Below are 55,401 nucleotides of genomic sequence, written 5' to 3'. Positions count from 1 at the left end.
GCGCTGGCCTCGGCCGGCTTCGGCTTTGCCTACGGACTGTGGCCGATCGCGTGGATCATCGTGACCGCGGTGTTCCTCTACAAGATCGTGGTGAAGACCGGGCAGTTCGACATCATCCGCGCCTCCGTGCTGGCCATCACCGATGACCAGCGCCTGCAGATGCTGCTGATCGGCTTTGCCTTCGGCGCCTTCCTGGAAGGCGCGGCGGGCTTCGGCGCGCCGGTGGCGATCACCGCCGCGCTGCTGGTCGGGCTTGGCTTCAACCCGCTCTACGCGGCGGGCCTGTGCCTGATCGCCAATACCGCGCCGGTGGCCTTCGGCGCCATGGGCATCCCCATCATCGTAGCGGGCCAGGTGACCGGCATCGACGCCATGCACATCGGCGCCATGGCGGGCCGGCAGCTGCCGCTGCTGTCGCTGGCCGTGCCGTTCTGGCTGGTCTTCATCATGGACGGCAAGCGCGGCGTGAAGGAAACCTGGCCGGCGGCCCTGGTGACCGGCGCCAGCTTCTCGGTGACGCAGTACTTCACCTCCAACCACATCGGGCCCGAACTGCCGGACATCACCTCGGCACTGGTGAGCCTGGTCTCGCTGACGCTGTTCCTGAAGGTATGGCAGCCGCGCAGCGCCAGCCAGCGCGCCGCCGGCGCCGTGGCGGCAGGCGGCGGCACTGCCGCGCTGGCCCGCATGGGTGGCGGACTGGCCGCGGGCGGGGGCTTGCGCAAGAGCGCCGGCGACGAACGCCGCGCATCGCCCTACAGCACGGCGCAGACCATCCGCGCGTGGGCGCCGTTCGGCATCCTGACGGCCATCGTCACGGTGTGGAGCCTGCCGTCGTTCAAGGCGCTGTTCGCCGGCAACGGCGTACTGGCCGCAACGGTGCTGAAGTTCAAGGTACCCGCGCTGGACCAGCTGGTCATCAAGGCCGCGCCCATCGTGGCGCAGCCCAAGGCCTACGAGGCCGTGCTGAAGCTCGACCTGCTCTCCGCCGTGGGCACCGCCATCCTGCTGACCGCGCTGATCTCGGCAGTGCTGCTGCGCATGAAGCCGCGCGATGCGCTGGTCACCTTCGGCGAGACCGTGGCGGAATTGCGCCGCCCGATCCTGTCGATCGGGCTGGTGCTGGCCTTTGCCTTCGTCGCCAACTATTCGGGCATGTCGTCGACGCTGGCGTTGCTGCTGGCCGGCACCGGCGGCGCCTTCCCGTTCTTCTCGCCCTTCCTGGGCTGGCTGGGGGTGTTCCTGACCGGTTCGGATACCTCGTCCAACGCGCTGTTCTGCTCCTTGCAGAGCACCACCGCGCACCAGATCGGCGTGTCCGACACGCTGCTGGTGGCGGCCAACACCACGGGCGGCGTGACCGGCAAGATGATCTCGCCGCAATCGATCGCGGTGGCCTGCGCGGCGACCGGGCTGGTGGGCAAGGAGTCGGAGTTGTTCCGCTTCACGGTCAAGCACAGCCTGCTGTTCGCGGTGATCGTGGGGGTCATCACAATGCTGCAGGCTTATGTTTTGACGGGGATGGTGCCGTAGTTAATATATTTTAATTATTGATTTCAAAGTCAAATTCAAATTCTTTAAATCAAAGTCAAAGTCAAAGGCTTTGACTTTAATATTTCGACTTTGAAGTCAAGGCTTTAACCCTTCAAGGCCTTTGACCTTGAAGGTAATAAATCCCCAACTCCAAAAAAACCTTATTCCCCATCATTCGCCGCCACCAGCGGCAAAAACCGATCCCCTTCGGCCAGCGGCGCAAACCGATACGTCGCCGGCGTACGGCTAAGCTTCACGGGGGCGCCCAGCCCCTTGTAGCCACCCGGCATCTCCACCACCATCTCGCGGTGCGCGGTGTGCGGATGCTGCAGCGCATCCGCCACCGACAGCACCGGCGCGCACGGCACGCCGGCGGCCACCAGCGTATCGGCCAGGATCTTGCCGTCCAGCTTGCCCATGCGCGCTTCCAGCTCCACCTTCAGCACGGCGCGGTTGACCGAGCGTGCGCCCGCGGTGGCGAAGCGCTCATCGTCGGCATATCCGGCGATGCCGAGGTGCTCGCACAGGATGCGGAACTGGCGGTCGTTGCCCACGGCCAGGAAGATCGGGTCGGTGGCCGTGGCGACGGTGTCGTACGGATAGATGTTCGGGTGCGCGTTGCCGGTGCGTGCCGGTTCCTTGCCGTTCATGAACCAGTTGGCCGCATGCGGGTGCAGCAGCGACAAACCCGAGTCATACAGTGCCGCCTCGACAAACTGGCCGCGGCCGCTGCGCTCGCGCTCCTGCAGCGCCAGCAACACGCCGAGCGTGGCGTTGAGGCCGGTGACCATGTCCACCACCGGCAACCCCACCCGCAGCGGATCGCCGCCGGCTTCGCCGTTGATGCTCATGATGCCGGCCATGGCCTGGATGGCGGCGTCGTAGCCGGGCAGCCCGCCCAGCGGGCCGTCGGCGCCGAAGCCGGACACGCGGCAATGCACCAGGCGCGGGAAGCGCGCGGAGAGCGCATCGAAGCCCAGGCCCCATTTCTCCAGCGTGCCGGTCTTGAAGTTCTCCACCAGCACGTCGGCATCGGCCAGCAGGGCCAGCAGCACTTCGCGGTCGGCCTCGGTGGTGAGATCGAGCCGCATCACGCGCTTGTTGCGGTTCAGGCCGAAGTAGTACGAGGCCACGCCGTCCTTGAACGGGGGGCCCCAGGTGCGGGTGTCGTCGCCCTGGGGCGGCTCGATCTTGAGGACATCGGCACCGTGGTCGCCGAGGATCTGTCCGCAGAACGGACCGCCCAGGATGCGCGAGAGGTCGACCACGCGGATGCCGGCGAGTGCGCCGGGCGATGCAGGGAGTTGGCTCATGAGGGGGCTCCGTTCGTTGCGGGAGTGATCTTGGGGATTGGCCTCGCCGGCGCGGCGAGGCTGCGCTCGGCTATCCGGTTACCTGGCGGGCACGCGCTCCACCAGCTTGAAGGTGCCGGTGGCCAGCGCCAGCAGCTCGCCCTTCTCGTCGCGGATCTCGCCGCGCGCGAAGCACATGGCGCGTCCGCGCCGTTCGCACCAGGCGATGCCGGTCAGCTCGCCGCGGCCAGGCGCGGTGAAGTGCACGGTCAGGTCGATGGTGACCACGCCGAAGCTGCGCGGGTCGTGGCCGCGCGCGGCGCAGGACAGCGCGCAGTCGAGCAGCGTGGCGATGGCGCCGCCGTGGACTTCGCCGCGGCTGTTGGTGTGGTCGGGATGGTAGGCCATGCTCACGCGCGCCTCGCGCGCGTCGATCTGTACGCCGCGCAGGCCGAACACGCGCGCCATCGGCATGGTCAGGCCAAACAGCGTGCCGGGCGGCTCGCCGGCGAATTCGTTGACGTACGTGGCGGTGTCGAGATCGTTCATGGCGTTGCGAATACGAGAGGAAGGGAAGCGGGCCGCGCTGCAGAAGGCAGCGCGCGGTGGAGGTCGATACTACCGCCGATTAGCCCTTCCTTGACCGGGTGGCACGCGGTGCCGCCGTAATGCTGCGCGATGATCGGCCATCGGCAGCATCGCGGGGCGGATGCGCGGCCTGGCCGGGCGCTTGCCTGGCACAAGAAGCCGCGCCGCGCGCCGCATGCGTCAGTCGAGCTGCGCGCCCGATTTCTGCACCACGGCGCGCCACTTGGTGACCTCCGCCTTGACGAAGCCGCCCAGCTGCTCGGGCGTGGTCGACGGCGCGAACTCCAGGCCTTGCGCCTGCAAGGTCTTGCGCACCTCGGGCTGCTTGAGCGCATCGGCGAAGGCCTGATTGAGCCTGGCGATGACTGCGGGCGGCGTGCCGGCCGGCGCCACCACGCCGAAGAACACCGAGACGTCGAAGCCGGGCACGCCCTGCTCGGCCACGGTGGGCACGTCGGGCAAGGCCTGCGAGCGGCCCTTGGTGGTCACGCCGAGCACGCGCACCTTGCCGCCCTTGATGAAGGGCAGCGCGGTCAGCACATCGGTGAAGGTCATGCTGACCTGGCCGCCGAGCAGGTCGTTGAGCGCGGGACCGGTGCCCTTGTACGGGATATGGCGGAAATCGGTGCCGGCCAGGTTGTTGAACAGCACGCCCGCCAGGTGCGAGGACGCGCCGTTGCCGGAGGACGCATAGGTCAGCTGGCCCGGGTGCGCCTTGCCGTAGGCGATCAGCTCGCCGACGGTCTTGGCGGGCACGGAGGGGCTCACCACCAGCACATTGGGCAGTTGCCCGATCTGGATCACCGGCGCGAAGCTCTTGACCGGGTCGTAGTTGATCTTGCGATAGAGGCTGACATTGATGGCCAGCGGGGCGGAGGTGCCGAACATCAGCGTGTAGCCGTCCGGCTCGGCGCGCGCCACCGCTTCGGCGCCGATATTGCCGCCGGCGCCGGCGCGGTTCTCCACCACCACGGTCTGGCCGAGGCTGGTCTTGAGCGCGGCCGCCAGCGTGCGCGCCATCACGTCGGTGGGACCGCCGGGCGGGTAGGTCACGATCATCATGATCGGCTTGGAGGGATAGTCTTTCTGCGCCAGGGCGGGGGCGATGCCCACGCAGAGGGTGCACGCGGCGACAGCGGCAAGGCGTTGCCAGAGGGTCATGGTGGTCTCCTGATGTCGATCATCTTCCACCGGGCAAGCGGCGCCCTGGCGGAATGCGCGGCGCCGGCTGGCGGTGCCGCGAGGGCTTGTCGGTACTGCGGTTCGTTTGCCGGGCGAAGGCGGCATGCGACTGCCTGCCCCCTCCCCCGGCCCCGCGCCCGCGAGCGGGAGAGCGGGAGTGGGGTAAAGCAACAATGCCTTCGTGCGGTCCGCTCCCGCGGTCAGAACAGGTTGACCTGGTCTACCGCGCCGGCGGCTCGCACGGCGCCATCGGCCGGCGGCGCCACGGTATCGGCCAGCCAGTCCGGCTCGGCATCGCCGGCCAGCGGGTCCTGCGGCAGCACGCGGTGCACCAGCACCAGCTGCGCCAGGCGCATGCGCCGCTCGGAGCCGATGCGGCCGGCCTCCCATGCCATCGCGACCGCGCTGGTCACGTGGTAAAGGCCGGAGGCGGCCTGGCGCGCCAGTACGTCGCCGTCGGCGCCGGCATCGGCGGCACGCGCGGCCAGCGCCGTGGCGCGGGCGATCGCGGCGGTGAAGGCGGCCCGCGCGGCGGGATGCAGCGGGGTGTCGCGCAGCAGCCCTTCCAGGTGGGCCTGCAGCACCGGCAGCGCGCCCTCGCGGCGGATCGCGCGCAGTACGTCCAGCGCGACGATATTGCTGGTGCCTTCCCAGATCGAGCCGAGGTGCGCGTCGCGCACCAGGCGCGGGTCGCTCCATTCTTCGATATAGCCGCAACCGCCGCGGATCTCCATGGCGTCGCCGGTGACCTTGCGCGCGTCGCGGCAGGCGCGGAACTTGATCAGCGGCGTGAGCACGCGCATCAGCGGGTAGGCATCGGCCTCGCCAGCGTCGGCGCGGCGCAGGGCCTCGGCGGTCTGGAACACCATGGTGCGGGCCTGCTCGGTGGGCAGCGCGAGCTTGAGCAGCTGGCGGCGCATCAGCGGCATGTCGGCCAGGCGCTTGCCGAAGGCGCGGCGCTCGCGGGCGATGAACTGGCCTTCGGACAGCGCGCGGCGCATCAGGCCGGCGGCGCGCACGCCGTTGGACAGGCGCGAGTTGTTGATCATGTCGGCCATCTGCACGAAGCCGCGGCCGAGCTCGCCCACCAGGTAGGCATGCGCGCCTTCCAGGCGGATCTCGCCGCTGGCCATGGAGCGCGTGCCCAGCTTGTCCTTCAGGCGGATGATGCGGTAGTGGTTGGTGCTGCCATCGGCCAGCGTGCGCGGCAGCAAGAACAGCGACACGCCCTTGATGCCGGGCGCTGCCTGGCCGTTCTCGTCTTCCACGCGTGCCAGCACCATCGCCAGCGCGGCGTCCGGATTGGAGCAGAACCACTTGTCGCCCGACAGGCGCCAGCCGCCCTCGGCGAGCGCGTCGCGCACGGCGCGCGTAGTGGTGGCGGCCACGTCGGAGCCGGCGCCCTGCTCGGTCATGAACATGGCGCCCTGGTACAGGTCCTCGAAGACCTGGGTGGTCAGGTTGGGCAGGTAGCGCTCGACCACGGCCGGGTCGCCGAACTTGCGCAGCGTGCGCGTGAGCGAATCGGTCATCGACAGCGGGCAGCACAGGCCGAACTCGGCCTGCACGAACAGGTAGGTCAGCGCGTACTTGGCCGCGGCCGGCATCGGCTTGTCCCAGCCGAGCACGCCGCCGCGGTGGGAGGCCGCCGCCAGGCCGAACTCGGAGAACGCCACGCGCTCCAGCTCCACGTAGGCCGGGTGCTTGTCGATGGTTTGCGCATCCAGCCCGGTGCGGGTGCGGTGCGAGAGGGTGGGCTTGTTGTGGTCGGCGGTGTGGGCCAGCGTATCCAGCACGCCGCCGGCCATGCCGCCCAGGCGCTCCAGATGGGGCAGCAGGTGGGCGAACAGGTCGGCCGGCAGGTACAGCGGCAGCAGCGCGCGCAGGTCCGGGTCGCTGGTGAACAGGTTCACGCCCTGCTGGTCGGGCACGGGGTGGGCCGGGGTGGCGGCCGGCGGGTTGTCCGTGGCGGAGGAAGCGGAGGAAGCGGAGGAAGCGGCGGGGTGGCGCGCAGCGCTGGTCTGCATGAGGTATCTCCTGTGTTTGCCGGCACGCGCCGGCGGCGCCGGGCCGCGTGGGCAGCGGGCGGCTGGGCGGTGATGCGGTGATGCGGTGTCTGGTGCTTGCTGTCTCTTGGTGCTTGTATTTGTGCTTTTCAAGGCCCTTCATGGCCTTGCGGGGCGGAGCGCCCTGGCTTCGCGCTTCCCGCCGCGATCCGCGGCGCGCTGGTGCGGGACGGATTGCATGTCTCCATTATTCAAAGTGCAGCGATTCGTGTCTAATTCTAAAATTGGCTTGGTCCATATATTTTTTATATCGCCATGGAATTCCGTCACCTGCGCTACTTCCTCGTGCTCGCCGAAGAACTGCACTTTGGCCGCGCCGCCCGCCGCCTGTCGATCTCGCAGCCGCCGCTGTCGCTCAATATCCAGCAGCTGGAGGCCTCGATCGGCGCGCGCCTGTTCGAGCGCGACAGCCGCGGCGTGCGCCTGACGGCGGCCGGCCGCGCCTTTCGCGAATCGGCCGGCGCGCTGCTGGCCCAGGCCGAGGACGCCCGCCAGCAGGCGCGCGAGATCGAAGCCGGCGCCATCGGCCGCTTGCGCATCGGCTTCGTCGGCTCGATGCTGTACCGCGGCCTGCCGCAGCGCCTGCGGGAGTTCCAGGCCAGCTATCCCGGCATCCAGGTGACGCTGACCGAACTCAACTCACAGGAGCAGATCGAGGCCCTGCTGCACGACCGGCTCGACGCCGGCTTTATCCACACCAGCCGCGTGCCCGACGAACTGGCCACGGCGCTGGTCCACAGCGAACCGTTCCTGTGCTGCGTGCCGTCGGACCATCCGCTGGCCGGGCAGGCCAGCGTGGCACTGGGCGCGCTGCGGGGCGAGCCGTTCGTGCTGTTCTCGCGCAATGCCTCGCCTGACTACTACAACCGCATCTTCGAGATGTGCGCGGCGCAGGGCTTTTATCCCCAGATCCGGCACGAGGTGCGTCACTGGCTGTCAGTGGTGTCGCTGGTGTCGCAAGGCACGGGCGTGGCCCTGGTGCCGGCCGCGCTGCAGCGCTCGGCAATGGCGGGCGCGGTATTCCTGCCGCTGGCGCAGGCCGCGGTGCCGTCGGAGGTGTTCTGCGTCTGGAAGGGGGCGGTGGAGGATCCGGCCAGGGAACGGTTCCTTGCGTTGGTGCGCACGGGCTGAACCGTGCCGCGCCGGCGGCCAGTCACCCAAACCAGCGGCCGAAAAGAAAAATGCCACCTGCTTTACCGGCAAGTAGCATTGTCAAATACGCGTGGAACGGGGTGTTCAGCGTGTTTCCAGCTTACCCCCTGCGTCCCCCTGGACCAATAACGCAATTGCGTTATTCCCTTCCCCCCGCCAGGGAGGGGGAGCTTTCAGGCGGCTTTCGGGAACCGCAGCCCCGCCGCGGCGGACCTTCCGCGCTCAGAAACCCTCGACCGCGATGCTCACGTGCCCCACGTCGGGCGCCGAGGCGAAGTGTTCGCCGACCAGCTTGCGCCATTCGCTGAAGTCATCCGATTCGCGGAAGTCCACCATATGGTTTTCGACCGTCTCCCACTTCACTTCGAGCGTGAAGCGCGACGGGGTCTCGATCGAGCGGAGCAGGCGCATGCCATGGCAGCCGCGCGCGCGCCTGAACAACGGCGCAGCCTGCGCGACGGCCGCTTCGAATGCCGACTCCGAGCCGGCTTTGATCTGGAATTGCGCGATTTCAAGGATCATGGTCTTCACTCCGTGTCTGTATGTCGTCGTATTGGCCGGCGGACGGCGACGCTGCCGCGCTGCGGCCATGTGCCGACTCGCATTCTATGCCCGGGCAGGATATGCTGTTGCGCCTTTGCCGCCGCACCTCGCGCAGCGGCCTGCCAGAAGCCCCGCAGGGCAATGCCGGGATCGCGACGGGCACGGCGAAAACCAAACGTACAAAGGCAAATCGGCTACAATGGGAACGATTTTCATTTACCAACCCTGGCGTGAGTTTGCCGACCGCGTGCCGTGCCTCGCGCCTACGGACTGGAAGCCCCATGCGGTTGTCTGAACTTCCGCGGCGCACTGCCGCGGTCATCGTCTCTGTCGATGACACCTCTCCCAACGATCCCGTAGCGCGCCGCCTGCGAGAGCTTGGCTTCGTGCCCGGCGAAGCGGTGCAGGTCATCGCGCTGGGCCCGTTCGGCATCGATCCCCTCGTGGCACAGGTGGGCTTCACCCGCTTTGCCCTGCGCCGCTCGGAAGCGGCGCGCATTGCCGTGGAAGCGGTGAGCGCTTCCGTCTCCAGCATCACGCCGGCCGCGCAGCCAGACGCGCCCGCCGCCAAACGCACCGCTGCCTGAGCGGGCACCTGCCAAGAATATGTCCGTCGCTTCTCCGACTTCCGCCGCCCAGCGTCCCGCCTTGCGCGTGGCGCTGGTGGGCAATCCCAACTGCGGCAAGACCGCGTTGTTCAACCGCCTGACCGGCAGCCGCCAGAAGGTAGCCAACTACGCCGGCGTCACCGTCGAGCGCAAGGAAGGCCATTTCGTCTCGCCGGCGGGTCGCCAGGTGCGCGTGCTGGACCTGCCGGGTGCCTACAGCCTGCACGCGGCCAGCCTCGACGAGGCCATCACGCGCGATGTCTGCCTGGGCCGGCGCGCGGGCGAGACGCGCCCGGACCTGCTGGTATCGGTGGTGGACGCCACCAACCTGCGCCTGCACCTACGCTTCGTGCTGGAACTGCGCCGCCTTGGCCTGCCGATGGTGCTGGTGCTCAATATGAGCGACGCGGCGGCGCGGCGCGGCATCCATATCGACCGCGACAAGCTGGCGGCCGCGCTCGGCGTGCCGGTGGTGGAGACCGTCGCCGTCAAGCGCGACGGCGCGGCCAGCCTGCTGGCCGCGCTCGACGCCGCCCTGCCCGATGCTCCGCCGGCGGCCGCCGAACCGGCTTCGGACCTGGACGTGCACCAGGAGGTCAAGCGCCTGCTGGAAGCCGCCGTCACCATGCCGGCGCGCACCGCCGCCATGGACGACCGGCTCGACCGCATCGTGCTGCATCCCGTGTTCGGCCTGGCGATCCTGGCCGTGCTGCTGTTCCTGATGTTCCAGGCCGTGTTCTCGTGGGCCGCGCCGCTGATGGACGGCATCGAAGGCGGCGTGCACTGGTTCGGCGAGCTGATCGGCAGCCACCTGCCCGAAGGCATGCTGCGCAGCCTGCTGGTGGACGGCCTGATCGCCGGCCTGGGCAGCGTGGTGGTGTTCCTGCCGCAGATCCTGATCCTGTTCCTGTTCATCCTCACGCTGGAAGAGTCCGGCTACCTGCCGCGCGCGGCCTTCCTGCTGGACCGCCTGATGATGGGCGCGGGCCTGTCCGGGCGCTCCTTCATCCCGCTGTTGTCGAGCTTCGCCTGCGCCATCCCCGGCATCATGGCCACGCGCACGATCCAGGATCCGCGCGACCGCCTGACCACCATCCTGGTGGCGCCGCTGATGACATGCTCGGCGCGGCTGCCGGTGTATGCGCTGCTGATCGGCGCCTTCATCCCGGCGCGCACGGTGATGGGCATGTTCAACCTGCAGGGGCTGGTGCTGTTCGCGCTGTACGTGGCGGGCATCGTCAGCGCGCTGGCGGTGGCCTTCGTGCTGAAGTATTTCCGCCGCGACCGCACCGACCACCCGCTGCTGATGGAGCTGCCGTCGTACCGCATCCCCAACCCGCGCGACGTGGCCATCGGCCTGTGGGAACGCGCCCGCATCTTCCTGTCGCGCGTGGGCAAGGTGATCCTGACGCTGACGGTGCTGCTGTGGTTCCTGGCCACCTTCCCGTCGGCGCCGGCGGGTGCCACGGCCCCGGCCATCGACTACAGCTTCGCCGGCATCATCGGCCGCGGGCTGGAGCACATCTTCGCCCCGGTGGGCTTCAACTGGCAGATCTGCATCGCGCTGGTGCCGGGCCTGGCCGCGCGCGAGGTTGCGGTGGGCGCGCTGGCCACCGTCTACGCGCTGTCCGGCAGCGAGGACGCCGTGGCCAGCCAGCTCGCGCCGATGATTGCCACGCAGTGGTCGCTGGCCACCGCGCTGGCGCTGCTGGCGTGGTTCGTGTTCGCGCCGCAGTGCGTCTCCACGATGGCGGTGATCCGTCGCGAGACCAACTCCTGGAAGGTGATGATCGCGTCGACGCTTTACCTGTTCGGCCTGGGTTACCTGGCCGCCTTCGCCACGTACCGCATCGCCTTGCTGTTCAGCTGAAACAACGCCGCCGCTGCCATGAGCCTCTATCACGCCGTCGAAACCCTGCTGGTGCCGCTGATCGTGCTGGTCTGCGCGGTGTCCGTGCTGTCGCGCTACGCGCCGCGCACGCGCGAGCGCCTGAAGGCCTGGCTGGCGATGCAACTGGGCGCGACGGCGGCCACCGGCTGGCGCCGGCGCGCGGTCGCGTGGCTGGCGCCGCAGGCCGCGGCCTGCTGCGCCAGCGGCTGCGACAGCGGCGGCTGCAATACCTGCGGCTCCAGCACGACGGATGCCGGCGCGGCCGAATCCGGCAAGGGCGAACAGGTGGTCCGCTTCGTGACGAAGCGCTGACGAAAGCGCTGACGTAGCGCTGAAGACGCGGCCGCAGCGACCGCCGAGGCGGCGCCGCCGAGGCACAAGAACCGCGCAAAAGCCGCGCGGAACGTGCCCGGGAATGCAGCCCGCCATCCACGCAGAAACGGGTACGCTCTGCGATTCCCGGCCGCCTTTTCACGATCCGCAGCGGCTCTGCTGCGGCATTGGCGCCCTTCTTTTCTCCCGCTTCCTGTTCTTCGGTTGAGCGCGCGGAACTTGCGTGCGTCGCCGCACATGCCCGCCACGGGCGTCGTGGCAGGCGGCTTGTTGACGCTGGCGCGGCCCGTGCACTATGCTTGCGGAACGCCACGTATCGCCGCAGACCCGCAGCACCTTGCTTGCAGGCCCCTTGTCTGCACTGAACCGCGATACCTGTGATACCCGCGCAACCAGACTATCCAGCCGATGCAACAGACCAGCTGCCACCGCCGCCAAGCCGCCGATGCGACCCGCATCGGCGCGGCCGTGCGTGCATCCGGCCTGGCTTGCGCATCGGTGCTGGCCGCTTCGCGTCTGTCCTCCCCGCTACTGCTACAACTACCGATCGGTTGCCGGGCCTAGCGCCTCGTGGCAGTTCGGCAGCCTCGCGCCACCCTTTTTCCCGCCTGAGCGTTCCTGCGCGCGCATTCCGCCGATTCTTCGTGCGCGGATTCTTCGTGCGCGGATTCGTTGTGAATTCCGCGCCCCGCGCGGCACAGGCGCATCCCAGTCTTGCCCCTTGCAGCTCCCCGCGAGGAAGGAGAACCGTCATGATGTTGCGCAACCCCGCCACCAAATATCGCCCCGCCACCGCCGTCGACCTCAAGGACCGCACCTGGCCCAACCAGCGCATCGAGCGCGCGCCGGTCTGGATGAGCACCGACCTGCGCGATGGCAACCAGGCCCTGATCGAGCCGATGAGCCCGCAGCGCAAGCTGCGCTTCTTCGAGCAGCTGGTGAAGATCGGCCTGAAGCAGATCGAGGTGGCCTTCCCCTCCGCGTCGCAGACCGATTTCGATTTCGTGCGCATGCTGATCGAGGAGGACCGCATTCCCGCCGACGTGACCATCGTGGTACTGACGCAGGCGCGCGAAGACCTCATCCGCCGCACCATCGATTCCGTGCGCGGCGCCGCGCGCGCGGCCGTCCACCTCTACAACCCCATCGCGCCCGCATTCCGCCGCATCGTGTTCGGCGCCAGCCGCGAGGAGGTCAGGGAGATCGCACTGGAAGGCACGCGCCTGATCAAGTCGCTCACCGACGCCATGCCCGAGACCGCGTGGACCTACGAGTACTCGCCGGAAACCTTCAGCATGACCGAGCTCGATTTCTCGCTCGAGGTATGCGATGCGGTGTCCGCCATCTGGCAGCCCGGCGCGGCGCGCCCGCTCATCCTGAACCTGCCGACCACGGTGGAATGCAGCACCCCCAATATCTTTGCCGACCAGGTCGAATGGATGCACCGGCACCTGGCCCGGCGCGACGAGATCGTGCTGTCGGTCCACCCGCACAACGACCGCGGCACTGCCGTGGCCGCGGCGGAGCTTGCCGTGATGGCAGGCGCGGACCGCGTGGAAGGCTGCTTGTTCGGCAACGGCGAACGCACCGGCAACGTGGACCTGGTCACGCTGGCGCTCAATCTCTACACGCAAGGCGTAGACCCCGGACTCGACTTCTCCGACATCGACGAAGTGCGCCAGTGCGTGGAGCACTGCAACCAGCTGCCGGTGCATCCGCGCCATCCATACGCAGGCGACCTCGTCTTCACCGCGTTCTCCGGCTCTCATCAGGACGCAATCCGCAAGGGCTTTGCGCAACAGCAGCCCGATACCATCTGGGAGGTGCCATACCTGCCGATCGACCCCGCCGACCTCGGTCGCAGCTACGACGCGGTGATCCGCGTCAACAGCCAGTCAGGCAAGGGCGGCATGGCCTATCTGCTGGAGCAGGTGCATGGCATCTACATGCCGCGCCGCCTGCAGATCGAGTTCAGCCGCGCGGTGCAGGCGATGACCGACGAGAGCGGGCTCGAGGCCAGCGCCGACGACCTCTATGGCCTGTTCGGCCGCGAGTACCTCGACGCGCAGACGCCGCTGCGCTACGTGGGCCACCAGATGGTCTCTGACAACAACGGGCAGGTGGAGATCGAGGTAACGCTGCAGCGCGAGGGCAAGCCCGTGAGCGTGCGCGGCAGCGGCAACGGCCCGATCGATGCGTTTGTCGGGGCGTGCGCGAGCGTGCTGGATATACCGGTACGGGTAATGGACTATCACGAGCACGCGCTGTCGTCCGGGGCCAATGCCAGCGCGGCCAGCTACGTGGAAGTGCGGGTCGGGGATTCCGCCACCGGCTTCGGCGCCGGCGTCGATGCCAATATCGTGGCGGCATCGCTCAAGGCGGTGGTGTCCGGCATCAACCGGCACCTGCGCGCCGCGCAGCCAGTGCGGCGCGAGCGGGAAATGGCTGCCTGAGGGCAGGCCGCCATCCGGGGCATGCAGAAAAACCGGTGTGCCCCGCCCCCACGGGGCACACCCGGAAAGACGCCTTTGCGGGGCGCCCACGACATGCTCCTTGCTGTGACTGTGTGCACAGCGTAAGGCCCGTCGCCGCGCGCGGCCACGAATATTTGCGCATGTCCTTAGAAGTCAGGTCCGGCAATCAAAATGCGTATTTGCGCCGCCGCTCCGCAGGCCGCTGTCGCAGCGTCACGATGCGGCGCGCGCGTGCAAAAAGCCGATGCCGTTCTTCTTGCTCTCGGTCAAGGCTCGCATGGGATCCCTCCGCCACACTGTGCGTGAAGTTTCCCATCACCGAGCCAACCATCATGAAGAATCGCCTGTCTGTCCGCACTCGTCCCGCCACCACCGCTGTCGCCGTCATGGCCATGTTCACTGCGCTCGCCGCCACGCCAGCCGCAGCGGCAGAGGAAGCCCAGGGCAACTGGATGGTGCGCCTGCGCGCCACCTATCTCGACATGGCCGACAAGTCGGATCCCATCGGCGGCGTCGGTCCTTCGGACCTGATCACGGTGAACAACAAGTGGATCCCCGAGCTCGACGTCACCTATTTCTTCACGCCGAACATCGCCGCCGAACTGGTGCTGACGGTGCCGCAGAAGCAGGACGTCTACCTGGGCGGCAGCAAGATCGGCACCTTCTCCCACCTGCCGCCGGCCTTGCTGGTGCAGTACCACTTCCTGCCCAACGGCACCTTCCGTCCCTATGTGGGCGCCGGCATGAACGTCACGCGCATCTGGGGTGCCAACCTGGCCAACAACTCACTCTCGCTGGACCGCTGGAGCGTGGGCCCCGTGCTGCAGATCGGGATGGACTACAAGCTGACGAAGAACTGGTTCCTGAACGCGGATATCAAGAAGACCTGGATCTCGACGGACGTCAAGGCCGCAGGCGTGAAGCTGTCGAACGCGAGCCTGGACCCGTGGCTGTTCAGCATGGGGGCGGGTTACCGCTTCTGATGCGGGCGGTCGTTGCGCAAGATCCGTTGCGCAAGATCCGTTGCGCAAGAGCCGTAGCGCAAGACCCGGCGTGCAGCCGGCCGCCGTCGGCACAGGCAGCGCAGGGGACGTTCATCGCCCGCGCCGCCGGCTTCCGGGGCCTGGCCTGCCGCGCCTTACCTGAAGGCAGGCTCGTCGAAACTGCGCAGCTTGCGCGAATGCAGTTGCTCGGCCCCGGCCTCGCGCAGGATGCGGATCGCCTCCAGGCCGATGGTCATGTGCTGGCTCACGCGCTGGCGGTAGAACGCGTTGGCCATGCCACGCAGCTTGAGCTCGCCGTGCAGCGGCTTGTCGGACACGCACAGCAAGGTGCCATAGGGCACGCGCAGGCGGAAACCGTTGGCCGCCACGGTGGCGCTTTCCATGTCGATCGCAATCGCGCGCGACTGGTTGAAGCGGGCGTATAGCGACTTCGACTTCAGCTCCCAGTTGCGGTCGTCGGTGGAGACCACGGTGCCGGTACGCATGCGCGTCTTCATCTCGCTGCCGGACAGGCCGGTGACGCGTGCCACGGCTTCCTGCAGCGCGACCTGGATCTCGGCGATGGGCGGCACGGGCACCCACGGCGGCAGGTCGTGGTCCAGCACGTGGTCGTCGCGCACGTAGGCGTGCGCCAGCACATAGTCGCCGAGCTGCTGCGAGCGACGCAGGCCGCCGCAGTGGCCCACCATGAGCCAGCAATGCGGGCGCAGCACCGCGAGGTGGTCGGTCATGGTCTTGGCATTGGACGGGCCCACGCCGATGTTGACCAGGGTCACGCCGAGGCGGTCCTCGCGCACCAGGTGATAGGCGGGCATCTGCGGCAGCGCGCGCGGGCGCAGCGCATCGTCGGGCTCGGGCGCGCCGCGTTCCTGCACTACGTCGCCGGGTTCGACGAAGCGCGCGTAGCCGTCGGCGCCCTGCTCGTCCCCGGCCGCCATCAGCGAGCGGCCCAGCGCGATGAACTCGTCGACATAGCGCTGGTAGTTGGTGAACAGCACGAAGCGCTGGAAATGCTGGGGCGCGGTGCCGGTGTAGTGATACAGCCGCTGCAGCGCGAGGTCCACGCGCTCGCCGGTAAACAGCGAGAGCGGCCACGCCTCGCCGGGCACGGGTTCGAAGGTGCCGTTGGCAATGGCATCATCGATGCGGCTCAGCTCGGGCAGCACGAAGGACGCTTCGAGTTCGCGCGCCTGCGTGTAGCTGATATCGGTGGTGGAGGCTTCGATGACGAAAGGCAGCGGGATCGGCCGCCGGCTCACGCCGACCACCACCGGCACTCGGTGGTAGCGCAACAGGCGCTCGATCTGGTCACGGTAGTAGTCGGCCAGCAGGTCGGGCCGCGTCACCGTGGTGCCATACACGCCCGGGTAGGCCACGGTGCCCCACGAGGGCCGGCTGTCCGTCACCATGGTCTCGAGGTTGACCGAGATGCCGAGGTAGGGGTAGCAGGCGTGCGCCGCGGACGGCAGCGGCTGACCGCGCGCGAAGGCGTCGAAGCGCGCGCGTATCGCGCCGACCGAGGCCTCGTAGATTTCGAGGATACGGGCCAACGCCGCGTCGGCGTCGCTGAACTCGGCCAGCTGATCGGCCGGGTGGGCGGAAGAGAAGATCGAGGCATTCATGGCAAACATGATACCCCGCCTCGGAGTGGGCGCAACATGCCAGGCGGCAAATTGACGGGCCTTCGCGCGCTCGCTACACTGCCTGCAGTCTTTGGCGGCCCCCGCGCCGTCCTCGCCTCGAGACGCCCCCCCAAAAGAAGGGCAGCGCCGAGTTGCTGTATGTGCTTGCATGGGAGCCCCGATGGAAATCCGCAATCTGCTGCCCGATGAGATCGAGGCTGCCAGACAATTGCTTGCGGCCAACGGCTGGGCACACAGGGTGGCCAACACCGAGCGCTTCGCCCGCCTGATCGCCAATTCGCAGCGCGTTGCGGTGGCGGTCGACAATGGCGAGATCGTCGGTTTCGCGCGTGCCCTGTGCGACGATATCTCCAACGGCTACCTGTCGATGGTGGCCGTGGCGCCAAGCCACCGGCGCCGCGGCATCGGCCGCGCGCTGGTGCGCCACATCGTCGGCAACGATCCCGATATCACCTGGGTGCTGCGCGCCGGACGGTCCTCCGAGGCGGCCTTCTTCGGCCAGCTCGGCTTCGTGCCCTCGCTCGTGGCCATGGAGCGCCGGCGCCTCTGAGCGCGCCGCAAACCGCACAGACACGATCCTATGGCCTCCTCGACCGGCTGGTTCCACTGGGCGCTGCTCTCGGCGGTGTTCGCCGCGCTGACGGCGATCTTCGCCAAGATCGGCCTGGAGGGCATCAACTCCGACCTTGCCACGCTGGTGCGCACCGCGGTGATCATTGTGGTGCTGAGCGCCTTCGTGGTGTTCACCGGCAAGTGGAGCAACCCGCTGGCGCTGTCGCCCCGTACCTGGGTCTTTCTCGTGCTTTCCGGCCTCGCCACCGGCGCTTCCTGGGTGTGCTACTTCCGCGCGCTCAAGCTCGGCGAGGCATCCAAGGTCGCACCGGTGGACAAGCTGAGCCTGCTGCTGGTGGCGGTGTTCGCCGTGATATTCCTGGGCGAGCGGCCCAGCCTGCGCGAATGGGCCGGCATCCTGCTGGTGGGCGCCGGCGTGCTGGTGCTGGGCTTCAGGCGCTAGCGCGGCACCAGACCGGGGCGGCGCCCTACCTGTCGGTACGCAGCGGCCCGTACTCCACCGGCACCCAGGCGTAGCCCTTGCCCTCCGCGCGCACATGGCCGATGCCCGGGAACGGCAGGTGCGCGCCGGCCACCCACAGCTGGCCGCGCGCGGCTTGCGCAAAAAGCGCCTTGCGCGTGGTCACGGCCTGGCGGCTGTCCACGTCGAACTCCATCGCCACCTCCGGCCGGCGGAACTGCACCGCATGGCTGTGCACGAGATCGCCCCAGAACAACATGCCGTGGTCGGCCGACCTGAACAGGTAGCCGCTGTGGCCAGGTGTATGGCCGTGCGCCGGCACGGCGCTCACGCCGGGTAGCAGTTCGGCTCCGGCGGCATAGGTGCGCAGCCGGCCGCTGGCCTGGTAGGGCGCGACGGCGGCGCGCGCCATGGCAAACAACGGCTGGGCATCCTGCGGCGCGCGCGCCGCCGTGGCTTCGTCCAGCCAGTAGGCCGCGTCGGCCTTGTCGACATACACCGTGGCGTTGGCGAACACCGGCTTGCCGTCGGCCATCAGGCCGCAGGCATGGTCGGGATGCAAGTGGGTGAGCAGCACGGTATCGACCTGCCCGGGCGCATAACCCGCGGCGCGCAGGTTCTCCACGACGCGCCCCAGCGTGGGGCCGAAGCAAGCCGCGGTGCCGGTATCGACCAGCACCAGGTTCTTGCCGGTGTGGACCAGGTAGGCATTGACCGCGGTCTGCATGCCCGGCGTCGTGGCCACGAACATGCGCGCCAGCAAGCGCTGCACTTCGCCGGGGCTGCTGTACTTGAACACCTTGGTGTCGAGGTCGACATAGCCGTCGTACAACGCGGTCACTTCGAACTGGCCGAACATCATGCGGTAATAGCCGGGCACCTGCGTCCTGAGCTGGGCCGGCGGGGACGCCGCCGCCGGGCTCTGGGCGGGCGCCAGGGCGGGCGCGCCGGCAAAGGCAAGGGCTGCGATCAGGGATACTGCGGTCCGGCGACGGCCGGCGGGGCAAGGCACGCTCATGCTGCGCTCCATGGAAATTGGGGGCGACTTCCAGAGCTGCATTATCGGCGCAAAGTGCGCGACGCGGCGGCTCGCGCATATGTGAGCGCGCGCTCCGTGCCGCGCCGGCCATCCGGCACGGGCAGCGCGGCATCGGCGGGCGGGAAGGCTGCCTGCGCACGGCCGGCGGCAACGAAAAACGCCTCCCGGTCACGGGAGGCGTTCATGCATGAAAGGCCGCAGCGCTGCCCCGGTTCACTCCGGCTGGATATTGGCCGCCTTGATGATCTTGCCCCACTTGGCCGATTCCGCGGCCTGGAACTTGGCCAGCTCGGCCGGCGAGCTGGTGAACACATCCGTCCCCGTAGACTGGTAGAAGCTTGCGGCGGTGTCGCTCCTGGCTGCCTTCACCAGCATCGCATGGAGCTTGTCGACGACCGGTTGCGGCGTCTTGGCCGGCGCGTAGGCCGCGAACCAGTAGCTCATCTCATAGCCCTTGACTCCGGCCTCGTCGATGGTCGGTACATTGGGCGCCAGCGGCGAACGCGTCTTGCCCGACACGCCCAGCGCCTTGAGCTTGCCGCTCTTGACCTGCGGCAGGCCGGTGGCGGTGTCGGTGATCATCATCTGGATCTGGTTGCCGAGCAGGTCGGTCACCGCCAGCGGGTTGCTCTTGTACGGCACATGGAGCAACTGCACATGCGCCATCTGCTGGAACAGCTCGCCCGCGATGCGCGAGGAGGAACTGCCGCTGCCGAAGCTGAGCTTGCCGGGTTCCTTCTTGGCCAGCGCGATGAAGTCGCCCACGCTGTTGACCGGCAGTTGCGGATTCACCACCATGATCTGGCCGCCGCGGCCGAGCGCGCTGATGGGCGAGTAGTCCTTGACCGGATCGTAGGGCAGCTTCTTGAACAGGTGCTCGTTGGCGGCATGCGTGGTGTTGGTGGTGATCAGCACGGTGTAGCCGTCCGGGCCGGCCTTGGCCACGTCGCTGGCGGCGATGAAGCCGTTGGCGCCCGGCTTGTTGTCGACCACCACCGTGACCTTGGCGTCCACCGTGATGGCCTGGCCGATCGCGCGCGCGAGCTGGTCGGTGGCGCTGCCGGCAGCGAACGGCACCACGAAGCGGATCGGCTTGTCCGGGAACTCCGCATGCGCAGGCCCCGCCAGCAGCGCGAGCGCCGCGGCGGCGATGCCGGTGACCACCTTCATGGCGGAAGCGGGCTTGGTGTATGCGGACATCTTGAGTCTCCTGTTGGAATCTGGCTTCGTTGTGGTTGTTGAGTGCGAATCTCGTCGCGAATCTCGTCGCGAATGTCGTTGCCAATATCGTTGCGCGTGCGCCTGGCCGTTCAGCCCGCGCCGGCCAGCCTCGGCGGCAAGGGAATCTCCAGCTGCAGCAGCAGGAAGGCCAGTGCCTTGCCATGCGTGTCGAGGTTGAGCGCATCGTTGACGCCGCCGTCCAGCACGCCGTCGATGACGAAGTTCATCGCCTGCAGCGAAGGCACCAGGTAGCGCTTGACGGCCGACGGCTGGCGATGGGCGAACAGCGCGGCCACCGCGTCTTCGGTGACGTGGGCGGCGAGATGATCGAAATCGCGCGGATCGTAGGCAATCACGCTGATATTGGAGCGGTCGCCCTTGTCGCCAGTGCGCCCGTGCGCGAGCTGGTACAGGGCGATATTGTCGGCGGCATCGGTAGTGGCAGTGTTCATGGCAGCAGGGTATGGCTTGCGTTGACGGCGGCGCGCGGCACCAGGCAGGACATGGCGTTCAGGCGTGCGCGCAGCGCGGTACGCACGCCGCCGCCGCCCGCGGGGCCGCAGGTATAGAGCGCATTGACCTCACGCAGCAGCGCCTGCGCCACCGGCTTGTCCTCATGCGCGAGCGCGGCGCGCAGGCGCACGTCCTGCGCCTGCGTCTCACCGGGCAGGGCCTGCTGCAGCAGCCGGCCGCCGTCGTCGGCGAACACGCTGCACACGCCGATCAGGTCGAAGCGTATCGGCACGCTGTAGCCAAGCAGGTTCATGCGCTTGCGCACGATCTCCGCGGCCAGGCGCGCGCGCGCCGCGGCATTGGGGCCGGCATAGGAGATCTCGCCTTCGGCGATCCAGCCGCCCTGGTAGAACAGGTTGGCCTTGAGCTGTTCCGGCCGTTCGCGGCCGCGCACATTGCGCACCGCCACGCGGTCCGGGCCCAGCTGCTCGACGGTGGCCTGGCTGATGTCCGCGACCACGTCGGGGGTGAGGTAGGCGGCGGGGTCGTGCACTTCGTACAGCAACTGCTCCTTGACGGTGCGCAGGTCCACGCAGCCGCCGGTATCCGCGGCCTTGCCGACCTCGATATTGCCGTCGGCATCCAGGCGCACGATCGGGTAGCCGACGGCATGCACATCGGGTACGTCCTTCATGCCGGGATCGGCAAAGTAGCCGCCGGTGACCTGGGCGCCGCACTCGAGCAGGTGGCCGGCCATGGTGGCGCGCGCCAGCCGGTCCCAATCGTCCCACGACCAGCCGAAATGCGCCATGGCCGGGCCGACCGCCAGCGCCGGGTCGGCCACGCGGCCGCACACCACCACCTGCGCGCCGTCGGTGAGCGCGTCCGCGATGCCGCGCGCGCCGATGTAGGCGTTGGCGCAGACGAAGCGCGTCTCCGGAAAGCCGCTGCCGACGATCTGGCGCAGCACGGCGCGGCCGGCATCGTCCGCAAGGTCGTCGCCTTCGACCACCGCCACGCGCGGTGCCGCCAGGCCAAGCTCGGCGGCCAGCGCGCGCACGCGTGCGGCGGCGGCGCGCGGGTTGGCGGCGCCGAAGTTGCCGACGATGGGAATGCCGTTGGCCAGGCACAGCCCCAGGACCGGCGCGAGCAGCGCGTCGAGCAGCGGTTCGTAGCCTTGGGCGGGATCGTTGCGCCGGGCCAGCTGGGCCAGCTCCAGCGTGCGCTCGGCCAGGGTCTCGAACATCAGCACGGCGGGGCCGCCCGCCGCGATCATGGTGCGCACCACGGGGAGGGCGGCATCCGTGCGGTCGCCGGAGAAGCCGGCACCGGAGCCGATCAGCAAAGGTCCGGGGGCGGGAGCGGAAGCAGTCATGGGACGAAGCCTGGTGAGGCGGGCGCAAACCCGGGTGGCAAGGACGGTGCGCACGAGGCCGCCACCGTGAATGGATTCTAGACCTGCCAGCCTGCTCCGAAAAACGGATAATTTGGATTAATCTATCGATTTGGCAGATAAAAGCGGATGCACGGGAAGTACGCTTTGCGCCGCACGCCTGCAGGCGTGCCCCGGGCGCCCGCCAAACGCCCGCCAACCACTGATACCGCCGGTACCGCCAGTACCCTCGCCCCCGCCGATGAACCTGTCCGTCAAACACTTGCGCGCCTTCGTGGCGCTGGTGGAGCATCGAAACTTCACACGCGCCGCGCAGGCCTGCCACCTGTCGCAATCGGCCTTCAGCGCGCTGATCCAGACGCTGGAGGAACAGGCCGGCACGCGCCTGTTCGAGCGCACCACGCGCCATGTGGAACTGAGCGTGGAAGGCCGGCGATTCGAGGAAGTGGCGGTGCGCCTGCTGGCGGATTTCGAGACGGCGTTCGCAGAGCTGCGCGATCATGCCGAGCGCCGCAAGGGGCGGGTATCGATCGCGGCCCTGCCCTCGCTGGCGGCCGGCGACCTGCCGCCGCTGCTGGCCGCGTTCCACCAGCGCTATCCGGGCATCTCCATCGAGCTGTTCGACCTGCTCGCGGACGGCTGCATCGAGATGGTCAGGCGCGGGCGGGCCGATTTCGCGCTGGCGCCCGCGCCGGCGCAGGACAGCGACCTGCGCGTCGAGCCGCTGGTGGCGGACCGCTTCCACCTGGTGTGCCCGGCCAGCCATCCGCTGGCGCGGCGCAAGCGCGTGGCGCCGCAGGCACTGGCGGGGCTGCCCTTCATCCAGCTGTCGCGTACCAGCAGCGTGCGCCAGCACCTGGACGCCGCGCTGCATCCGCTCAAGCTCAACGGCGTGATGGAGGTGGAGCACCTGGCGACCGTGGCGGCGCTGGTGGCCGCGGGGCTGGGCGTGACGGTGGTGCCGGCGCTGGCACTGTTCCAGTTCCAGCAGGAGGGCCTGGCGATCCGTCCGCTGCAGTTGCCATCGCTGGTGCGCGACATCTGCCTGGTACGGCTCAAGGACCGCGGCGATTCCGCGGCCGCCGCGGCGATGATCGAAGCCGTGCAGGCGCACTTCCAGCGCGGACGGGCGCGCTGAGCGGCACCGCTGCCTCAGAAATGCGCGAGATAGCCGCCGTCGACCGCCAGTACATGGCCGGTGACATAGGAGGCGGCCGGCGACGCGAGGAATACCGCCGCGCCGGCGATTTCTTCCGGCTGGCCCCAGCGGCCGAGCGCGGTGCGCTGGCGCAGCCATTCCGACACGCTCGCATCCGCCACCATCGGCTGGTTTGGCTCGGTGGCGAAGTAACCGGGCGCGATCGCATTGACGGTCACGCCATCGCGGCCAAGGTCGGCGGCCATGGCGCGCGTGAGTGCATCGAGGCCGCCCTTGGTGGCGGGGTAGAGCACGTCATTGGCACGTGCAACCTGGCCCGCGATCGAGCTGACATTGATGATGCGGCCGTAGCCGCCGCGGCGCATCAGCTGCGCGGCGTGGCGGCACAGCGCGTAGGGCGCGACCAGGTTGGTCTCCAGCATCTCGCGCAGGTCGGCGGCATCGAGATGCGCCATATTGCTGCGCTTGCGCGCGCCGGCATTGTTGACGAGGATATCGAGCCGGCCGTGGCTGGCGTCGATGCGCGCGAAGGCGGCGGCGCCGGCGGCCTCGTCGGTAATGTCGAGCACCAGCGCTTCGGCGCCGCCGGCGCTGTCTTCGCCTGCTGGCGAGAGCTGCGCCACGGCGGCATGCACGCGCGCGGCGTTGCGCGCGGCAATGATCACGTGGGCGCCGGCCTGGCGCAGGGCGGCCGCGATCGCCAGGCCGAGGCCTTGCGCGCCGCCGGTGACCAGCGCCACGCGGCCGTGCAGCGAGAAGGGCGAGCTGGCGGGTGGGTTCAGGGGTGAGATAGCCATCCGGCGACTATACCGCAGCCCCGCCCCACCCGATCCACCCGACCACCCGACCACCCGAACGGCAGTTCAGCGGATCAGCTTGCCGGTGGACGAGACGATCGACATCTCGACGAACGACGAGCCGGTGTGCCGCGCAGGGCTGTAGCTGATCAGGATGCCGCCCAGGTCGAAGTCGCGCAGGCTCTCGAGCGCGCCGACCAGCCGTTCGCGCGTGGGCTCCGGCCCCGCGCGGCGCAGGCCTTCGACCAGCACCTTGGCCGACATGAAGCCTTCCATGCCGGCATTGCTCGGCTCCACGCCCTGCTGGCGCGCCTGGCTGCGGTATTCGCTGGCAATGCTCATCTGGCTGGAGTTGGTGCCTGGCACCACCTGCGTGATGATCAGGCCGCGCGCGTCTTCGCCAAGCTCCTTGATAAAGGAATCGGCCGCGTTGTTGGACAGCGTGACGAACTGCGCCTGGCTGCCGGCGCGGCGCATCTCCCTGATCAGGCGCGCCGCCTCCGAGCCCGAGCCGATCACCAGCACCGCCTGCGGATTAGCCTTGTTGATGGTGGCCACGCCTGCCTGGATGTCGCCCATCGGGCGCGCGAACGAGGCGCTCGCCGCGGGCTGGACCCCGCGCGCCTGCAGCGCGGTGCTGAAGCCTTCGAATACGTCCTGGCCGAAGCCGTCGCTGGCGTAGTAGATGGCGATGCGGTTCATGCCCGAGGTGGCGAGGTGGTTGATCGCGCGGGCCACCTCGTCCTGGTACTTGGCGCGCACGTTGAACACGTAGCGGTTGACCGGGCGGTGCAGCGTGATGGCACCGGTCAGCGGCGCCACCAGCGGCACCTTCTCGGCGTTGATGATGGGCAGGATGCTTTCGTTCTGCGGCGTGCCGCGCACCATGAACAGCGCGAACACCTTGTCCTCCAGCACCAGCTTGCGCACGTTGCCGGGCGTGCGCTTGGCGTCGAAGCCGTCATCGTAGGTCACCAGCTCGATGCGCCGGCCGGCTACGCCGCCATTGGCGTTGACCGTGCTCAGGTAGACCTGGGCGCCGGCGATCTGCTCCTTGACCGACCCCGCCACCGGGCCGGTGACGCCCGCCGACTGCCCGATCCTGATGGTGCCCTTGCTGATGCCTGGCTCCGCCTGCGCCAGCGGCGCGGCCGCTATCAGCGCGGCGGCCAGCAGGCCGCGCGCGATCCGTGTTGTCCTCATCTCCGACCCCTTTTTTCGCTTGCGAATCGTCTTGCTTTCGCTTTGCTCTGTTTTCATGGCGCGCTTCATGCGATGAAGCGGCTGCACGCAAATTACCTCAAAGACGTGCCATTCGGCAAACTGGCTGTTGCAAACCGGATGACTGCGGCAAGGCGTGCGCGGCGATCGCGCGGCAACGGGAAAGCGAAAGAGAGCGGAGGGAGGAGCAAGGAGGGAGGAAGCCAGGGCGCGGCAGGACGCGCCCGACGCTGGCGCCGGGCGCGTGCAAGGCGGAACGCGGGGCCGGGGCGGCCCCGCGCCGAAACTCAGGGAAAGGCGGGTACGGCGGGATCGAGGCCGGCAAAGCGGGCTTCCGGATGGGCCGCTTCCAGCAGGGCTTCGATTTCTTCGATGCGCCCGCGCGGCACGTCCACCATCAGCAGGATCTTGCCCTCCTCGATTTCTTTTTCGAAGGCCTTGTGGCGGCTGTTCGGCGCGGAGCAGCCGATCATGCTCGAGGCCCACGCCCCGAACACCGCGCCCAGCACGGCGAGCACGCCCACCAGCCCCCATTGTGGCGTATCGCTGACGATGGGAAACATGGCCACCAGCGCGCCGGCGATGATGCCGATGCCGCCGCCGACCATCAGGCCCATCTCGGCAGCATGCACGATGTCGGAGGTCTGGAACAGGTTGGCTTCATGCAGGCCGGTCATATCGGCGCCGTCGCGCGCGATGAAGTGGATATGACTGTTCTCGATGCGCGCCAGCAGCAGATCGTCCATGGTGCGGCGGGCACTCGCCAGATCGGGCAACAACCAGAAGATGCGTTTGCGCATGACTCTCTCCTCGCTTCAGGCCATTACAGGCCATTTTCGGGCCATCCCGGCAGCAGTGTGCATGCGGAGTCGCCATCACGCCTGGACGAGAGAACGTCCGGTGGAGGTGCATCCGTATCCGCCCTGGGGACGGGGTTCTTCATTTGTACGCCAGCCGCGTGGCCAGCGCAAGGCGCCCTCCGTCACATGCCGGCCCGGCGTCACCTCGCGCTGTACCCGCGCTGTACCATGTGCGCCACCTGCCTCAGAACGTGATCGGCAGGCGCAAGGTCACCGTCAGGTTCGGCGTGTCCTGCGTGAGCCCCGCGCCGACGGAGACGTTCAGCGTGTAGCGGCTGTTGAAGCGGTACGAATACCCTACCAGCAGGGTGCCCTGCGTCACGCGCACGGAGCCCGCCACCGTCTGCCCGTTCTGCTTGGTCGGCCAGATGATGCTCTGGTCGTAGCCGATACTGAACGAGGCATGTTCGTTCAGCGACAGGCCGATACCGAAGTTGAAGCCGAAGATGTCGCCCGGCGCGATCTTGCCGAGGTTCTCCTGCTGGCCATTGAGCACGGTGCGGCTGACGTTGTCGCGCGCGAAATTGTGCAGATAGCTGAAGGTGCCGAAGAACACCGCCGGATCGCTTGGCAGCAGCCAGGTGACGCCGGGCTGGATGGCCTGGAAGCCGGTGCCGGTGGGCAGGCCCAGCGGCAGCCCGGTGCCGGTGGTATTGCCCACGCAGCGCGTCACGCAATCGGTCACCACGTCGAACGGGCTCTTGCCGGTGCTGGACTTGTAGCGCAGCCAGCCGACGAAGTACGGCATCTTCTCGTTGCCGTAGTTGATCTGGTAGCGCAGTGTCGCCTCCACGTCGCCGATGCCCTTGCCGCTGGAATTGAAGACGTTGTCGACCGCCGTGCCGGTAAAGACTTCGCGGCTGACAGTCGAGCCCGAGGTCTGTACGTAGGGCACCTTGGCTTCGAGTTCCAGCCGCTTGGTGAGGCCGTAGCGGAACGCCACCGCCTCGATATAGGTCGAGGTCTTGACCTGGCGCACGTCGATGAGGCCGATCAGCAGGGCCGGGATGATGGTATAGCCGACCAGGGCCACGCGATCGTTGGACGAATAGCCATACTGGAAGCTCGGCTCGACCACCAGCTTGCCCACCGGCGTGAGCACGCCGGGCTGGTCGAAGATAGGCGCGATCGCCGGCGGCGGCGTCCTTTCCTCCGGCGGCTTGCCCACGGGCTGCTCGTCGCCGGCCTGCGCCAGCTGCACCTGCGCGGCTTGCGCCGTGGCGTTCTCCTGCATGGCGGCGTTGCCCGCGTCCTGCGCGCCGGGCGTGCCTGGCGCGGCCGCCGGTGCGGCCGCGGCATTGGTGGCCGCGTCTTCGGCCGCTGGCGCGGGGCTAGTGCCCGGCGGGCGCTGGCCGCCACGCTTGCGCGCCAGCACATCCGTGCCCAGTACGCTGCGCAACTCGCGGATGGTGGCTTCCTGCTCCGCCATGGACCGCTTCATCGCCTCGAGCGCGGCGGCCTGCTCGGCCACCGCGCGCTTGAGCTGGTCCAGCTTTGCCGCGGTCGGCCCGTCGTCTGGCGGGGTCTGGCCTTGCGCCATGCCCCCGAGCAACAGCAATGTCGAACACCCGGCCTGCCGGATGCCGCGCAGCGACCCGTTTTTCATTTCGCCTTCCTCCCCCGGACGGCGGACTGCTTGGAGCAGGAGTCCGCAACCTGCTTACCGCATACAGCCTTTCTCCGTACTGCCAGCTTCTCTCTACGGCTCTCTACAGCTTTCTACTGCTTTCTACCGCTTATCCACTGCTTGTCCGTTGCCGTTGCGGCGGCCTGGCTTCAACGCCGGCCTGCTGCGCCTAGCAGCGCGTTGCTTAAGGTCTGGTTGGCCACCTGCGCGCGGAATGCCTGCAAGGTGTTGACTCCAGCGTTGATCGTCACCAGGTTCTGTATCGACTGGTTACTCAGCGAGTTCTGAATTACCGTTGCCGGCGAACCGGCCAGTGCGCTGGCGGCGGCGCTGTTGCCCGGCCCGTTCTGTATCAGGCTCATGACACCGTTGGTCGTCACCGTGGCCGCGCCCGAGGACACCACCGAAGCGGGCAGGCTGGTCATCGCCACGCCCGCCGCGCTGGCGCCCGTGCTGGTACTGCTGCTGCCATTGCCGCCCTGTGCGGCACCGCCGCCGCCGGTCACCGGGTTGGAGGCGAGCGCATGGTTGACCGTCGCGGCGGCCGCGGCACCGGCGCCGGTCGCCACGCCAAGCGCGGCCGCCAGCTGCGAGGCCTGGCTGGCGGTGATGCGGCTTATGTCGGGAATGGTGAGGCTGGTCGACACCACCAGGGCACCGTTGATGTACACGGCACGCTGGATGCCGAACGAAACCTGCAGGCCGGCACCCACGTCGAAGCCGCCGCGCAGGTCGTCGAGGCGGTCCTTCTCCACCGGCTTCCAGCTCGCCATGGTGCTGCGCGCGGCGTGCACATGGGGGGTCTGGGCCTGGGGACTCTCCTGGGCGGCGGGCGGCACCGCCGCTGCCACGATGGCCTCGATCGTCTGCGGCGCCGGGCGTGCCGCTTCGGCGAAGCCGCCGCGCGGATCCTGCAGATGCTGTTGCGGGGCAGCCGGCTTCCGGGCGGCTGTGTCATCTCGTGGCGCGAGCACCGCGCGTTCAGGCGCGGGCGCGGCGGCCTTGGCCACGCTGTCGCCGGTCGCCGCCAAAGCCGGCGGCGTGTCCGGGGCCGGCAGCGCGACCGCCGCGCGCGTGTCCGCGGCATCGGCCATCGCGACGCCGGCCACGGCGGCGGTTGCCGGAGCCATATCTGCTGCATCGGCGGCATGCGCGGTACGCGCGATGAGGGCGGCCGGCGGCTCTTCCGCCTGCGCGGCCGGCAGGGCCTCGATGTCCAGCGACGCCGGGGTCCGCCCGGCCATGTTGCCGAGCGCCGCCGCCAGGTAAGGATTGGAAGGTTCCGCCTGAGCGGCGGGCGTGACCGTGAAGCCGGCGGCATCGGGAGCGCCGCGCGTGTCGAGCGCTTCGAGCCCCGTGCCTTCGTCGGCCCGCGCATGCCCGGCGCAGGCCAGGCCTGCGCCCAGCAGCACCATCGCCGTGGCCGGACCGGCCCCACTGCGGCGGGAGTGCGCGGGCTTCGAGGATGTCTGGAACATGATGCGTTCCTTAGAAGTCGCTACTGCCATGCGAGGGCATGACAGTGAAGAACAGACTATCCCGGTTGATACCCATGGAGTAAGGGCCGGTAGGCGCAATGCGCCAGTCGGCCGCGAGATTGAAGCGCGCCGAATCCTCGCGGTTGTGGATGACGAACAGCAACTGGCTGTCCCAGATCGATTCGAAATGCTCGCGCGAGATTGCGCGCGTACCGAGCGCCGGGTCACCGATCAGCACGCGGTTGCCGTGGACGCCCTTGATCACCACGAAATGGTGGTAGCCGTTCTCGACCACCAGCACGATGGCGGGGATCTGGGTTTCCTCCAGCTTGGACAGCGGCAGCTCATAGCCATCGGCGAGGAAGCCGCGTGACTCGAGGAAGCGCTTCATGTCCAGCAGCGAGAAGCCCTCCTGCCGGATCTTGTTCTGGTCGCCGTTGACGAACATGTTGGCGAATACAACCTGTTCGCTGACCGGATAGCCGTACTGGTAGGTCAGCAACGTGGCCACCGCCGCCGAGCCGCAGCTGAAATCGTACTGCTGGCGGATGGTGGTCTTGTAGCGCGCCTCCTTGAGGCTGGTGACACGCACGCTGAAGAAATTGCTGCCGTCGCCCGGAACGATCGCATAGTCGGCCCACGCCACCGGCGCGCCGGCCGCGGCCAGCAGCAGGGTGGCCTGCAGTAGCAGCTTGCGCAGCGTCATGGCTTGAACTGCACGTTGATGATCGTGGCGTTCTGGATCAGCACGTTGGAGCCCGAGTTCTGTATGACAGTGGGCAGGCCCGAGGCGCTGGCGAACGAGCCGTCGGCGATGCTGTTGGCACCGCTCATGATGCGGTTCGCGCTGTTGTCGGCCACGGTGCCGGCCAGACGCATGTCGTTGACCACCAGTTCGGATCCGCCGCGGATATCGTCGAGCTTGTTGCTGGCAACCGGCTTGCCCAGGCCGGCGAACACGCCGCGCTGCGTACCGCCCGCCGCTGCGGGAGGAACCTGTTCCGGGGCCGCCGCGCTGGTGTTCAGGGCGGGTCCGGTGCTTGCCGCAGGCACTGCGGCGGATGGCCCGGCGGGCAACGGTTCGGCCAGGGCTTGCAAGCCAGGCCAGACCACGATGGCTGTCGCCATGACAGTGACAGCAAAGCGGACCGATCGCATTTTGGTGTCTCCTTCGGCCTCCTGCCCGCCGCCCCATCCGAACGGGCACGCAAGAGACGAGTGGACGCTTCGTCGAATGGGCATCCCGGCACGCGACGCGCGCCGGGATGCCTTGAGTTGCCGGAGTCGAGCCGGGCCGGCAGGGAGCGCGCGCGGGCCATCCACCCGCGGCGCGCGCCCCTGCCGCGCACCTGCCTTACTTGCCGACGTTCAGGTTGGCCTGAACATTGACGCTTTGCTGCACCAGCGACGCCATGCCGCTGTTTTGGTTGGCGATCATGATGCCCGCGGCCGACTGGCCGACACTGCTCATCGCGTTGGACATGTTGAAGGTGCCAGCATCGACATAGTTGGCGCCACCGGCGCCGCCGGCTCCACCCACTGCGCCATTGCCAACACCGCCCGTGCCGCCGTTGCCCGTGCCGCCAGCGCCACCGGCACCGGAAGCCGCGCCGACCGCGCCGCTGCCGGCCGTCGCGCTGCCATTGCTGGCCTGGGTCGAAGCGCCGCCGCTGGTTGCATTGCCGCCATTACCGCCATTGCCGGCCACGCTGACCTGGGAACCGCCATAGCCGCCCGTGCCGGAGCCGGCGCCACCGCTAGCCGTGGACGTGCCGCCAGAGCCGGCTCCGCCATTGCCACCCGTGCCAGTACCTGCACCGCCAGTCGGGCTGGATGCGCCAGCGGTCGAGCCGCCGCCTCCGCCGCCGGTCGCAGTCCCTGCGCCCGCCGTGGTGGTGGTGGCGCCGGTGGAGCCTGCACCGCCCGCACCAGCCGTGCTGGTGCCGCCGGGGCCGCCGTTGCCGAAGAAGCCATTGCCGCCGCTGCCCGACTTCGAGCCGCTGCTGCCGCCCGCCGCTGCCGCCAGGCCGCCAGCGCTGCCGCCACCGGCCCACGCGCCACCTGCCTTGCCGCCGCTGGAGAGGCTGGCACCATAGGCGTCGCCGCCGGAGCCCTTGGCGATGCCGCCGCGCCCGCCTACGCCGACGCTGGCGCTGAGCGCGCCGCCGCCGTAGCCCTTGGCGTCGCCGCCGTCGCCGCCATAGCCCTTGGCGTCGCCACCGCTGCCGCCATGGCCAGCATTGGCGGTGCCTGCGGACGCAGCGCCAGCCGTGGCGCTGCCGTTGGTAGCCGAGCCACCGCTGCCGCCGCTGCCGCCGTTGCCGCTATTGCCACCATTGCCGCCGGTGCCGCCCTTGCCGTCGCCACCATAGCCAGCGCCGCCCTTGCCGCCCCAGCCGCCGTTGGCATTGCCGGAGTTGCTAGCCGTATTGCCGATGCCGTAGACCTTGACGCCGCTGACGGAGCCCGACAGCTTGCTGATGGCAATGGCCTTGCTGCTGTTGAAGGAGTTGCTGAGGTTGGCGGTGGCCGAGCTGCCGTTGTTGGCGCCAGCATTGCCATAGCCTTCGTCAAAGGTCACCTTGCCCTTGTTGTCGGTATTGGTCTTGTTGGAGGTTGAAGTCTTGTTGGAGGTGTAGGTCGAAGTCTTGGTTGAAGTACGGGTATCGGTACTTGTCTTGGTGGCTGTGCTGTTATCCTGCCAGGCATTGGAATTCTCATTTGCCGAAGCCCCACCGCCGGACTGAGTGGACGTCGCAGTGGCCGTCTGCGTGTTGTCGCCGTTCCACTTGACGTCATTGTTATTCGTCGGGTTGGCCATGGCCTGACCGCCAGCCCCAAGGGCTAGGGTGATCGCCGACGCAAGTAAGGTCTTTTTCATACAAAGCTCCCAGGAGGATTTACAGCGGCTCTGCCTCTCGCTGCCGCTCGGGGAGAACGACGGTGGGAGGCGCGGGTCAGGCACTTCGGCCAAACCAGCCTCCCTTTCCGCATAATCGGTGCCAGCGCTTGCGGCCGGCGCGGCAATCCCTTGAAATACAAGGGCTACAAAGCATTCATGGCGGGCAGGGAATCATTTGCGTGCCACCTGCACGTGAGCCGCCGCTGTGAGCCGCACACAACATGTCACATGGCTGTGACAGCGCGTATCCAACGTCACCGCGAATGGTCTGCGCAAGCGCCGCAATAACCCCTGCCGATCAGGCCTTTAAGGCAGGTCGCAAGGGAAAACCCCCGGCAGCGGCCGCTGTATCGCAACTGAAACAGGCCTCCCGGCCGGTGCACTGGTCGCCGCATGCAGCCGATCCGGGCCTGTGGGTGAAGACCGGCAGCACGTGAAGAGGTGCGCTTCGATGGCCTTGCGGTTACCAGACAATACCTCCGTCAATTAGGGCTCAGGCTTCATATGCGGTGCGTGCGCGCAACGATCCGGGGCCAGGCGGGCGTGTAATAAGGCACAACTAGAGACATAACTAGGCTCTATGTCTGATTTAAAGTACATTAAGCCTATTAGAGACTTGTCACCCGCACGCAAGGGAAACCATGAGTGAAGCCGTCGTTCCCCTGTATCACCAGATTTACGTGGTACTACGCCAACAGATCGTCGAAGGGCGGTTCGGCCAGGGCCCCTTGCCCGGCGAAATCGACCTTGCCAAGCAGTTCCACGCATCGCGCGTGACCATGCGCCGCGTGTTCGACCGCCTCGTGCAGGAGGGCCTGGTGCGCCGCCACCGCGGCCTCGGCACGTTCGTCAATCCGCACCCGATCAAGCCTGTCACGCTAGGCGATCGCCCGGGCAGCCTGCTCGACAACATCATCGACATGGGGCAGAAGACCTCGGTCAAGGTGATTTCGATCGATGACGTCCACGCCACCCCGGAAGTGGCCGAGGCACTTGGCCTGCAGCCTGGCGACCCGGTCGTCAAGGTGGTGCGCGTGCGTCACTACGCCAGCCGCCCGCTGTCGCATATCACCGCCTACCTGCCGGCCGAACTGGGCCGCGGCCTGAACCGCAAGGACCTCGAAACCACGCCGATGCTGCGCCTGCTGCAGGGCTCGGGCGTGCAGCTGGGCCGCGCCAGCCAGACGCTGTCGGCCCGCCTGGCCGACGTGGTGGTGGCACCGCTGCTGGACGTGCCGGTGGGCGGCGCCCTGCTGGCAGTGCGCCGCGTGGTGCTGGACAAGGGTGGGCGCCCGGTGCAGTTCCTGCTCGGCCAGTACCGGCCGGACCGCTACGAATATCGCATGGAGCTGTCTCCGGCCGGCGGCGACAGCGCCAACGTCTGGGTGGAGAACGAGGCACGCACGGGGCTGCGCGAATAGGCCGGGACGGGCGATACTGCGCACTCCAGAGCTTTCCCTGAAGGAATCCGCGATGCCAGCTCCCTCCATGGTCCGACCTCCGTTCCCGCGCCTTGACCGTCCGCCGCGACGCACCGCCCTGCTCGCGCTGCTGGGTGCGCTCGCCAGCCTTGCGCTGGCGGGACCCGCGCCGGCAGCCCAGATTGCCGGCGGCAAGCCCATCCGCATCCTGGTGGGCGCACCGGCGGGCGGCACCACCGACACGCTGGCGCGCACCATCGCCCAGGAGATGGCGCGCGAGCTGGAGCAGAGCGTGGTGGTGGAAAACCGCCCGGGAGCCGGCGGCAATATCGCCGCCGACCTGGTTGCCAAGAGCGCGCCGGACGGTACCACCTTGCTGATGAGCTTCACCAGCCACACCATCAACGCCACGCTGTACAAGAAGCTGCCCTTCGACCCGATCCAGGATTTCACCCCGATCACGCTGGTCGCAAGCGTGCCGAGCGTGCTGGTGGCGACGCCCGCCCTGCCCGCCAACAACATCCCCGAACTGATCCGGCTGGCCAGGAGCAAGCCCGGCAAGCTGAACTTCGCCATCGGCTCGGTCGGCTCGTCGGTGCACCTGGCCGGCGACATGTTCAAGATGATGACGGGCACCTATATCGTCAACATTCCCTACAAGGGCACCGCGCCGGCCATCACCGACCTGCTGGCCGGGCAGGTCGACCTGATGTTCGCCAGCACCTTCAACGTGTTGCCCCACGTCAAGAGCGGCAAGCTCAAGGTGCTGGGCGTGACCAGTTCCGCGCCGCTGCCGCAGTTTCCGGGCGCGGCGCCCATCGGCAACACGGTGAAGGGTTTCGAATCGTCCGCCTGGTTCGGCCTGTTCGGCCCGGCCGCGCTGCCGCCGGACGTCCTGCAGGCGCTCTACCAGGCCGCCCACAAGGGCCTGGAATCGCCCTCGGTGCGCAAGCGCCTGGAAACGGACGGCGCGCAACCGGTGGGCAATCCGCCGCAGGCTTTCGCGGCCTTCGTGCGCGATGACATCAAGCGCTGGGCCAAGGTGGTCAAGTACTCGGGAGCCACCCCGGAATGAAGCCGCTCGCCGGGGCGCCCCACGTACCGGCCACGCTCGCCCAGAAGCTGGTGGCCCGGGCCGCCGGACTGGACACGGTCGCGCCGGGCTCGGTGGTGACCTGCCAGGTGGACCTGGCCATGTCGCACGACTCCAGCGGGCCGCGCCGCGTGGCGCCGCTGCTGCGCGAACTGGGCGCCAAGATATGGGATCCCGAGCGCTATGTGGTGGTGACCGACCACTATGTGCCCGCGGCCGATCCCGAGGCCGAGGCCATCGTCCGCTTCACCCGCGACTGGGTGCGCGAGGCGCGCCTGCCTCACTTCATCGACGGCAAGGGCATCTGCCACGTGGTGCTGCCGGAGCATGGCCATGTGCTGCCGGGGCGCTTTATCGTCGGGGGCGACAGCCACAGCCCTACGGGCGGCGCCTTCGGTGCCTATATGTTCGGTATCGGCGCCACCGAGATGGCGGGCGTGCTGGCCACCGGCGAAATCTGGCTGCGCGTGCCGCACACCATCCGCCTGCAGTGGGACGGCAGGCTGGCCACGGGGGTTTGCGCCAAGGACATCATGCTGTTCCTGTGCGGCCGGATGGGCCTGGGCGGCGGTCGCTACGAGGCCATCGAATACGCTGGCGAGGCGGTCGCCGCGCTGCCCATGCAGGAGCGCATGACGCTGTCCAACATGAGCGCCGAACTGGGCGCGCAGACCGGCCTGATCGCGCCGGATGCCACTACCGTGGCGTGGCTGGCCGAGGCCGGCGTGCCGGCCGCCACCCTCGACGCCATTGCCCTTGCGCACTGGCGCACCGACCCCGGCGCCGCGCTGCTGGAAAGCCACCGCTTCGACGCCGGCGCGCTGGCGCCGCAGGTGGCCGCGCCCCATTCGCCGGCCAACACCGGACCGGTCGGCGAGGTTGCCGGCCAGGCGGTGGATATCGCCTACCTCGGCGCCTGCACCGGCGCCAAGCTCGAAGACCTGCGCATGGCCGCCAGCGTGCTGCGCGGCCGGCGCGTGGCGCCGGGCGTGAGCCTGCAGCTGGCGCCCGCCTCGCTGCGCGACCAGCAGCAAGCCGAGCGGGAAGGCACGCTGGCCGCCCTGCTGGACGCCGGCGCGCACCTGCTGCCCAACGCCTGCAACGCCTGCGCCGGGTACGGCGCATCGCGCTTTCCGGCCGGCAGCCGCGCCATCGCCTCCACCGCGCGCAATTTCGCCGGTCGCATGGGCGACAGCGGCAGTGCGGTCTGGCTGGCTTCCCCGCTGACCGTCGCGGCCTCCGCCGTGGCCGGCAAGATCATCGATCCGCGCGAGATGCTGGCATGAGCCCGGTTCCCGTCCCGCCGCCGCCCGGCGGCCGCATCTGGCGCTTCGGCGACAACGTGGACACCGACCAGATGGCGCCCGGGGCCCATATGAAGGACGGCATCGAACAGATCGCGCGCCACTGCCTGGCCGGGCTGCGCCCGGAGTTTCCCGCCGGCGTGCGGCCCGGCGACCTGCTGGTGGGAGGGTGCAACTTCGGCGTGGGCTCTTCGCGCGAACAGGCGCCGCAGGCCTTGCGCCAGCTTGGCGTGGCGGCCGTGGTCGCGACCTCCTTCGCCGGGCTGTTCTATCGCAACGCCATCAACCTGGGCCTGCCGGTGCTGACCTGCGCCGATACCTCGCGGCTGGCCGATGGCGCCCAGGCCCGTCTCGACCTCGACCGTTCGGTGCTGCTGTTGCCCGACGGCAGCCGCGTGGCCTGCGATGCGATTCCCGAATTCCTGCGCGCGCTGCTTCGGGCCGGCGGGCTGGTGCCGCACCTCAAGGCAAGGCTGGCGGCGCCACCACGCTAGCGCGACGGGAACCACACCGGATCCGGTGCCGGGCCATCCTTATGCGGACCGCCCGCACGCGTCCTGGCGCAGGAGCGCAATGACTTCTTCGTCGGTGGTCTGGCGGAAATCCAGGTAGAAGGCGCCCACGGCGCCGAAGCTCGCCGGCACGTTGAGGCAGATCACATGGTCGGCCGCGGCCACCAGGCTGGCCTGCCCGTCCACCGAGGCCACCGGCACGGCCGCGACGACCGTGCGCGCCCCCGCCCCGCGCACGCCCGCCAGCGCGGCACGCATGGTGGCGCCGGTCGCCACGCCGTCGTCCACCACGATCACCGTACGCCCGGCCATGGCCGGTACCGGCGCGCCGCCGCGGTAGCGCTGCTGGCGCCGCGCGATCTCGTCGAGCTGGCGGCCGCGCTCCGCATCGAAGGCACCGCTGTCGAGCGCGCGCCGGGTCCAGGGATCGTCGTTGGCGACCGTATGCGGGGCACCGCCGGCCGCATCGCCTTCCACCACCGCGCCAAGTGCCAGTTCCGGGTAGCCGGGCGCGCCGATCTTGCGCACCAGCAGGATGTCCAGCCGGCCTTCGAGCAGGCGCGCCACTTCGAAGGCCACCGGCACGCCGCCGCGCGGCAGCGCCAGCACCAGCGGCGCCTCGCCCAGAACCGCGGCGCTGTAACCCGTCTCGGCCAGGTGCCGGCCAAGGTAGATTCCCGCCTCGCGGCGATCGGCAAAGCACGGCGGCAACGGCATGGAGCGGGGCATGGCCACTTCCTCCGGTTTCAGTGACGCAGTGGACAAGGCCAAATATAGGCCGATCGGACCGACGAATGAAGGCGGGTTTGCACACCGGCGCGCGGCGTGGCGCCCGCGAGGCGCAAAACCCGGCCATCAGCCGGATGGGCCGGGAACGGCACGGCGCGGCCTTTGCAAGGCCGGGAGGTGACGCCGGCAGCGCGGGAGGCCGTTATTGAACGCAATTCAGCAACAGTGTGTTTTGCCGGAGCCGGATTTTCTTTCGGCCGGATTTGGCTACCATGGCCCGTACCGATGGCAGCCACATGAGCACGTTGCCGTTTCAACGGCGTTGCCGCCCCCGATAAGGACGGCACGCATGCATGACCCCCGCTTACGTGTCATGCGAACCCAAGCGAGAACCATCATGAGTACGCATCACAAACCCGCCCTCGAAACCCAGCGCCCTGACGGCGCGACGGAGGCGAACAGCCTGGGCCTGGATATCCCCTTCGGTTCGCTCGACGCAGCCGCGCTTGCCGAACTGCCCTACACGTTCCGCCCGGCCGGCACCTGCACGCGCTACTACAACGAGTGGTTCAGCTGAGCAGGGCGCCGGCCCGCTCGGGCCAGACTGCAGGAACAAAGACAGACGCCGCGCAACGGCCCCTGCCGGGATGGCAGGAGCAGCTTGCGCGGCGTCTGGTCTTTTGCGTCTGAGCTTTTTAGCGGCAGCTTGTTTCATCGGCGCGGGCCAGGCCCTGCCTGGCCGCGCGCCCGGCGTGTCAGCGGGTCCGCTTGGCGTCCTGGCGGGCATCGCCATACGCGGCCTGCGTCTTGCCGGCGATCTGCTGCGCCTTGCCCTTGATCTCGGTGCTGGCGCTGCCAGTGACCTTGCCGGCCACTTCCTTCACCTTGCCCTTGGCTTCCTCGATACGGCCCTTCACCTGGTCCTTGTTCATGATGTGCTCCGGTTAGCGACGGTACAGGATGAACCGCCTTCTTGCCGCAGGCCCGTGGTCACCCGCCGGGCCGGCGCCGCGCCCATCGGCATGAGCGGGAAGGCGCTGGAACCAGCTTAGGCGGGCGCCGTGCCCGCGCCTGTCCGGCGTCGGCTGGAAGGCATGTAGGACGCACGCCTACTTGCGGGCCGCTCCGGCGGCGCGGCCGGTGGCGGCAAGGACGGGAGCAATGAAAGCCGGAGAGGTGAAGACGCCGGCAATGGCGGCGCGGGAAAGCGAAAAGAGCGCCTCGCGTCGGGCACGAGGCGCTGGCCGGCAAGGGGATGTCCGGCAGGGAGGCGCATAGCCCGACGGGGAAGCAAGGCTATGCCCGGCATTCTATATCATTTTTATCATTTTAAAATAGGAAGATGATTTCATATTTGCACGTCGACATGGTTGTCGCGTGCCGGCTCGTGCGGCCCGTGGATCGGCCATGACGACGGCGCCGGCGTCGGCGCCGGTTCGAGCCGCGAAGGCAGCCACTCGCGCAACCCGGCCAGGGTCATCGGGCGCGCGAAATGATATCCCTGCCCCAGGCGCACGCCCTTGTCCGCCAGCAGCGCGCGCTGCTGTTCGCACTCGATGCCTTCGGCCACCACGGCAATATCCAGCGCGTGAGCAAAGCTGAGCGTGGCATCGACGATCTGCCCGCTGACCCTGTCGCCGGGCTCGGCCTGCACGAAGAGGCGGTCGAGCTTGAGGAAATCCACCTCGAACTGCTTGAAGTACGCCAGGCCGCAGTAGCCGGTGCCGAAGTCATCCACGGCGAGCTTGATGCCGCGTGCCTTGGCGCGCTGGATGGCGCTGCGCTGGTGTTCGACCAGCGCGACCGCATCGCGCTCGGTGATCTCCAGCACAGGCGTCACGTTGGCCTGCAACAGCGCAAGCAGCGGGGAGTCTTCTGCCCAGAAGCCGGCGGCGTCGAAATGCTCGGCGGTGATGTTGAAGGCGATATGGAAGGCCGGCGGCAATGCCAGCGATTCGAAGTCGCACCGCACCTGCGGGATCAGGCCCTGCGTGAGCGCCACCGCAAGGCGCTGCTGCTCGATGGCCGGGATGAAGTGCTCGGGCTCGAGCAGGCCGCGGCGCGGATGCTGCCAGCGCGCCAGCACTTCCACTCCCGTGCACAAGCCGCTTTCGAGATCGACCACCGGCTGGTAGTAGGGTATGAACTCGCCATGGCGCAGGCCGCGCTGCAGCTCAGCCGCGAACGAGCGACGCGCGGCGCGGCGCGACCGCAGCGCACACGCGACCAGCGCGGCCAGCGCGGCGGCAAGCGGCGGCAACACCAGGTATTTGAGGCACTCATGCAAGATCACGGCGCGCGGCGCGCTGGCGATCACGGCAATCGGATGCCCCGCCAGCTGGCGCACGTCGACGATCCCGCGCGTGCCGTGCCACAGCGTGTCGCGCGGGACCAGGGTGGGCGCGCCGGCCGCTTCGCCGCCGGCCACGGCCACGGCCACGGCGCCGAGCATGAAGCGCGTGCCGGCAACCTCGATGCCAATGTCGGGAAATCCCAGCCTGCCGGCCGACTGCACCATGTCGGCCAGGTAGCGCCCGTCCACCCACACCAGCACGCCGTTGCCGGGCGTGGTGCCGAGGAATACCGCCAGTGCCGTGGCCTTGCCGGGCCCGGCCGTGGCCAGCCGGTACTGCAGGCCGGGGCGCCAGGCCAGCAGATCGTCCAGCGGCAGCGCAATCTCCCCGCGCACCGCCGAGCAGTAGCGCATGCCGTGCGCCACCAGCACCACGTCGCGCACATAGGCGGTGTAGGCGCCCTGCTCGTGCAGCTGGCGTGCCACCGCCCGGCACGGTGCGCCCACCAGTGTACGGTCCCGGTAGGCGATGCCGAGCGTGTCCGCCAGCGCCAGCTCCATGTTGTCGCGCAGCGCCGAGGAGATTCTCTCCACGCGTGCGCGCGCGTCGTGCACGGCGAGCAGCAGGATCAGGCCCAGCGCCAGGCTGGCAGCGAGCAACGCCGCCAGCAGCGGCAGCGCCTCGCCACGGGCCGGCCGCGCCCCCAGGCAGCGCATCACGCGGCCGCCGGCAGGCTGAATGTCACCACGGTGCCCTTGCCGATCTCGCTGCTCAGCGTGATCTGCCCCTGGTGCACCGCCACGATCTCGCGCACGATCGCCAGCCCGAGGCCATTGCCCTTGGTGGCGCCGCGGCGGTTGGCGCGGTAAAAATTCTCGAACGCCATGCCTGCTTCTTCCTTCGTCATGCCGATACCCTGATCCTCTACGCGCACCGATACCTTGTCGTGCTCCTGCGGCGCCCACACGCTGATGGTGACCTCGTCCCTGCCGTCAGAATACTTGAGCGCGTTCTCCACCAGATTGCGCACGGCCTGCGTCAATTGCGCACGGTCGGCCAGCACGTACAAGGGCGCGTGCTCCGCGCGCACGCGCAGCCTGCCCTCCGCGGCGAAGTCGCCGGCCACGGTGTCGCGCACGAGCGCGGCCATGTCGACGCGCTGGCGCTCGTGCGCGCCGCTGCTGCGCGCCTCGATGCGGGCCAGGTCGAGCATGTCGGAGAGCAGGTCGTTGAGCTGGCGCGCGCGCGCGTGGATGGCGTGGTAGATGCCGGCGCGCCGCTCGGGCGGCACCGCGTTCGCGCCGAGCAGCTCGGCATAGCCGGCGATGCCTGCCACGGGCGACTTGAGCTCGTGCGCGGCGGCCGAGACGAAATGCGACTTCATGCGGTCGTGGCGCAGCCGCGAGGTGACGTCGCGCAGCACCAGCACCAGCCCGCCGCCGCTGGCCGCATGCACGATGCGCACTTCATAGGCCGGCGACACCGCCATGTCGAACTCGACGATGCCGGCGAACTCCGCACCGGCCTCGGCCCGGTCCAGCTCGGCCAGCAACTGCCCGGGCCCGCAGGCCTGGCGCGCAGGTTGCCGGCCGCGGTAGAGCCAGTGGACGAACTCGCGCTGCGTGGCGCCGCGCAGGCGCGGCAGCGCTACGCCGAGCAGTTCGCACAGCGCGGTGTTGGTTTCGTCGATCACGCGGTCGGGACCGAACACGGCCACGCCGTCCGGCATGGCGAGAAACAGGCCGCGCAGATGCTGCTTCTTCTCGGCGAGGATGTCGCGCACCACGCGCTCGCGGTCGGCCAGCGCGGCCAGTTCGCGCAAGGCAGCGAACTGGCGTACCTGGAAGAACAGCACCAGCACCGTCACCAGCGCGGCGATGGCGATGGCCGCGCGCAGGCGCTCGTGGTAGCTGGCCAGGGCCGCGCTGCTGCCGACGCCTGCCAGCAGCGCCAGGTTGCGCCCCGGCAGGCGCTGGATGGCGTAGATGCACGTGCCGGCATCGCGCGCGCCATTCCCGGCCACGGCCTCGCGCATGCCGTCGGCACAGTGGCAGGTGACGATGCCGCCGTGCCCGCCGGCCAGCGCCCCGCGCAGCGCGGAGCCGGGCAGCAGCACCTGGCCCGGCTGGCGGCCCTGCTCGCTCCAGCGCGCACGCACCACGTAGTCGTCGGTGCCGGCCAGCAGGACGGTGCCGGATGCGCCCAGCCCCGCGCGCGCGTAGAAATCCGACAGGCGGCCCGGGTCGAGCGAGACCACCACTGCGCCAAGGAAGCGCCCGCTGGCCGGGTCCACGATGCCTTTCGACAGTTGCATCGACCAGCGCCCGCTCATGTGCCCGGCCACCGGTATGCCCACGTAGAGCATGGGCCGCGCGCGCTTTTCGTGCAGGCTGACGTATTGGCGGTCGCCGAGCTCCGGCGAAGCGAAGCCGGCGCTGGTGGAGGCGCGCAGGGTGCCGGCGCGGTCCAGCACGGATACCTCGAGAAATGGCTCGACCACCAGGTAGCCGCTGCGCATCCACTGCGCCAGCGGCAATGCGGGCCCGCGTTCGGCCACGGCACCGCCAACCAGCGATGCGAGCTGGTCCGCTTCGGACAGCGTGCCTTCGGCGTGTTCGCCAAGCAAGGCGGCAACGCGTGCCAGTCCGGCATGGACATGGCGCAGCTCGGTGGCGCGGTCCCATAGCGCCCAGCCCGCCAGTGCGCACCAGATCCCGACGACGATGACAACGCCTGACCAGAACGGATGTCTCGCGGAACGATGCGCGCCTGCCAGTGCCTGTCGGTAGATTTCCAGGCTCATGGGAAAGCTACCAAGAAACGAGAATATTGTTCGTCACAGCCGTGAATCCCAGCCTTCGATACGCGCGTGCGCCGGATAACCGGTACCGGCCCGCGCCAATCCCATGACCCTGCGCACCGATCCGCGCGTGCTTGCGGCCCGCGCGCTCCCCGGTGCTGCCGCCCTTGGTCCTGCGGGCAGTCTCCTTGCGGCAAAGCTTCACAGTATGATCCATCCGGATGCGACGGCAAACGTGCCCCGGCATTGCGCGACAGGTCATGCGCCGCCGCCATGCCGATGCGCCGTGCAGCATATCGGCCGGGATATTAGTGATGCCTTATCATCGTTGCGCGTTTTTCTGGCATTAAGTTGCGCTTTCGCAGCTTTTCGAAGAATAATGAAAAAAATACGACATGCAACGCCGCAGATTCGCCCCCGGGTGTCCTGCGAGTGGTGAAGAGGCTCTATGACCGATCTGCGTTTTTATTCCACCAGGACCGCTGCCGAGATGCTTGGCGTTTCGCTGCGCACGGTCCAGTTGTGGGTCGAGAACGGCCGGCTGCCCGCCTGGAAGACCGACGGCGGACATCGCCGCATCCCGGCCGACGCGGTGGACCGCATGGTGGCGGAACAACGCCACCAGTCCGCGCCCGCGAGCCCGGCGGCCGCGCCGCCCGCAAGGCCATTTCGCGTGCTGCTGGTGGAAGATGACGAACACCTGCTGCAGATCTATCGCATGGCGCTCGATGCGCTCGATCCCCGGGTCGAGATCCTCGAAGCCACCAATGGCTACGACGGCCTGCTGCTGATCGGCAGCAGCAAACCCGACCTGGTCGTGCTGGACCTGATCATGCCCGGCATCGACGGCTTCCGCCTGTGCCGCACCATCGATGCGCAGCAGGAATTCGCCACCACCCGCATTGCCGTGGTCACCTCGCTGGACAAGCACGCGATCGCCGACCGCGGTGGCATCCCGCCGCATATCCGGGTGTTCTCCAAGCCGATCCCGATGTCGGTGCTGCAGTCGCTGGTGGTGACCCTGCAGGTCAGCCCTGGCGCGCCGGCGTAGGGCAGGCGCCGGCACAATTCAGCGCGGGTATTGTATATCGTTTTTTTCATATGTCATCTGAAATGTATTTCACATTTGCGCGTGCCATGGCCGGCGGCCGGCATCGTCCGCCCGGCCTCCAGGAGCTAGCCCATGTCCGCCCATGAACGATATCTGGCCGAAGCAGTGCGCCTGGCGCAGGCCAACCGGGCGCGCGGCGGCAGGCCGTTCGGCGCGCTGCTGGCGCTGGACGGCGTGGTGATCGCCACCGGCGTCAACGACATCGTGCACAGCCACGACCCCACCACCCATGCGGAAATGGAAGCCATCCGCGCGGCCTGCCGCAAGCTGGGCCGGCCAGGCCTGCAGGGGGCGGTGGTCTACGCCAGCGGCCATCCGTGCCCGATGTGCCTGGCCGCGTTGACGATGACGGGCGTTGCCGAGGTCTATTACGCCTTCGACAATGCCGATGCCGCGCCGTACGGGCTGTCGAGCGAGGCCAGCTACGCAGCGCTGCGGCTGTCGCTGGCACCGCCCCCGCTGCCGCTGACGCGGCTGCACGTGGGCATCACGGCGGCCGAGCTGTACGGGGCCTGAAGCGGGGCCTGAAGCGGGCTCCGAGCGCGGCGCGCAGCGCTCCCGAAACCAGGGGCGTACCCGTTTCTGCGTGCGTGTCCGGGGCCATTGCGTACCCGTTTCTGCGTGGCATTCCTGGGGCATGCATTTAGCCCCGCAGGCGTGATCTGCCGCCTCGCGCGAGCGAAGTCCGGGGCGATATCACCGCGCAGACAGCGCCGCCAAGCCTGCGGGCAGGCCCGACCGGCAAGGAACACCGGCTCGCCACCGTCGATGGCCCCTGGAACCTGGCCCTGGCCCTGCCCCGGCCTCCGCTCCATCTCCCGGCCGGGCCAGGAGCGTACCCGTTTCTGCGGCGTACCCGTTTCTGCGCGAAAGGCGCGGTCGCTGGCCACGCGCTCAGTAGGTCTTGTAGGGCAGGAACTTGCCGGACATCTCGATGCGCACGCGGTCGCCGTTCGGGTCGGACTCGCGCTGGAGGTCCATGCGGAAATCGATGGCGCTCATGATGCCGTCGCCGAATTCCTCGTGGATCAGCGCCTTGAAGGTGCTGCCGTATACGCTGATCAGCTCGTAGAAACGGTAGACCAGCGGGTCGGTCGGCACGGCCGTCGGCAAGGAGCCCTTGTACGGCACGGTGCGCAGCCAGGGCTCGGCCCCGGGCGGCAGGCCGAAGATCTCCATCACCGCCTGCGCGCCCTGCGCGTCGAAGGCCATCTGGCCCAGGCAGGCGGCGGTCGTCCACTCTTTGCTCTTGCCGACCTTCTCGGCCACGTCGGCCCAGCGAATGCCCTTGGTGACCTTGGCTTCGATGATCAGGTCGGTTACGTCGCTACGGTTCATGTCGTGCCCCTCGTGTTGTGTTGGATGGCGTCAGGGCAGCCCGCCCGGCCCGGCGCTGGCGGCAATGCGGGCGCTGTCGTAGCGCGCAAGCGCGGCGAACGAGGTGGCACCCGGCACCAGGGCCTGCAGCACCAGTACGACAAGGAGGATAGGCATTGGCGTTCTCCCGTGACGAATCGCGAAGCGCAAGGTTCATGCCATTCGGCGGCACGGCGCGCAAGGCGCCGGCGCACTGCCGCAGGGAACGACGACGGCAGGCGCGCACCCGCCGCCCGCCGTTGCGCCCTCAAGCGGTGCAGCACGGCCGGCACGGATGGCGAAAGGCAGCGCGCAGGCGCCGCCGCACGCGCAAAACTTTGCGCGAATTATTTCCGATGTAACGCCACATTACGCCGGTGCGCCTGTTTTTGCCCGCCTTGCAGCTGGCGGACGAGGTGCACTGCAATGCCCGCGCGCCCAATGCCGGCAAGGCCTGGCAACCTCCGTCAGGACGCGCGCCGGAGCGTGTCGCGCGCAGCGCCCGGGGCCGCGCAAATGTGAACTCGGCTTACAACTGCAAGCACACCGGCGCCAGGCCGCTGGCTACAGTGGAGCCATGTTCAACGCGAAGCCAGTCACGGAGTCCCCAAACATGAAACGCGCCATTTCCCTGGTTGTCCTGCTCTCCACCGCGGCGGCGCTGCTGTCCGCCTGCATCGTGGTGCCGCCGCGCGGCGGCCCGCCGCCCTACCGCTACCACGACCGCTATTAAGCGGCATTAGGCGCCCCGCAAGGCCGCCTCCAGGCAACGCTGTACCGGCACTACGCCACCGTCTGAACCGCATCACCGGAGCTGAACCATGAAACGCCAACTGCTGCTCGCCCTCTCCACTCTCGCTGCCGGCGCCGCCCTTGGCATCATCTCGCCGGCCCAGGCCCAGGCCTATCCCCCGGGCTACCACGGCGCGCCGCCCCAGGTACGCTCCGCGCCGCCGCCGCCGCGCTACGAGCCGCGCCCGGCAGCCCGGCCAGGCCAGGCCTGGATGCCCGGCCACTGGGTCGCCAGCGGCGACCGCTACGACTGGCGGGGCGGCTACTGGGGGCATGCCCGCCCGGGCCAGCGTTATGTGCCCGAGCGCTGGGTACAGGGTCCGCGCGGCTGGGTGATGCGGCCCGGCTACTGGGCCCGCTGACAGGCAGTCGCGCCGACGCGCGCGTAGCACCACACGTCCCCGCCGCGGCGGGGACGATGCATTTCTCCCCGCCCCCTCCGCCCCCTCCGCTGCACCGGCGCCGCCAGGCCGCCAGCGTGTGTGTGCTAGCAAACAGTCCCTCCCACGGGTGCGGCATACAGTTTCCTCACTACGCGTCACGCGGCCCGCCCCGCGCGCCAGGCCTCGTGCTGCGTGAAGGAGCTGTACCATGCCTGACGACAACCGGATCGTACCCGTCATCCTCTGCGGCGGCGCGGGCTCACGACTGTGGCCGCTTTCCCGCGACGGCTATCCCAAGCAATTCCTGCGTCTGCTGGGGCGCGACTCGCTGCTGCAGGACACCCTGCTGCGCCTGCGCGAGATCCCCGGTGCCCAGGCGCCCATCCTGGTCAGCAACGAAGCGCACCGCTTCGTGGTGGCAGAGCAGGCGCGCGAAGCCGGCTGCGAGCTGTCCGCCATCATGCTCGAGCCGCACCCGCGCAACACCGCGCCGGCCACGGCCGTGGCCGCACTGCATGCCCGCGGCGACGGCACCGATCCGGTACTGCTGGTACTGCCCTCGGACCATCTGATCCGCGACCGCGCCGCCTTCGCCAGGACCGTATGCGCGGCCAGCTCGGTGGCCGCCGCCGGCGTGGTGGTCACGCTGGGCGTGGTGCCCACCTTCCCCGCCACCGGCTATGGCTACATCAAGGCCATCCCCAGCAATGCCGCGGCGCTGCTCTCGGTCACGCGCTTCGTCGAGAAGCCTTCGCTGGAAGTCGCCACGGCCTACCTGCAGGAAGGCAACTGTTTCTGGAACAGCGGCATCTTCCTGTTCCGCGCCTCGGCCTATCTCGCCGCACTGGAAGCGTTCGCGCCGGACATCCTGCTGGCCGCGCAAGAGGCCATGGTGCGCGGTCACCGCGACCTGGACTTCTTCCGCCTCGACACCGATTCGTTCGCCGCCTGCCGCTCGGACTCCATCGACTATGCCGTGATGGAGCACGTGCGCGACGCGCAGATGGCGCCGCTGTCGGCCGACTGGAGCGATGTCGGCTCCTGGGACGCGGTATGGAAGGCCGCCGAGAAGACGGCCGATGGCAACGTGGCGATCGGCGACGTGGTCACCCACCACGCGCGGGGCTGCCTGGTACACGCCTCGCACCGCCTGGTGACGGTGGCCGGGCTGGACGACGTGATGGTGGTGGAGACGCCGGACGTAGTGCTGGTGGTGCACAAGGACCATTGCCAGGACGTCAGGCAACTGGTGGAAATGGTGCGCAAGCAGGGCCGCCCCGAAGCGACCCAGCACCGCCAGGTGTACCGGCCATGGGGATCGTATGACGCGGTGGACCACGGCGCGCGCTACCAGGTCAAGCGCATCTCGGTCAAACCGGGTGCCAAGCTGTCGCTGCAGATGCACCACCACCGCGCCGAACACTGGGTGGTGGTATCGGGCACGGCGCGGGTGCGGCGCGGCGACGTGGAGTACCTGCTGACCGAAGACCAGTCCACCTACATCCCGATCGGCGAGACGCACAGCCTCGAAAACCCCGGCAGGATCCCGCTCGAGCTGATCGAGATCCAGTCCGGTTCCTACCTCGGCGAAGACGACATCATCCGGATGGCAGACATCTATGGGCGTACATGAACTCGAACCCCTCGGCCGGCTCACCGCGGGCGAGTTGCGGCCCGATGCCGGCAGCGTAGCGCCGCAGCGCACGCGGCGCGCGCTGATCACCGGCATCACCGGCCAGGACGGCGCCTACCTGTGCGAGCTGCTGCTGGCCAAGGGCTACGAAGTGCACGGCATCAAGCGCCGCAGCTCGCTGTTCAACACCGAGCGCATCGACCATCTCTACCAGGATCCGCAGGCGCCCAGGCGCAGCCTGATCCTGCACCACGGCGACATGACCGACACCGCCAGCCTGGTGCGCGTGGTGCAGCAGTCGCAGCCCGACGAGATCTACAACCTCGCCGCGCAGAGCCACGTGCAGGTGTCGTTCGAAGAGCCCGAATACACGGCGAACACCGATGCGCTGGGTACGCTGCGCCTGCTCGAGGCGGTGCGCATCCTCGGGCTGGAAAAGCAGGCGCGCTTCTACCAGGCTTCGACCTCCGAGCTGTACGGCCTGGTGCGGGCGATCCCGCAGAATGAAGCCACGCCGTTCTATCCGCGCAGCCCCTACGCAGCCGCCAAGCTTTACGCCTACTGGATCACGGTGAACTACCGCGAGGCCTACGGCATGTATGCCTGCAACGGCATCCTGTTCAACCATGAAAGCCCGGTGCGCGGCGAGACCTTCGTCACGCGCAAGATCACGCGCGCCATCGCGCGCATCGCGCTGGGCCTGCAGGACACGCTCTATCTCGGCAACCTGTCCGCGCTGCGCGACTGGGGCCATGCGCGCGACTATGTGGAAATGCAGTGGCTGATGCTGCAGCAGGCCAGGCCCGAGGACTATGTGATCGCCAGCGGCGAGCAGCACAGCGTGCGCGAGTTCGTGCAGCGCGCGGCGGCCGAGCTTGGCATCGCGGTGCGCTTCGAGGGCGAAGGCACCGGCGAGACCGGCGTGGTCGCGGGCATCGACAGCAGCGCGGGCCCGGTGGCGGCGCGCTGCAAGGTGGGCGACGTGATCGTGCGCGTGGATCCGCGCTACTTCCGCCCGACCGAAGTCGAGACATTGCTCGGCGACGCCAGCAAGGCGCGCGAGCAGCTCGGCTGGGCGCCGAGCACCAGCTTTTCCGCGCTGGTGCGCGAGATGGTGGAGGCCGACTTCGCCGCCGCGCGCCGCGATGCCTTCGTCAAGCTGGCGGGCTTCCGGGCCTACGACCATCATGAATGACCTCGACGGCGCTCAGCGCAGCCCCGCGTCGCCGCGCCGCGTCTTCGTGGCGGGACACCGCGGCATGGTCGGCTCGGCCATCGTGCGCGCATTGCAGGCGCGCGGACAAGCCGAGATCATCACGCGCGCGCATGCCGGGCTCGACCTGGCCGATCAGCAGCAGGTACGCCACTTCTTCGCCACCGAGGCGATCGACGAAATCTACCTGGCAGCCGCCCGGGTCGGCGGCATTCATGCCAACCACACCTATCCAGCCGAGTTCATCCGGCAGAACCTGATGATCGCGACCAACGTCATCCACGAAGCCTGGCGCGCGGGCGTGACACGGCTGCTGTTCCTCGGCTCGAGCTGCATCTACCCGAAATTCGCACCGCAGCCCATCGGCGAAGCCGCGCTGCTGACCGGTCCCCTCGAGCCCACCAACGCGCCCTACGCGCTGGCCAAGATCGCCGGCATCGCGCTGTGCGAGAGCTACAACCGCCAGTACGGCACCGACTACCGCTGCGTGATGCCGACCAACCTGTACGGTCCCGGCGACAACTACCACCCTGACAACAGCCACGTGATACCGGGCCTGCTGCGGCGCTTCCACGAGGCCGGCATGGCGCACGCGCAGTGCGTGCCGGTGTGGGGCAGCGGCGCGCCGTTGCGCGAGTTCCTCTACGCCGACGACCTCGCCGCGGCCTGCCTGCACGTGATGGCCCTGCCGCCGCACGCATACCGCCAGACGGCGCCGGCCGGCTTCCTCAACGTGGGCAGCAGCGAGGAAGTGAGCATCCGCGAGCTGGCGGGACTGGTGGCGCAGACCGTGGGCTTTCGCGGCGACATCGTCTTCGACAGCCGCAAGCCCGACGGCACGCCGCGCAAGCGGCTCGACTGCACGGCGCTCGGCGCCACCGGCTGGCAGCCGGCCGTGGCACTGCGCGACGGCCTGCGGCTGGCTTACCTGGATGCACTGAAAAGCGGATGCCTGGCGCATGGCAGCGCCCCGGCACAACGCATGGAGGCCTGACATGAAGCCGTTGTTTCGCAATCTCGGCAAGCCGGCCCGCCCGCACACCGGCGCGGTGGCCACGCCTGCGGCCGCACCCGCCGGCAGCCTGTGGCCGGGGCAGATCGTCTTCCCCGCCGGGGCCGCGGGCGCCGGCCTGTGGCGGCGCTGCGTGCAGCAGGTACGCGCCATCGCGCTCAGTCCCGGCGCGCTGGTGATCCTGGCCGGCCAGACCCGGCTGGAAAACTGGACCATGCTGCTGGCCAGCATGGCGATGCAGCGGCGCCGCGCCGCCTTCTTCCACGGCGCGGCCTTCGCCGCCATGCCAGGGCCCCTGGGCGCGTTTGCCGATGCGATACTGCTGCGCCATTGCCACGGCGTGTTCGTCGGTACCGACCGCGGCTGCGCGCGCGCCATCGCCGCCGACGTGCCGCCGCGCAATATCTTTGCGTGTCGCCCGCCGGCGGTGCTGCCGGAGGACTTCGATGCCGCCGCCGAACTGCGCGCGCGCGCCGAGCAGGCGCCATCGCAGCACGCGCCGCACTATCTCCATGTGGGCACCCTCGACGATGACGCCGGCCTGGGGCTGCTGCTGCGCGCCTTCGCGGCGACACGCCGGCAATGGCCAGCCGCCACGCTGTCGCTGGTCGGCACGGGACACGGCTATGGCCGCTTGCGGGCCGCGGCAGACACGCTGCGGCTAGGCACTTCCGTGCGCTTCCTGGGCACCATGGCGCCGCCCGATATTGCCGTCGAATACCGCAAGGCGAGCTGCCTGGTGCTGCCCCACGCATGCCAGCGCTGGCACCCGCTGGTCCGCGAGGCATTGAGCTACGGCTGCCCGGTGGTGGTGAGCGTAAACAATGACGACGCCGGCGAGCTGCTGCGCGACGGCGTCACCGGCCTCTACTTCAAGCCCGGCGATGCGGGCTCGCTGGCCAGCCGCCTGGCGCAGGTGCCGGTGCACTTCGGCGATGCCGCGGCCACCGGCGCGCGCTGCCAGGCGGCCGCGCTGGCGCACTCGGCCGGCGACGCGGGCCGCGCCATCGCCGCCGGCTGCGTGCGGATCATGGCCGCGACGGGCTGAGCGCCCGCCGCCATCGCCTCGGCGCCACCGGAGCTGTGCGCTCATGAAGATACTGATGTACTGCCTCAACTACGCGCCCGAGCTGACCGGCATCGGCAAGTACACCTGCGAGCAGGCGGAGTGGCTGGCCGCGCGCGGCCACGAGGTGCGCGTCATCACCGCGCCGCCGTACTACCCCGCCTGGCGCGTGGGGGATGGCTACCGCGCGTGGCAGTACCGCCGCGAGCGCCGCCACTGGGTAGAGCTCTGGCGTGCCCCGCTGTGGGTGCCGTGCCGCCCCGGCGGCATCACGCGGCTGCTGCACCTGGCCAGCTTCGCCGTGTCGAGCCTGCCCGCCCTGATGCTGCAATTGCGCTGGCGCCCGGACGTGCTGTTCGTGGTGGAGCCGCCGCTGATGTGCGCGCCGGCCGCGCTGCTGTTCGCGCGCTGGAGCGGCTGCCGCAGCTGGCTCCATGTGCAGGACTACGAGGTCGATGCCGCCTTCGCGCTGGGGCTGCTGCGCCAGCCATGGCTACGCCGCCTGGCGCAGCGCGTGGAGCAGCGGCTGATGGCGCGCTTCGACCGGGTCTCGTCGATCTCCCAGGCCATGGTCTCGCTCGCGCGCGACAAGGGCGCCGGGGCCCGCCGCGCGGCGTTGCTGCCCAACTGGGTCAACCTGCGCGAGATCGGGGCCGGCAGCATCGCCAGCGCCACGCTGGCGCGCCGCGCGCTCGATGTGCCCGCCGATGCCGTGCTGGCCCTCTACTCCGGCAATATGGGCGCCAAGCAGGGACTCGAGATCATGGCCGAAGCGGCGCGCCTGCTGAAGGACCACGACAGGCTGCATTTCATCTTCTGCGGCGACGGCGCCGGACGCGCCGCGCTGCAAGACGCATGCGCCGGGCTGCCGCGCGTGCGCTTCCTGCCCTTGCAGCCCGCCGAGATGTTTGCCTCGCTGCTGGCGGCCGCCGACATCCACCTGCTGCCGCAGCGCGCCGGTGCCGCCGACCTGGTGATGCCGTCTAAGCTGACTGGCATGCTGGCCAGCGCGCGGCCCGTGGTCGCTACCGCGGCGCCCGGCACAGAGCTTGGCCGCGTGGTCGCGCAGTGTGGCGTGCTGGTGCCTCCCGGCGATGCAGCGGCCCTGGCCGGCGCCATCGATTCACTGGCGGCCCAGCCTGCCTTGCGCGCGCATCTGGGCGCCGCCGGCCGCCGCTGGGCGGAGCGGCACCTGGATCGCGAGATGGTGCTGGGCGCGCTGGAAAACGCGCTGTTCGCCCTGGCCAGGCCGCAGCCCGAGGGGACTGCCGCAACCGCCGGCCTGGGCGGGGAATAGCACGGAACGCGCGCGGCCCGCGGCGGGCGCGCATGGGGGGCGCGTTCAGGCATCGACCGATTCGCGCCCTTCCACCGACACCGCGGCCAGCACGCCCTGGTAAATGCTCTCGTACTGATCGAGCGCCTTGTCCGCCGAGAAGAGCTTCGCCCAGGCAATGGAGCGCGCGGCAATCTCGGCACGCCGCTGGGCGGGCCAGGCGAGCATGCCGGCCAGTACGTGCGCCGCGCGCTGCGCCCAGCCTTCCATGTCGCCCTCCGCCAGCGGCTCCACCAGCTGCACCAGGCCGCCGCCGATCTCCGTCATGGGTGCGCGGTTGGTGGTCAGCACCGGCGCACCGCAGGCCATGGCTTCGATGATGGGCCAGCCAAAGCCCTCCTCGAGGCTGGGGAACAGCATCACCGCGGCCAGCGAGTAAGCCGCCTGCACGGCTTCCGTCGGCAAGCCGGTGAGGAAGCGCACGCTGCCACCAAGCCCTGCGGCGCGCGCGGCTTCGGCGCGCATCTCCGCGGTAGGATCGCCGCCGATCATCCACAAGGCGAGCGGAGATGTCCGGCATTTCCGGCAATAGGCAAGGTAGAGCGCGAGCACGCCCTCGCGGTTCTTGTACCACTGGTTGCCGCCGATATGCACCAGCATGCCTTGCGCGTCGGCCGCCACGCCCGCGCGTTGCAGGCACGCCAGGGCCTGCGTGGTGCCGACCCGCCGGAACGGATAGTTCATGCCGTTGTACACCACCCAGGCCGCTTCGGGCGGACAGGGATGCAGCCGCCGCAGGTCGCGCATGGTCTTGTTGGAGACCGTGACGAAGGCCTTGGCCTGGGTCAGGCCCCAGCGGATCAATTGCTGGTAGGTGCGCCCGCTGCGCGACAGGCCATGCTCGGGAAACTCTCCCGCAAGCGTGCGCAGGGCAATGAAATCGTGGCAATGCACCACGTGCGGGCGGTTGCGCAGCAACGGCATCCAGATCCCGAGCGCATGGTCGGCCAGCACCAGGAGCACATCCTTGTCCACCCGGCGCAGGCGCCACAGCGCCACCATCGGGAACAGGATGTACTGGTCGATATAGCCCAGCCACTTGGACAGGCCTTCGCGCGCGGGCAGGCGGCACATCACGGCCGCCGGCCTCCACAGTTCGGCCTGGTGGCCGCGCGCGCGCATGCCTTCCACGATCATCGCGGCGAAGCGGTCCATGCTGTGACTGCCGAAGAAGGAAGGGTGACCCAACAGGATGATTTTCATGGAGGTGCGATGGTGTGCGACGTGGCCGCCGCTGATTGATCTTGATTTGCCTGCGCTGCTTTCGGCCTCATCCGGTGCGCGAGAGGTGGTCGGTCGCCTGCCGCGTGACGGCCAGCGTGATGCCGGCGAATACGAAGCCGAGCGCGTTGGCCGTCATCTGGCCGACCAGCGGCCATGCGGTCAGCCCGAAGATGGCGATGGTCCACATCAGGATGAGAAAGGTGTCGCCGGTGCGCCTGGCCACGCGGATGGCGCAGCGCATGCCGTTGAACAGGATGAGCACCTTCAGTGCGAGGCTGAGATAGCCGACCAGCCCCATCTCGCCGATGACGCGTCCGGTCTCGGTCTCGCTGATGATGAACAGCAGGCCAGTCTGCAGGAAATAGTTGGCGAGATTGCTGCCCAGCCCCAGCCCGCTGCCCAGCAGGCTCTGCTCGAGGGACACATCGTTGACGCCGAAGAACATCGATTCCAGGCGCGAGCCCAGGTCCTCCTGCTCGGCGGCAGAGCTGAAGCGCTCGAGGGTCGCATCCACGGCCGAACTGACGAATACCAGGATCACCATGCTCATGAGAATGGAGACCACGCCCCACGCCATGGCCGCGCCGCGGCGCTTGCCCTTGCCGAAGACCAGGTTTGACAGCAACGCCACCCCGAAGATGATCGGGAGCAGCAGCACGGCCGCGCGCGACCCACTGACCAGCGAGGCAAGGAAGAGGCAACCCACGATCACCAGCCCGCGCAGCTTGCCCCACACGCCGGGCTTGGGCGCGCCGAACACCGCGCCCAGCGCGATGGGACTGATGATCGCCAGGAACACGGTATAGCCCATGGTGAAGGAGAAGGTGCCCGTGGTCCGCACCACGTCGCCGGTGACGCGGAAGACCAGGTCGGGATCCCCTTCGATCTGCCGGTTCAGGAAGTGGTCGGGCGGCAGGAAATGCTGCACCAGGGCCAGCGGCGTCATGATGAGCAGCATGCCGATCGACACCTTGTAGATCGCGACGAGATCCTGGTCCTCCAGCAGTTCGGCGGCGGCGTAGGCGAACCACAGATAGAGCAGCCAGAAGCGCAGCCCGACCAGGAAGATGGGCCATGAGTTGAGGCCGGCGACAAGCTGAAGCATTCCCCAGAAGCACACCAGGGCCGACCACCACAGCAGCAACCGCACGGTGCGGCGTGCCGGCGTGAATCCCGCATGGCGCATGGCGTGATAGAGGCCGTAGATCACCAGCAGGTCGCGCAACAGGATCAGCGGCGTGGTCAGGGAGTCCGACACCCACTTGCGCGCCGCGCCTTCGAGCACGGCGGTCACGAACACCAGGATGAAGACACGGCCGAATACCGAGACATGCTTGCGCGCGGCTGCCGGCCTCGGAACGCGGAGGGCGATGCGTTGTGTCAGCATAGCGCGGCCACCGTTTCCGCCGCGGTGTGGCGGTACCTCTTCCAGGTGAACGTGCTGCCCGCCGCGGCGGCATGCACCCTGGCTTGCGCCAGCAGATCCCGGTGGTTCGCCAGTTCCAGCATGCGCTCGTACAGGGGCTCCTGGCCGACCGGAACGACCCAGCCGGAACCCGGGAACTGCTCGATGATCTCCTTGGCCCCGACCCGATCGGTCACCAGCGCGGGCGTGCCGCACGCCAGCGCCTCCGCGACCACCATGCCGAAGGAGTCGAAGCGCGACGGCAGCACGAAGCAATCCGCGTCGGCGAACACCTGGAACAGCGCGCCCTGCGGCAGCGAGCCCAGGCAGGTCACGCCCGGTGTCTGCGCGATGGCCGCGCCGAGTTCCGCATCATCGATGCCGCCGACCATCACCAGCTCCGCGTCCGCATGGATGCGGCGCAGCCTGGCGAAAGCCTGCAGCAGCAGATCGACAGCCTTGCGCCTGGTCACGCCGCCGGCAAACACGAAGCGCAAGGCGCCATCCGCACGGCGGCGCACGACGTCGCCCGGCAGGCTGGCACCCAGCAGGATCGGGCGCAGCTTGCCCGCCGGCACGCCCGCATCGACATAGGACTGCGCGGCAAAGGCCGAACAGGTGATGATCACATCGGCCAGTTCGATCTCGCGGTCCTTGTTCGCATTGATCTGCTGCAGATAGGCCGTATCCAGGGTTGGCAGCATCTGCTCGGCCGCGCGATGGTGCACGGAAGGCGCCTCCAGCACGCAGCGCGCGCCGATGCGCCTGGCCGCCGCGAAGGTCTTGCCGGCGGAGTTTTCGTAGGCCACCACCACATCGGGCCTGATCGCCCGGACGTGCGACGCCACCCACTGGTCGAACAGGTGGAATATCCGGTGGGCATAGGCTGACGAAGAGCGGCCTGTGTAGAGCTTGAGCCCGACCTTCAGCACGCCGGCAAAGAGGACCGGGTGGCGACGCAATGCGCGCGGTATGTCCACCTCCCGCATCTTGGCGCCGTACCTGGCAGGCAGCCACCAGGGCGCCGCCTCGCCCGGCGCGCGCACCGGCACGCCGGACCAGTATTGCTTGAGCATGTCGCGCTCGTACAGGGCCTGCGCCATCTGGTGCGAGTGCTGCAGGCCGGGATGGGTGACCAGGGCCTTCATGCTTCGCTCCCGCGCGGCGCGGCGGCGAGCCGCGCGTTGCCGTGCGCCGGCGCGGGGCCGGCGCCGGGCGGCCGGCC

Annotated in this window: 51 protein-coding genes (1 of these 51 only partly in view); 23 read left to right on the top strand and 28 right to left on the bottom strand. The window is 68.9% G+C overall.

Annotated features, from left to right (window positions below; all coding sequences use genetic code 11):
- On the top strand, positions 1-1,533 hold the 3' portion of the coding sequence (locus AC1DKV_RS03275) for a lactate permease LctP family transporter (RefSeq protein WP_441650311.1). The gene continues 192 nt to the left of window position 1, outside the view; only the last 1,533 of its 1,725 coding nucleotides appear in the window; its start codon lies beyond the left edge, outside the window; the stop codon is at positions 1,531-1,533.
- 161 nt (positions 1,534-1,694) lie between these two features.
- Here AC1DKV_RS03275 and AC1DKV_RS03270 read toward each other — a convergent pair whose 3' ends face one another.
- The 4 genes from AC1DKV_RS03270 to AC1DKV_RS03255 all read right to left on the bottom strand — a co-directional run bounded on the left by AC1DKV_RS03270 (position 1,695) and on the right by AC1DKV_RS03255 (position 6,622).
- Complete coding sequence (locus AC1DKV_RS03270) at positions 1,695-2,846, bottom strand: CaiB/BaiF CoA transferase family protein (protein WP_441617208.1); 1,152 nt, start codon at positions 2,844-2,846, stop codon at positions 1,695-1,697.
- A 78-nt stretch (positions 2,847-2,924) separates the two neighbouring features.
- On the bottom strand, positions 2,925-3,374 hold the full coding sequence (locus AC1DKV_RS03265) for a PaaI family thioesterase (protein ID WP_441617206.1): 450 nt from the start codon (positions 3,372-3,374) through the stop codon (positions 2,925-2,927).
- Positions 3,375-3,593: 219 nt separating this feature from the next.
- Complete coding sequence (locus tag AC1DKV_RS03260; RefSeq protein WP_441617204.1) at positions 3,594-4,574, bottom strand: Bug family tripartite tricarboxylate transporter substrate binding protein; 981 nt, start codon at positions 4,572-4,574, stop codon at positions 3,594-3,596.
- Between the two features lie 221 nt (positions 4,575-4,795).
- The gene (locus tag AC1DKV_RS03255; protein ID WP_441650312.1) at positions 4,796-6,622 is read right to left on the bottom strand and encodes an acyl-CoA dehydrogenase family protein; all 1,827 of its coding nucleotides are present in this window, start codon (positions 6,620-6,622) and stop codon (positions 4,796-4,798) included.
- 294 nt (positions 6,623-6,916) lie between these two features.
- Between AC1DKV_RS03255 and AC1DKV_RS03250 the strand changes: the two genes are divergently transcribed.
- Positions 6,917-7,792: a LysR family transcriptional regulator gene (locus tag AC1DKV_RS03250; protein ID WP_441617200.1), complete on the top strand. Its 876-nt coding sequence runs from the start codon at positions 6,917-6,919 to the stop codon at positions 7,790-7,792.
- 243 nt (positions 7,793-8,035) lie between these two features.
- On the opposite strand, the gene AC1DKV_RS03245 is transcribed toward AC1DKV_RS03250, so the two are convergent.
- Positions 8,036-8,335: an antibiotic biosynthesis monooxygenase family protein gene (locus AC1DKV_RS03245; RefSeq protein WP_441617198.1), complete on the bottom strand. Its 300-nt coding sequence runs from the start codon at positions 8,333-8,335 to the stop codon at positions 8,036-8,038.
- A gap of 302 nt (positions 8,336-8,637) precedes the next feature.
- Here AC1DKV_RS03245 and AC1DKV_RS03240 point away from each other — a divergent pair, with 302 nt between their 5' ends.
- From AC1DKV_RS03240 to leuA, 4 genes are all read left to right on the top strand, one after another.
- Positions 8,638-8,943, top strand: a complete 306-nt coding sequence (locus AC1DKV_RS03240; protein ID WP_441617196.1) for a FeoA family protein — start codon at positions 8,638-8,640, stop codon at positions 8,941-8,943.
- Between the two features lie 19 nt (positions 8,944-8,962).
- On the top strand, positions 8,963-10,834 hold the full coding sequence (feoB, locus tag AC1DKV_RS03235) for a ferrous iron transport protein B (RefSeq protein WP_441617194.1): 1,872 nt from the start codon (positions 8,963-8,965) through the stop codon (positions 10,832-10,834).
- A gap of 18 nt (positions 10,835-10,852) precedes the next feature.
- Positions 10,853-11,167: a DUF6587 family protein gene (locus AC1DKV_RS03230; protein WP_477137464.1), complete on the top strand. Its 315-nt coding sequence runs from the start codon at positions 10,853-10,855 to the stop codon at positions 11,165-11,167.
- Positions 11,168-11,943: 776 nt separating this feature from the next.
- The gene (leuA, locus tag AC1DKV_RS03225; RefSeq protein WP_441617375.1) at positions 11,944-13,641 is read left to right on the top strand and encodes a 2-isopropylmalate synthase; all 1,698 of its coding nucleotides are present in this window, start codon (positions 11,944-11,946) and stop codon (positions 13,639-13,641) included.
- 187 nt (positions 13,642-13,828) lie between these two features.
- On the opposite strand, the gene AC1DKV_RS03220 is transcribed toward leuA, so the two are convergent.
- The gene (locus AC1DKV_RS03220) at positions 13,829-13,996 is read right to left on the bottom strand and encodes a hypothetical protein (protein ID WP_441617190.1); all 168 of its coding nucleotides are present in this window, start codon (positions 13,994-13,996) and stop codon (positions 13,829-13,831) included.
- Here AC1DKV_RS03220 and AC1DKV_RS03215 point away from each other — a divergent pair.
- On the top strand, positions 13,995-14,645 hold the full coding sequence (locus AC1DKV_RS03215) for an OmpW/AlkL family protein (RefSeq protein WP_441617188.1): 651 nt from the start codon (positions 13,995-13,997) through the stop codon (positions 14,643-14,645). The two genes, AC1DKV_RS03220 and AC1DKV_RS03215, sit on opposite strands and share 2 nt — an antisense overlap.
- A gap of 155 nt (positions 14,646-14,800) precedes the next feature.
- On the opposite strand, the gene AC1DKV_RS03210 is transcribed toward AC1DKV_RS03215, so the two are convergent.
- On the bottom strand, positions 14,801-16,297 hold the full coding sequence (locus tag AC1DKV_RS03210; protein WP_441617186.1) for an AMP nucleosidase: 1,497 nt from the start codon (positions 16,295-16,297) through the stop codon (positions 14,801-14,803).
- A gap of 172 nt (positions 16,298-16,469) precedes the next feature.
- Between AC1DKV_RS03210 and AC1DKV_RS03205 the strand changes: the two genes are divergently transcribed.
- The gene (locus AC1DKV_RS03205) at positions 16,470-16,859 is read left to right on the top strand and encodes a GNAT family N-acetyltransferase (RefSeq protein WP_420997467.1); all 390 of its coding nucleotides are present in this window, start codon (positions 16,470-16,472) and stop codon (positions 16,857-16,859) included.
- Between the two features lie 30 nt (positions 16,860-16,889).
- Positions 16,890-17,324, top strand: a complete 435-nt coding sequence (locus tag AC1DKV_RS03200; RefSeq protein WP_441617183.1) for an EamA family transporter — start codon at positions 16,890-16,892, stop codon at positions 17,322-17,324.
- 25 nt (positions 17,325-17,349) lie between these two features.
- On the opposite strand, the gene AC1DKV_RS03195 is transcribed toward AC1DKV_RS03200, so the two are convergent.
- The 4 genes from AC1DKV_RS03195 to AC1DKV_RS03180 form a co-directional block, all read right to left on the bottom strand.
- On the bottom strand, positions 17,350-18,360 hold the full coding sequence (locus AC1DKV_RS03195) for an MBL fold metallo-hydrolase (RefSeq protein ID WP_441617181.1): 1,011 nt from the start codon (positions 18,358-18,360) through the stop codon (positions 17,350-17,352).
- A 234-nt stretch (positions 18,361-18,594) separates the two neighbouring features.
- Positions 18,595-19,581, bottom strand: a complete 987-nt coding sequence (locus tag AC1DKV_RS03190; protein ID WP_441617179.1) for a Bug family tripartite tricarboxylate transporter substrate binding protein — start codon at positions 19,579-19,581, stop codon at positions 18,595-18,597.
- 110 nt (positions 19,582-19,691) lie between these two features.
- On the bottom strand, positions 19,692-20,054 hold the full coding sequence (locus AC1DKV_RS03185; protein ID WP_441617177.1) for an AtuA-related protein: 363 nt from the start codon (positions 20,052-20,054) through the stop codon (positions 19,692-19,694).
- Positions 20,051-21,430: an acyclic terpene utilization AtuA family protein gene (locus AC1DKV_RS03180; protein ID WP_477137463.1), complete on the bottom strand. Its 1,380-nt coding sequence runs from the start codon at positions 21,428-21,430 to the stop codon at positions 20,051-20,053. The genes AC1DKV_RS03185 and AC1DKV_RS03180 overlap by 4 nt, the downstream gene beginning before the upstream one ends.
- Positions 21,431-21,689: 259 nt before the next feature.
- Between AC1DKV_RS03180 and AC1DKV_RS03175 the strand changes: the two genes are divergently transcribed.
- The gene (locus AC1DKV_RS03175) at positions 21,690-22,586 is read left to right on the top strand and encodes a LysR family transcriptional regulator (protein ID WP_441617173.1); all 897 of its coding nucleotides are present in this window, start codon (positions 21,690-21,692) and stop codon (positions 22,584-22,586) included.
- A gap of 14 nt (positions 22,587-22,600) precedes the next feature.
- On the opposite strand, the gene AC1DKV_RS03170 is transcribed toward AC1DKV_RS03175, so the two are convergent.
- The 8 genes from AC1DKV_RS03170 to AC1DKV_RS03135 form a co-directional block, all read right to left on the bottom strand.
- Complete coding sequence (locus AC1DKV_RS03170; RefSeq protein WP_441617172.1) at positions 22,601-23,404, bottom strand: SDR family oxidoreductase; 804 nt, start codon at positions 23,402-23,404, stop codon at positions 22,601-22,603.
- 66 nt (positions 23,405-23,470) lie between these two features.
- Positions 23,471-24,607 (bottom strand): ABC transporter substrate-binding protein, encoded by a 1,137-nt coding sequence (locus tag AC1DKV_RS03165; protein WP_441617170.1) that lies wholly within the window; start codon positions 24,605-24,607, stop codon positions 23,471-23,473.
- Positions 24,608-24,912: 305 nt separating this feature from the next.
- Positions 24,913-25,425: a DUF1269 domain-containing protein gene (locus AC1DKV_RS03160; RefSeq protein ID WP_441617168.1), complete on the bottom strand. Its 513-nt coding sequence runs from the start codon at positions 25,423-25,425 to the stop codon at positions 24,913-24,915.
- A 244-nt stretch (positions 25,426-25,669) separates the two neighbouring features.
- A complete protein-coding gene (locus AC1DKV_RS03155) occupies positions 25,670-27,091 on the bottom strand; it encodes an acetate kinase (protein ID WP_441617166.1) in 1,422 nt (473 codons plus the stop codon).
- 170 nt (positions 27,092-27,261) lie between these two features.
- Positions 27,262-28,590 carry a hypothetical protein gene (locus AC1DKV_RS03150; RefSeq protein ID WP_441643340.1) on the bottom strand — a complete coding sequence of 443 codons (1,329 nt, stop codon included), beginning with the start codon at positions 28,588-28,590 and terminating at the stop codon, positions 27,262-27,264.
- A gap of 10 nt (positions 28,591-28,600) precedes the next feature.
- Positions 28,601-29,296 (bottom strand): C39 family peptidase, encoded by a 696-nt coding sequence (locus tag AC1DKV_RS03145; protein WP_441643339.1) that lies wholly within the window; start codon positions 29,294-29,296, stop codon positions 28,601-28,603.
- On the bottom strand, positions 29,293-29,748 hold the full coding sequence (locus AC1DKV_RS03140) for a hypothetical protein (RefSeq protein ID WP_441617160.1): 456 nt from the start codon (positions 29,746-29,748) through the stop codon (positions 29,293-29,295). Before AC1DKV_RS03140 ends, AC1DKV_RS03145 begins: the two co-directional genes overlap by 4 nt.
- Positions 29,749-29,944: 196 nt before the next feature.
- A complete protein-coding gene (locus AC1DKV_RS03135) occupies positions 29,945-31,471 on the bottom strand; it encodes a hypothetical protein (protein ID WP_441617158.1) in 1,527 nt (508 codons plus the stop codon).
- Positions 31,472-32,133: 662 nt separating this feature from the next.
- On the opposite strand from AC1DKV_RS03135, the gene AC1DKV_RS03130 reads away from it, so the two are divergent.
- From AC1DKV_RS03130 to AC1DKV_RS03115, 4 genes are read left to right on the top strand one after another with little or no spacing between them, the layout of a single operon-like run.
- Positions 32,134-32,913, top strand: a complete 780-nt coding sequence (locus AC1DKV_RS03130; RefSeq protein WP_441617156.1) for a GntR family transcriptional regulator — start codon at positions 32,134-32,136, stop codon at positions 32,911-32,913.
- 52 nt (positions 32,914-32,965) lie between these two features.
- Positions 32,966-33,988, top strand: a complete 1,023-nt coding sequence (locus AC1DKV_RS03125) for a tripartite tricarboxylate transporter substrate binding protein (RefSeq protein ID WP_441617154.1) — start codon at positions 32,966-32,968, stop codon at positions 33,986-33,988.
- Entirely contained in the window at positions 33,985-35,292 is a 1,308-nt protein-coding gene (locus AC1DKV_RS03120) for a 3-isopropylmalate dehydratase large subunit (RefSeq protein ID WP_441617152.1), read from the top strand. Before AC1DKV_RS03125 ends, AC1DKV_RS03120 begins: the two co-directional genes overlap by 4 nt.
- A complete protein-coding gene (locus AC1DKV_RS03115; protein WP_441617150.1) occupies positions 35,289-35,804 on the top strand; it encodes a LeuD/DmdB family oxidoreductase small subunit in 516 nt (171 codons plus the stop codon). Before AC1DKV_RS03120 ends, AC1DKV_RS03115 begins: the two co-directional genes overlap by 4 nt.
- 39 nt (positions 35,805-35,843) lie before the next feature.
- Here the strand turns inward: AC1DKV_RS03115 and AC1DKV_RS03110 are convergent, their stop codons facing one another.
- Positions 35,844-36,539 (bottom strand): phosphoribosyltransferase, encoded by a 696-nt coding sequence (locus AC1DKV_RS03110; RefSeq protein WP_441617373.1) that lies wholly within the window; start codon positions 36,537-36,539, stop codon positions 35,844-35,846.
- A gap of 409 nt (positions 36,540-36,948) precedes the next feature.
- Here AC1DKV_RS03110 and AC1DKV_RS03105 point away from each other — a divergent pair, with 409 nt between their 5' ends.
- Positions 36,949-37,128 carry a hypothetical protein gene (locus tag AC1DKV_RS03105; RefSeq protein WP_441617148.1) on the top strand — a complete coding sequence of 60 codons (180 nt, stop codon included), beginning with the start codon at positions 36,949-36,951 and terminating at the stop codon, positions 37,126-37,128.
- A 178-nt stretch (positions 37,129-37,306) separates the two neighbouring features.
- On the opposite strand, the gene AC1DKV_RS03100 is transcribed toward AC1DKV_RS03105, so the two are convergent.
- From AC1DKV_RS03100 to AC1DKV_RS03090, 3 genes are all read right to left on the bottom strand, one after another.
- A complete protein-coding gene (locus AC1DKV_RS03100) occupies positions 37,307-37,483 on the bottom strand; it encodes a CsbD family protein (protein WP_441617146.1) in 177 nt (58 codons plus the stop codon).
- Between the two features lie 416 nt (positions 37,484-37,899).
- Entirely contained in the window at positions 37,900-39,561 is a 1,662-nt protein-coding gene (locus AC1DKV_RS03095) for an EAL domain-containing protein (RefSeq protein ID WP_441617371.1), read from the bottom strand.
- Entirely contained in the window at positions 39,561-41,648 is a 2,088-nt protein-coding gene (locus AC1DKV_RS03090; RefSeq protein WP_441617144.1) for an ATP-binding protein, read from the bottom strand. The genes AC1DKV_RS03095 and AC1DKV_RS03090 overlap by 1 nt, the downstream gene beginning before the upstream one ends.
- A gap of 445 nt (positions 41,649-42,093) precedes the next feature.
- Between AC1DKV_RS03090 and AC1DKV_RS03085 the strand changes: the two genes are divergently transcribed.
- Together AC1DKV_RS03085 and AC1DKV_RS03080 are read left to right on the top strand one after the other, a co-directional pair.
- A complete protein-coding gene (locus tag AC1DKV_RS03085) occupies positions 42,094-42,696 on the top strand; it encodes a response regulator (protein WP_441617142.1) in 603 nt (200 codons plus the stop codon).
- Between the two features lie 132 nt (positions 42,697-42,828).
- Positions 42,829-43,272 (top strand): nucleoside deaminase, encoded by a 444-nt coding sequence (locus AC1DKV_RS03080; protein ID WP_441617141.1) that lies wholly within the window; start codon positions 42,829-42,831, stop codon positions 43,270-43,272.
- Positions 43,273-43,650: 378 nt separating this feature from the next.
- On the opposite strand, the gene cynS is transcribed toward AC1DKV_RS03080, so the two are convergent.
- Positions 43,651-44,094, bottom strand: a complete 444-nt coding sequence (gene cynS, locus AC1DKV_RS03075) for a cyanase (protein WP_441617139.1) — start codon at positions 44,092-44,094, stop codon at positions 43,651-43,653.
- A 30-nt stretch (positions 44,095-44,124) separates the two neighbouring features.
- Complete coding sequence (locus AC1DKV_RS03070; protein ID WP_441617137.1) at positions 44,125-44,250, bottom strand: hypothetical protein; 126 nt, start codon at positions 44,248-44,250, stop codon at positions 44,125-44,127.
- A gap of 683 nt (positions 44,251-44,933) precedes the next feature.
- On the opposite strand from AC1DKV_RS03070, the gene AC1DKV_RS03065 reads away from it, so the two are divergent.
- The 6 genes from AC1DKV_RS03065 to AC1DKV_RS03040 all read left to right on the top strand — a co-directional run bounded on the left by AC1DKV_RS03065 (position 44,934) and on the right by AC1DKV_RS03040 (position 51,508).
- Entirely contained in the window at positions 44,934-45,266 is a 333-nt protein-coding gene (locus AC1DKV_RS03065; RefSeq protein ID WP_441617135.1) for a hypothetical protein, read from the top strand.
- A 229-nt stretch (positions 45,267-45,495) separates the two neighbouring features.
- On the top strand, positions 45,496-46,920 hold the full coding sequence (locus AC1DKV_RS03060) for a mannose-1-phosphate guanylyltransferase/mannose-6-phosphate isomerase (protein ID WP_441617133.1): 1,425 nt from the start codon (positions 45,496-45,498) through the stop codon (positions 46,918-46,920).
- The gene (gmd, locus tag AC1DKV_RS03055; RefSeq protein WP_441617131.1) at positions 46,907-48,115 is read left to right on the top strand and encodes a GDP-mannose 4,6-dehydratase; all 1,209 of its coding nucleotides are present in this window, start codon (positions 46,907-46,909) and stop codon (positions 48,113-48,115) included. The genes AC1DKV_RS03060 and gmd overlap by 14 nt, the downstream gene beginning before the upstream one ends.
- Positions 48,108-49,127, top strand: coding sequence for a GDP-L-fucose synthase family protein (locus AC1DKV_RS03050; RefSeq protein ID WP_441617129.1), 1,020 nt, complete (start codon positions 48,108-48,110; stop codon positions 49,125-49,127). The genes gmd and AC1DKV_RS03050 overlap by 8 nt, the downstream gene beginning before the upstream one ends.
- A gap of 1 nt (position 49,128) precedes the next feature.
- The gene (locus AC1DKV_RS03045; protein ID WP_441617127.1) at positions 49,129-50,193 is read left to right on the top strand and encodes a glycosyltransferase; all 1,065 of its coding nucleotides are present in this window, start codon (positions 49,129-49,131) and stop codon (positions 50,191-50,193) included.
- Positions 50,194-50,236: 43 nt separating this feature from the next.
- On the top strand, positions 50,237-51,508 hold the full coding sequence (locus tag AC1DKV_RS03040; RefSeq protein ID WP_441617125.1) for a glycosyltransferase WbuB: 1,272 nt from the start codon (positions 50,237-50,239) through the stop codon (positions 51,506-51,508).
- 45 nt (positions 51,509-51,553) lie between these two features.
- On the opposite strand, the gene AC1DKV_RS03035 is transcribed toward AC1DKV_RS03040, so the two are convergent.
- The 3 genes from AC1DKV_RS03035 to AC1DKV_RS03025 all read right to left on the bottom strand — a co-directional run bounded on the left by AC1DKV_RS03035 (position 51,554) and on the right by AC1DKV_RS03025 (position 55,324).
- Entirely contained in the window at positions 51,554-52,750 is a 1,197-nt protein-coding gene (locus tag AC1DKV_RS03035) for a glycosyltransferase (RefSeq protein ID WP_441617123.1), read from the bottom strand.
- A 67-nt stretch (positions 52,751-52,817) separates the two neighbouring features.
- On the bottom strand, positions 52,818-54,158 hold the full coding sequence (locus AC1DKV_RS03030; RefSeq protein ID WP_441617121.1) for a hypothetical protein: 1,341 nt from the start codon (positions 54,156-54,158) through the stop codon (positions 52,818-52,820).
- Positions 54,152-55,324 (bottom strand): glycosyltransferase family 4 protein, encoded by a 1,173-nt coding sequence (locus tag AC1DKV_RS03025; protein WP_441617119.1) that lies wholly within the window; start codon positions 55,322-55,324, stop codon positions 54,152-54,154. Before AC1DKV_RS03025 ends, AC1DKV_RS03030 begins: the two co-directional genes overlap by 7 nt.
- Positions 55,325-55,401: the final 77 nt, after the last annotated feature.

The sequence above is a fragment of the Cupriavidus sp. 05T41 genome, from assembly GCF_056396525.1.
The sequence above is the reverse complement of the archived record's forward strand: the minus strand, read 5'-3'. Positions and strand labels throughout refer to the sequence as shown.

Excerpts from the sequence above, each read along its gene's own strand:
- gmd (WP_441617131.1), top strand. The coding sequence starts at position 46,907 with ATGGGCGTACATGAACTCGAACCCCTCGGCCGGCTCACCGCGGGCGAG.
- AC1DKV_RS03190 (WP_441617179.1), bottom strand. The coding sequence starts at position 19,581 with ATGTCCGCATACACCAAGCCCGCTTCCGCCATGAAGGTGGTCACCGGC.
- AC1DKV_RS03035 (WP_441617123.1), bottom strand. The coding sequence starts at position 52,750 with ATGAAAATCATCCTGTTGGGTCACCCTTCCTTCTTCGGCAGTCACAGC.
- AC1DKV_RS03180 (WP_477137463.1), bottom strand. The coding sequence starts at position 21,430 with ATGACTGCTTCCGCTCCCGCCCCCGGACCTTTGCTGATCGGCTCCGGT.
- AC1DKV_RS03030 (WP_441617121.1), bottom strand. The coding sequence starts at position 54,158 with ATGCTGACACAACGCATCGCCCTCCGCGTTCCGAGGCCGGCAGCCGCG.
- AC1DKV_RS03230 (WP_477137464.1), top strand. The coding sequence starts at position 10,853 with ATGAGCCTCTATCACGCCGTCGAAACCCTGCTGGTGCCGCTGATCGTG.
- AC1DKV_RS03080 (WP_441617141.1), top strand. The coding sequence starts at position 42,829 with ATGTCCGCCCATGAACGATATCTGGCCGAAGCAGTGCGCCTGGCGCAG.
- AC1DKV_RS03260 (WP_441617204.1), bottom strand. The coding sequence starts at position 4,574 with ATGACCCTCTGGCAACGCCTTGCCGCTGTCGCCGCGTGCACCCTCTGC.
- AC1DKV_RS03170 (WP_441617172.1), bottom strand. The coding sequence starts at position 23,404 with ATGGCTATCTCACCCCTGAACCCACCCGCCAGCTCGCCCTTCTCGCTG.
- AC1DKV_RS03040 (WP_441617125.1), top strand. The coding sequence starts at position 50,237 with ATGAAGATACTGATGTACTGCCTCAACTACGCGCCCGAGCTGACCGGC.
- AC1DKV_RS03095 (WP_441617371.1), bottom strand. The coding sequence starts at position 39,561 with ATGCGCTGCCTGGGGGCGCGGCCGGCCCGTGGCGAGGCGCTGCCGCTG.
- leuA (WP_441617375.1), top strand. The coding sequence starts at position 11,944 with ATGTTGCGCAACCCCGCCACCAAATATCGCCCCGCCACCGCCGTCGAC.
- AC1DKV_RS03050 (WP_441617129.1), top strand. The coding sequence starts at position 48,108 with ATGAATGACCTCGACGGCGCTCAGCGCAGCCCCGCGTCGCCGCGCCGC.
- AC1DKV_RS03200 (WP_441617183.1), top strand. The coding sequence starts at position 16,890 with ATGGCCTCCTCGACCGGCTGGTTCCACTGGGCGCTGCTCTCGGCGGTG.
- AC1DKV_RS03135 (WP_441617158.1), bottom strand. The coding sequence starts at position 31,471 with ATGAAAAAGACCTTACTTGCGTCGGCGATCACCCTAGCCCTTGGGGCT.
- AC1DKV_RS03245 (WP_441617198.1), bottom strand. The coding sequence starts at position 8,335 with ATGATCCTTGAAATCGCGCAATTCCAGATCAAAGCCGGCTCGGAGTCG.
- AC1DKV_RS03240 (WP_441617196.1), top strand. The coding sequence starts at position 8,638 with ATGCGGTTGTCTGAACTTCCGCGGCGCACTGCCGCGGTCATCGTCTCT.
- AC1DKV_RS03145 (WP_441643339.1), bottom strand. The coding sequence starts at position 29,296 with ATGACGCTGCGCAAGCTGCTACTGCAGGCCACCCTGCTGCTGGCCGCG.
- AC1DKV_RS03130 (WP_441617156.1), top strand. The coding sequence starts at position 32,134 with ATGAGTGAAGCCGTCGTTCCCCTGTATCACCAGATTTACGTGGTACTA.
- AC1DKV_RS03085 (WP_441617142.1), top strand. The coding sequence starts at position 42,094 with ATGACCGATCTGCGTTTTTATTCCACCAGGACCGCTGCCGAGATGCTT.
- AC1DKV_RS03210 (WP_441617186.1), bottom strand. The coding sequence starts at position 16,297 with ATGTTTGCCATGAATGCCTCGATCTTCTCTTCCGCCCACCCGGCCGAT.
- AC1DKV_RS03105 (WP_441617148.1), top strand. The coding sequence starts at position 36,949 with ATGAGTACGCATCACAAACCCGCCCTCGAAACCCAGCGCCCTGACGGC.
- AC1DKV_RS03220 (WP_441617190.1), bottom strand. The coding sequence starts at position 13,996 with ATGATGGTTGGCTCGGTGATGGGAAACTTCACGCACAGTGTGGCGGAG.
- AC1DKV_RS03185 (WP_441617177.1), bottom strand. The coding sequence starts at position 20,054 with ATGAACACTGCCACTACCGATGCCGCCGACAATATCGCCCTGTACCAG.
- cynS (WP_441617139.1), bottom strand. The coding sequence starts at position 44,094 with ATGAACCGTAGCGACGTAACCGACCTGATCATCGAAGCCAAGGTCACC.
- AC1DKV_RS03205 (WP_420997467.1), top strand. The coding sequence starts at position 16,470 with ATGGAAATCCGCAATCTGCTGCCCGATGAGATCGAGGCTGCCAGACAA.
- AC1DKV_RS03025 (WP_441617119.1), bottom strand. The coding sequence starts at position 55,324 with ATGAAGGCCCTGGTCACCCATCCCGGCCTGCAGCACTCGCACCAGATG.
- AC1DKV_RS03110 (WP_441617373.1), bottom strand. The coding sequence starts at position 36,539 with ATGCCGTTGCCGCCGTGCTTTGCCGATCGCCGCGAGGCGGGAATCTAC.
- AC1DKV_RS03215 (WP_441617188.1), top strand. The coding sequence starts at position 13,995 with ATGAAGAATCGCCTGTCTGTCCGCACTCGTCCCGCCACCACCGCTGTC.
- AC1DKV_RS03140 (WP_441617160.1), bottom strand. The coding sequence starts at position 29,748 with ATGCGATCGGTCCGCTTTGCTGTCACTGTCATGGCGACAGCCATCGTG.
- feoB (WP_441617194.1), top strand. The coding sequence starts at position 8,963 with ATGTCCGTCGCTTCTCCGACTTCCGCCGCCCAGCGTCCCGCCTTGCGC.
- AC1DKV_RS03115 (WP_441617150.1), top strand. The coding sequence starts at position 35,289 with ATGAGCCCGGTTCCCGTCCCGCCGCCGCCCGGCGGCCGCATCTGGCGC.
- AC1DKV_RS03065 (WP_441617135.1), top strand. The coding sequence starts at position 44,934 with ATGAAACGCCAACTGCTGCTCGCCCTCTCCACTCTCGCTGCCGGCGCC.
- AC1DKV_RS03195 (WP_441617181.1), bottom strand. The coding sequence starts at position 18,360 with ATGAGCGTGCCTTGCCCCGCCGGCCGTCGCCGGACCGCAGTATCCCTG.
- AC1DKV_RS03125 (WP_441617154.1), top strand. The coding sequence starts at position 32,966 with ATGCCAGCTCCCTCCATGGTCCGACCTCCGTTCCCGCGCCTTGACCGT.
- AC1DKV_RS03160 (WP_441617168.1), bottom strand. The coding sequence starts at position 25,425 with ATGCGCAAACGCATCTTCTGGTTGTTGCCCGATCTGGCGAGTGCCCGC.
- AC1DKV_RS03255 (WP_441650312.1), bottom strand. The coding sequence starts at position 6,622 with ATGCAGACCAGCGCTGCGCGCCACCCCGCCGCTTCCTCCGCTTCCTCC.
- AC1DKV_RS03265 (WP_441617206.1), bottom strand. The coding sequence starts at position 3,374 with ATGAACGATCTCGACACCGCCACGTACGTCAACGAATTCGCCGGCGAG.
- AC1DKV_RS03150 (WP_441643340.1), bottom strand. The coding sequence starts at position 28,590 with ATGTTCCAGACATCCTCGAAGCCCGCGCACTCCCGCCGCAGTGGGGCC.
- AC1DKV_RS03100 (WP_441617146.1), bottom strand. The coding sequence starts at position 37,483 with ATGAACAAGGACCAGGTGAAGGGCCGTATCGAGGAAGCCAAGGGCAAG.
- AC1DKV_RS03120 (WP_441617152.1), top strand. The coding sequence starts at position 33,985 with ATGAAGCCGCTCGCCGGGGCGCCCCACGTACCGGCCACGCTCGCCCAG.
- AC1DKV_RS03045 (WP_441617127.1), top strand. The coding sequence starts at position 49,129 with ATGAAGCCGTTGTTTCGCAATCTCGGCAAGCCGGCCCGCCCGCACACC.
- AC1DKV_RS03175 (WP_441617173.1), top strand. The coding sequence starts at position 21,690 with ATGAACCTGTCCGTCAAACACTTGCGCGCCTTCGTGGCGCTGGTGGAG.
- AC1DKV_RS03270 (WP_441617208.1), bottom strand. The coding sequence starts at position 2,846 with ATGAGCCAACTCCCTGCATCGCCCGGCGCACTCGCCGGCATCCGCGTG.
- AC1DKV_RS03090 (WP_441617144.1), bottom strand. The coding sequence starts at position 41,648 with ATGAGCCTGGAAATCTACCGACAGGCACTGGCAGGCGCGCATCGTTCC.
- AC1DKV_RS03060 (WP_441617133.1), top strand. The coding sequence starts at position 45,496 with ATGCCTGACGACAACCGGATCGTACCCGTCATCCTCTGCGGCGGCGCG.
- AC1DKV_RS03155 (WP_441617166.1), bottom strand. The coding sequence starts at position 27,091 with ATGAAAAACGGGTCGCTGCGCGGCATCCGGCAGGCCGGGTGTTCGACA.
- AC1DKV_RS03250 (WP_441617200.1), top strand. The coding sequence starts at position 6,917 with ATGGAATTCCGTCACCTGCGCTACTTCCTCGTGCTCGCCGAAGAACTG.
- AC1DKV_RS03165 (WP_441617170.1), bottom strand. The coding sequence starts at position 24,607 with ATGAGGACAACACGGATCGCGCGCGGCCTGCTGGCCGCCGCGCTGATA.
- AC1DKV_RS03070 (WP_441617137.1), bottom strand. The coding sequence starts at position 44,250 with ATGCCTATCCTCCTTGTCGTACTGGTGCTGCAGGCCCTGGTGCCGGGT.